The organism is Enterobacter cloacae complex sp. IR5403 (assembly GCF_049238705.1).
GTDB lineage: Bacteria > Pseudomonadota > Gammaproteobacteria > Enterobacterales > Enterobacteriaceae > Enterobacter > Enterobacter hormaechei_C.
The window spans coordinates 1-57,671 of the sequence record NZ_JBMKHP010000012.1 but is presented as its reverse complement, the minus strand read 5'-3'; the positions used below and the strand labels follow the sequence as shown (position 1 = coordinate 57,671).

Genomic DNA, 57,671 nt, shown 5'->3' with positions numbered 1-57,671 from the left:
CAAACGGATGGTGCAGATCGTCAACGGTCAGTCGCCGCAGACCATTACCGCCGACACTAACCCGCAGATGTTCCAGTTCAACCATCTGCTGCGGGCGCTGTTCCAGGCCGACCGCAAGGTGCTGGAAGAGAACTTCCGCGTCGATTTCAAAGACCTGGGCGAAGGCCGCTGGTCGCTGGTGCTGACGCCCGTCACCACGCCGCTGGACAAGATTTTCTCCACCCTTGATTTGAAGGGGGCGATCTATCTGGAATCCATTCGCCTGAACGATAAGCAGGGCGACACGACGGATATCGCCCTCTCCCGCCACCAACTGACGCCCGCCCGCCTGACCGATGCAGAACGCCAGCGCTTTGCCGCACCGTAACGCCCTGCGCCCGGCGCTGCTGTGGGCCGCGGTATGCCTGATCCTGCTGGGCGTGCTGCTGTCGCTGCTGCCTGGCGCGCGGCTGAACAGCAGCGTGCTCGCCATGCTGCCGAAACAGACGCTCGGCGCGATCCCTCCCGCCCTCAACGACGGATTTATGCAGCGCCTCGACCGCCAGCTCATCTGGCTGGTCAGCCCCGGTAAACAGCCGGACCCGCGCGTGGCGAAGCAGTGGTTAACCCTGCTGCAACGCAGCCAGGCGCTGAGTGTCGTAAAAGGTCCGCTGGATGCCGCCGGGCAACAGGCCTGGGGTGATTTCTTCTGGCAACACCGCAATGGCCTGGTCGATCCGGCCACCCGCACCCGCCTGCAAAACGGCGGTCAAGCACAGGCCCAGTGGGTCCTGTCCCAGCTCTACTCCGCCTTTTCCGGCGTGAGCGGCAAGGAGCTGCAAAACGATCCGCTGATGCTGATGCGCGGCGCGCAGCTCGCACTGGCGAAGAACAGCCAGAAGATGCAGCTGATGGACGGCTGGCTGGTGACAAAAGATGCGGCCGGGAACTACTGGTATCTGCTGCACGGCGAGCTGGCGGGCTCGTCGTTTGATATGCAGCAAACCCACCAGCTGGTGACTACCCTTAACGCGTTGCAGCAGACGCTGAAAAGCCAGTATCCACAGGCGCAGCTGCTCTCGCGCGGGACGGTGTTCTACAGCGATTACGCCAGCCAGCAGGCTAAAAACGATATTTCCACGCTTGGCGTCGCCACGGTGCTCGGGGTGATCCTGCTGATTGTGTCGGTGTTTCGCTCCGTGCGTCCGCTGCTGCTGAGCCTGCTCTCCATTGCCATCGGCGCGCTGGCGGGGACGGTCGTGACGCTCCTGCTGTTCGGTGAACTGCACCTGATGACGCTGGTGATGAGCATGAGCATTATCGGCATCTCGGCGGACTATACGATTTACTACCTCACGGAGCGGATGGTGCACGGCGCGGAACACTCGCCCTGGCAAAGCCTGGCGAAGGTACGTAACGCGCTGCTGCTGGCGCTGCTGACCACCGTCGTGGCGTATCTCTTCATGATGCTGGCCCCCTTCCCCGGCATTCGTCAGATGGCGGTGTTCGCCGCCGCAGGGCTGAGCGCCTCGTGCCTGACGGTAATGTTCTGGCATCCGTGGCTGTGCCGGGGCATGCCGGTCCGCCCGGTCCCCCTGAGAGGGATAATGCAGCGCTGGCTGAACGCCTGGCGCGACGGTAAAGCCCTCTCCGTCGGGCTGCCGGTAGCGCTGGCGCTGCTCTCCGCCATCGGGATCGCCAGCCTGCGGGTGGATGACGATATCGCCCGGCTTCAGGCGCTGCCGCAGGACATTCTGGCGCAGGAAAAAACCATCACCGCCCTGACCGGACAAAATGTCGATCAGAAGTGGTTCGTGGTGTACGGCGCGTCGGCTCAGGAAACGCTGGAGCGGCTGGAGGCGTTTACCCCGGCGCTGGCGCAGGCGCAAAAAGCTGGCGAATTAACCCGCTGGCGCACCCTGCCGCTGAACTCGCTGGCGCGGCAGAACAGCGATCTGCATCTGCTGCGTAACGCCGCGCCGACGGTGATGAAAATGCTGCAAAGCACGGGGCTGAAGACCAGTGAACCGAACCTGAACGCCATGCCTGTCAGCGTGGAAGCGTGGCTCGCCAGCCCGGCCAGCGAAGGCTGGCGTTTGCTGTGGCTGACGCTGCCGGACGGCAAAAGCGGTGTGCTGGTCCCGGTCGATGGCGTCAGAAACAGTGCCGCGCTCGGTGAGCTGGCCGCCCGCCATCCCGGGATCGTCTGGGTTGACCGTAAGGCCAGCTTCGACAGCCTGTTTGCGCTCTACCGCTCGCTGCTGACGGGGCTGCTGGGCGTGGCGCTGGCGGTGATTGCCTGCGGCGCGATGCTACGCCTCGGCTGGCGAAAAGGGCTGGTGGCGCTGGTGCCGTCCGTGCTGTCGCTGGGCGGCGGGCTGGCGGCGCTGGCCGTGACGGGCCATCCGGTGAACCTGTTTTCCCTGCTGGCGCTGGTGCTGGTCCTCGGCATTGGCATTAACTACACGCTGTTTTTCAGCAACCCGCGCGGCACGCCGCTGACCTCCATGCTGGCGATTACCCTCGCCATGATGACTACCCTGCTGACGCTGGGGATGCTGGTGTTCAGCACCACTCAGGCCATCAGCAGCTTTGGCATTGTGCTGGTGAGCGGTATCTTCACCGCGTTCCTGCTCGCCCCGCTGGCGATGCCGTCTAACAAAGAGAACTTACCATGACCCGTTTCATTCGCCTGGCGGCAGTGATGCTGGCCCTGCTGCTGGCGGGGTGTAGCCATACGACGAACCGCGATGACGCACGCCCTCAGGCCTGGCTCCAGCCCGGAACCCGCGTCACGCTGCCCCCGCCGGGCATCACGCCTGCCATCCGCGCGCAGCAGTTGCTTACCGGCAGTTTTAAAGGCCAGACCCAGTCGCTGCTGGTGATGCTTAACGCCGATGAAAATAAAGTGACGCTTGCCGGCCTCTCCTCCGTCGGGATCCGCCTGTTCCTCGCCACCTACGACGACACCGGGATCCACACCGAGCAGTCGGTTGTGATGCCGCAGCTGCCGCCCGCCAGCCAGGTGCTGGCCGACGTGATGCTGAGCCACTGGCCGCTCAGCGCCTGGCAGCCGCAGTTGCCGAAAGGCTGGACGCTGAACGATACTGACACCAGACGCGAACTGCGCAACCCCGATGGCAAACTGGTCACGGAAATTGTCTACCTGAACCGTAACGGCAGGCGCGATCCGATTAGCATTGTGCAGCACGCTTTTCACTACCACATCACCATTCAATATCTGGGTGACTGAGATGATTTACCTTTCTGCCGTTGGCATGGTCAACGCGCTCGGCAACTCGGCTGATGAAATAGCGGCGAACCTGATCGCTGGTGTGGCCCCCGGGATGCGCCAGCGTGCGGGCTGGCTACAGGGCTTACCCGAGGCCGTGCTGGGGGGCGTGGAGGGTGAACTACCCCCTGTCCCCGAGTCTTTTTCTGCGCATCGCAGCCGCAACAACCAGCTGCTGCTGGCGGCGCTGGCGCAAATCCGGCCCGCCGTCGATGCGGCCATTGCGCGCGTGGGGCGCGACCGCGTGGCGGTTGTGCTGGGCACCAGCACCTCCGGGCTGGACGAGGGTGATGAGTACGTGCGCCGCGCGCAGAACGGCGAGCGCAGCCCGCAGTGGCAATATCCGCAGCAGGAGCTGGGCGATCCGTCGCGCTTTCTCGCCCGCTGGCTAGCGCTGGACGGCCCGGCGTATACCATCTCAACCGCCTGCTCCTCCAGCGCGCGGGCGATCATCAGCGGTCGGCGCCTGATCGACGCCGGGCTGGTGGACGTCGCCATCGTCGGCGGGGCCGACAGCCTGAGCCGCATGCCGGTCAACGGCTTCAACAGCCTGGAGTCCTTCTCCCCGACCCTGTGCGAACCGTTTGGCCGCCACCGTCGGGGGATCACCATTGGCGAAGCGGCGGCACTGATGGTGCTGACCCGCGAGCCGGGCGAGGTTGCGCTCCTGGGCGCGGGGGAATCCAGCGATGCGTACCATATTTCCGCCCCGCATCCGCAGGGGGAAGGGGCGATCCGCGCCATCAACCAGGCGCTGAACGAGGCGGGCATGACGGCGGCGGACGTCGGTTATATCAACCTGCACGGCACCGCCACGCCGCTGAACGATCGCATTGAGGCGCAGGTGATCCACGATCTCTTTGGCGACCGCGTGCCGTGCAGCTCCACGAAACATCTTACCGGCCACACGCTGGGCGCCGCGGGGATCACCGAGGCCGCCCTGAGCTGGCTGATCCTGACCCGAGACCTGCCGCTGCCGCCGCAGGATTTTTCCCGCTACGCGCCAGACGACACCCTGCCCGCCTTCGGCCTGCTGCACCAGAGCGCACCGCTGAATAAACCGGTGATCCTGTCAAACTCCTTCGCGTTTGGCGGCAACAACGCCAGCCTTCTGCTGGGGAGGGTATGATGCGCTACTTACCTCCCGGGGATTATCTTCCTCACGACACGCCGATGCTGCTGCTTGAGAGCGTGGAAAGCGTCACCGATGACCGCGCCGTTTGCAGCGTGACGGTGAACGATCGGGGCGTTCTGGCCCCGTTTCTGGACGCCGACGGCAACCTGCCTGGCTGGTTTGCGCTGGAGCTGATGGCCCAGACCGTGGGCGTCTGGTCTGAATGGCACCGGATGCAAAAAGGGCTGCCGCACTGTGCGCTGGGCATGGTGCTGGGCGCGCGCGAGCTGGTGTGCGACGCCGGGCATTTTGCCGCAGGCAGCACGCTGACCATCACCATCGAACGTCTGATGCAGGATGAACGCTTTGGCAGCTTCGAGTGCGCCATTCATGCGGATAATGTCTCCCTCGCCACGGGCCGCGTGAACACCTTCCAGCCGAGCGAGGATGAATTAACCACACTTTTCAACCAGGGAACACCATCATGAGATCCGTACTGGTCACCGGCGCCAGCAAAGGCATTGGCCGCGCTATCGCCCTTCAGCTTGCGGCGGACGGTTTCACCGTTGGCGTGCATTACCATCGTGATGAAGCGGGCGCGCAGGAGACGCTGGAAGCGATTGTCCAGGCAGGCGGCGCGGGCCGTTTACTCACCTTCGACGTGGGCAACCGCGAGCAGTGCCGCACGGTGCTGGAACAGGAGATCGCTGACCACGGCGCGTGGTATGGCGTGGTCAGTAACGCCGGTATTACCCGCGACGGCGCATTTCCGGCGCTCAGCGACGATGACTGGGACAGCGTGATCCACACCAATCTCGACAGTTTTTATAACGTCATTCATCCCTGCATTATGCCGATGATCGGCACCCGCAAGGGCGGGCGGATCATCACCCTGTCGTCGGTGTCAGGCATTATGGGCAACCGTGGGCAGGTGAACTACAGCGCGGCGAAAGCCGGGATCATCGGCGCCACCAAAGCGCTCGCCACCGAGCTGGCAAAACGCAAAATCACCGTCAACTGCATCGCGCCGGGGCTGATCGATACCGGCATGATCGAGATGGACGAAGCCGCGCTGCACGCGGCGATGTCGATGATCCCGATGCAGCGTATGGGCCAGGCCGAGGAGGTCGCCGGACTGGCGAGTTACCTGATGTCGGATAAAGCAGGCTATGTGACGCGTCAGGTGATTTCGATTAACGGAGGCATGCTATGACCCGCCGGGTAGTGATTACGGGCATGGGCGGCGTCACCGCGTTCGGCGAGGACTGGCCGACCATCTCGCGCCGTCTGCGCGAGTATGAAAATGCGGTGCGAACCATGACGGAGTGGCAGGCGTATGACGGCCTGCAAACCCTGCTCGCCGCGCCGATTGAAGACTTCACCCTCCCCGCTCACTATACCCGTAAGCGCATTCGCGCCATGGGCCGCGTGTCGCTGCTCTCTACCCGCGCCACCGAGCTGGCGCTGGAGCAGGCGGGGCTGATCGACGACGCGGTGCTGACCAACGGTCAGACCGGCATCGCCTACGGCTCGTCGACCGGCAGCACCGGGCCGGTCAGCGAGTTTGCCTCCATGCTCACCGAAAAGCACACCCACAACATCACCGGCACCACCTACGTGCAGATGATGCCGCACACCACGGCGGTGAATACCGGGCTGTTCTTTGGCCTGCGCGGTCGGGTGATCCCCACCTCGAGCGCCTGTACCTCTGGCAGCCAGGCGATTGGCTACGCCTGGGAAGCGATTCGTCACGGCTACCAGACGGTGATGGTGGCAGGCGGCGCGGAAGAGCTGTGCCCGTCGGAAGCGGCGGTTTTCGATACCCTGTTTGCCACCAGCCAGCGTAACGACGCGCCAAAAACCACGCCGTCGCCGTTTGACGTTCAGCGCGATGGCCTGGTGATTGGCGAAGGGGCGGGCACGCTGGTGCTGGAAGCGCTGGATCACGCCAGAGCGCGCGGGGCAACAATCTATGGCGAGATCGTGGGCTTTGCCACCAACTGCGATGCGGCGCACATCACCCAGCCCCAGCGGGAAACCATGCAGGTGTGTATGGCGCAGTCGCTGGCGATGGCGGGCCTTGGCCCTCAGGACATTGGTTATATTTCTGCCCACGGCACGGCAACCGATCGCGGGGATATCGCCGAGAGTCAGGCGACCGCCGCCATTTTCGGCGACAGCGTGCCCATCTCATCCTTAAAGAGTTATTTCGGTCATACCCTGGGCGCCTGCGGCGCGCTGGAAGCCTTGCTGAGTCTGCACATGATGCGGGAGGGCTGGTTCACACCAACGCTCAATTTAAGACAACCGGATGAGCAATGCGGCGCTTTAGATTATATTATGGGGGAAACCCGCCCGATTGATTGCGAATTTATTCAGAGCAATAACTTTGCCTTTGGCGGCATCAATACCTCGATAATCATTAAACGCTGGGCGTAACTATGTACCAGTTTGTACTGGGAAAGATCTCCACCCTTAGCGCGGACCCGCTGGCGTCAACGCTCGCAGACATGGCACCTCAGGGTGCACGACACGCTTCCTGGCTTGCAGGCCGGACGCTGCTCGCCAGAACGTTATCCCCCTCACCGCTTCCCGAGATAATTTACGGCGAGCAGGGAAAACCGGCCTTCGCTAACGGCCATCCTCTGTGGTTTAACCTGAGCCACAGCGGGGACGACATTGCCCTGCTGATGAGTGATGAAGGTGAAGTGGGCTGCGATATCGAAGTGATCCGCCCGCGGGAGAACTGGCAGGCGCTGGCGAATGCCGTTTTCAGCCTCACCGAACATGACGAGCTGGAGCGTGAAGCGCCGGAAGAGCAGCTTTCCGCATTCTGGCGCATCTGGACGCGCAAAGAGGCAATCGTCAAACAGCGTGGCGGCAGCGCGTGGCAGATTGTCAGCATTGACAGCACCGCCCAGACCCTCCCGGTCAGCCAGCTACGCTTCGGCTCGCTGAGCCTGGCGGTCTGTACCCCTACGCCTTTCACCTTAACGGCGGAAGCGGTTACTTACTCCGGTATTTCTGCGGCATAAAAAACGGCCATGCCGGTTAAAACCAACATGGCCGATGTCTCGTTCATGTGTTCCCGATCTTATTTTAAATTTTCCGGAAAGTTTTTTGGCAACTCGCTAGCCGCGCACGCAATAACGCTATCGTCATTTGCACCGCAGTCGCGCACGAAGGTGATGGTGGCAAATTCATCAATCACTTCGGTTGGATACGCTGGCCCGGCATCACGGTAGCTATTCATCAGCGGAATGTGATCGTTCTGGAAGCAGACGGTTTTTTCCGGATTATTCATGACCCAGCGCGGGAAGAAGATGGTGCCGTGGAACAGGCGGTCACCCAGGTTCACGATCAGGCTCACGTCGGTACCGGTTGGCTCCGTCCAGGAAATTTTATAGATGCTCTCCCCAACACGGACAATGTAGGCCTGCTGATCTTTCACCCAACGGTTGCCCACCAGACCGCTGTGAATACGGTAGTCCAGGGTGTTTTCGTTTTTAACGTAAATTTCGTAGTTCCAGCCATTATCGTAGGTATATACCAGATGTTTACCAACGAAGCCGCTTAAATCATGTTTGTCGAAGGTGCTCATACGATGTCTCCTTTGTTTTGATGAGACGATCGTACCCCTTCAAAAAATGAATGAATAACGCTATGTTTGAATCAAATTCATCCAAAATTTGGATTAATTATGCACAAGACGACGCTCGAACAGTGGGCCTTACTTGAGAGAGTCATCGAGGCGGGCAGCTTCGCTAAGGCGGCGGAAGAGACCCACCGCAGCCAGTCCTCGGTCAGCTATAACCTGTCGCTTTTGCAGGAGCGGCTGGGCGTGGCGCTTCTGATGACAGAGGGACGGCGTGCCGTGCTGACCCCGGCGGGTGAGCTGTTGCTGAATCAGGTTAAACCGCTGCTGAAAGCCTTCGCCTATGTGGAAACGCGCGCTGCGACCCTGCGCAGCGGGATGCGAACCCGTATCGACCTGATGGTAGACAGTATTTTTCCGCGCAGCCGGCTGTTCGCGATTTTGCGCCAGTTTCAGCAGCTGTACCCGCAAACGCAGGTGCGGCTTACCGAGGTGCTGGAAAACAGCCGCGCAGATGCGCTCAATGATGAAGCCGACGTGATGGTCTTAACCCGCCGCCAGGACATTACCGGCCTGGGCGAATGGCTGATGAATATCGATTTTGTTGCCGTCGCGCATCACGCGCACCCGCTGTTTGCGCTGGATACACCGCTTAACGACGAGATGCTACGACCGTGGCCGCGCATTCAGATCGCAGACAGCCAGCCCACCGCTCACCCCACCGGGGAGTCGTGGACCTTCTCCACCATCGATGCCGCGATCGAAGCGGTGATGTATCAGGTTGGATACGGCTGGTTACCGGAAGAACGCATTCAGACCCCGCTCCAGCAGGGCATCCTTAAAACGCTGCCGCTCAGCCACGGCGTACGTCGCGCCACGCCGCTGCACCTCATCGTCAAACGCTCCCTCAGCCCGCTGGACGAGCAGGTTGAGACGCTGTTGCGCCTTTTTAAACAGGAGCCGTCATCGTCAACTGCTACGCTTTAAGTTTTGAACCAAAAGATGACAAGGAGCGAATGATGAAAATTGATTTAACGGGGAAAGTGGCGCTGGTGACCGCGTCCACCGGCGGTATTGGGTTTGCCATCGCCCGCGGGCTGGCGGAGAGCGGTGCGGAAGTGATCGTGAACGGGCGCAGCGTCGACTCGGTGAACAAAGGCATTCAGGCGCTACAGCAGGTGGTGCCTGGCGTACAGGTTCGTGCCGCCATCGCCGATCTGAGTTCGCAGGAGGGCGTTGACGAACTGCTCAGGGTCGCCACGCACGTCGATATTCTGGTGAATAACGCCGGGATCTATGGCCAGCAGGATTTTTATTCCACCGACGACGAGACCTGGGAACGCTACTGGCAAACCAACGTGATGTCCGGCGTGCGCCTCTCTCGTGCCCTGCTGCCCGGCATGGTACAAAAGGGCTGGGGTCGCGTGGTGTTTATCTCATCAGAATCGGCCTGCAATATTCCTGCGGATATGATCCACTATGGCGTGACAAAAACCGCCCAGCTCTCGCTGGCGCGCGGCCTGGCGAAGTTCGTGGCAGGCAGCGGCGTGACGGTGAACAGCGTGCTGCCGGGCCCGACAATGTCGGACGGTTTTGCCGCGATGATGAAAGACGAGATCGAAAGAACCGGTAAATCGCTGGAGCAGCTGGCGAAAGAGTTCGTGATGACGAATCGCCCCAGCTCGGTGATCCAGCGCGCCGCCACGGTGGAAGAAGTGGCGAATATGGTGGTGTATGTCTGTTCCATGCAGGCCTCCGCGACTTCCGGCGCGGCGCTGCGCGTTGACGGCGGCGTGGTGGATGACATTGTTTGACCCGTCAGGCCACAGGTTCAGGAAAAAATGCGACCTGATATAAGGACTATGAAGGTAAAGCAGGTAAACTAGTGAACAGAATGTGTATTTCAGCTAAGACGTATTTATGACCAATATGATTGCCGACGAAGCCGTGGCGAAGTCCAGCGTGCTCTCTGTCTTTGACTTTGATGGTACGTTGACGCACCACGACAGTTTTATCCCGTTCCTGCGCTTTGCCTTTGGCAAGCGCTACTTTGCTGGCCGACTGGTGCGCATGGCCCTGCCTACGCTGCACTGTGTGCGCCGCAAGCTGACGCGAGATGAGCTGAAAGAGGTGTTGATTAAAACCTTCCTGACGGGGGTGGATGAGCACTGGTTACGTCAGCAGGCGGAAGCCTTCTGTGAAAAATACTGGAACAAGCTGATGCGCCCGGAAGGTGTGCTGGCCGTCGCCAACGAGGTCAATTCCGGTGCGGAAGTGACGATTTGCTCTGCTTCCCCGGCGCTGGTATTGCAGCCGTGGGCCGATAAGCTCGGCATTAAGCTGATTGGCACGCAGCTGGAAGTGAAAGACGGCAAGCTGACCGGGCGGATCACCGGCCACAACTGCCGCTGTGCCCAGAAGGTGGCGAGGCTGGAGAAGGTGTATGGGGATTTGAACGCGTATCACCTGCGCGCCTGGGGCGACACGCGTGGCGACCACGAGTTGCTGGCGGCGGCGCAGGATCCGCACTGGCGGCATTTTCATCATCCGAGCAAGCGCCGAAATTCACCAATTAAGGGTTAGGTGCGGCCCGATGCCCTCACCCCGGCCCTCTCCCACAGGGAGAGGGAGAAAAGCGGTACATCAGGCTTCACGTTTTCCCGGGAACATCACGCTCGCAATAATCCCCAGCGCCAGTACCCCCAGCACCACAAACAGGCTTGCCGTGGCGCCGATGTTATAACCGTGATGCCAGAAATGGTCGGTCGCATTCAACCCCAGCTTGAACGCCACGAAGAACAGCAGTAACACCACCGCTTTCTCCAGATGCACCAGATACTGCTTCAGCGCTTCCAGCACGAAGTAGAGGGTACGCAGGCCGAGGATCGCGAACATCATGGCGCTGTAGATAATCAGCGGCTCACGGCTGACGGCAATGATTGCGGGTACGGAATCGAAGGCGAACATCACGTCGGACAACTCCACCACCGCGACGCAGAGCAGCAGCGGCGTCGCGTAGCGCTTCGCCTTCTTCACGCGGCCTACCATCACATCCTTGTTTTCAGGCTTCTCCAGTTCGGCATCCACCTCTTTCTGGGTCAGGATAAACGCATGGCTGCTGATTTTTGGCCACACCGGGTAAAAGCGTTTCACCAGGCGGTACGCCAGATGGTTGGAGTAATCTTCGACTTCATCGCTCTCTTCATTGCGTTTCAGCATCATCACCGCCGTCCAGCCGACGACCAGCGCAAAAATGACCTCAACATACGGCCCCAGGCTCAGCAGGCTGGTGCCGATGGCGACAAAAATACCGCGGAACACAATCGCCCCGAGCACGCCCCAGTAGAGCACGCGGTGACGATATCTATCCGGCACGCCAAACCAGGCGAAGATCGCCATCATCACAAACAGGTTGTCGACGGAGAGCACCTCTTCCAGCGCATAGCCGGTCAGGAACAGACTGGCCATCTCCGCGCCGTGGTGCACGTATAAGAATCCGGCGAAGGCCATCGCCATCATGACCCAGAAGATGGACCACATGACCGCGCTTTTCAGCGAGATCGGTTTATCGTGACGGTGCATGAAGAGGTCGATAAACATCGCCCCAACGGCCATCACCACGAAGACAACAACGGTTTCCGTCGGGAAACCGAGATGAGCAGCAGACATAGACAACCCTTTTAAGAAGACAAAACACCATGCACACAATAAAAAGCGTGGACCCGTTAAGGACGCAGCACGCTAAAAAAATAAATATTAACCGTTCTTTTCAGCGAGTGCCTGCGCGCATGCCCAGGCACTGGCCCACGCCCACTGGAAGTTATACCCGCCGAGCCAGCCGGTCACGTCCATCACTTCACCAATGAAATAAAGACCCGGCACGTTGCGGGCTTCCATCGTGCGGGATGAGAGTTCGTTTGTATCCACGCCGCCCAGCGTCACTTCCGCCGTGCGGTAGCCTTCGGTGCCGTTTGGCTGTACGCGCCAGTTCGTCAGCGTCTCCACCAGCGTTTCCTGCTCGCGGCTGTTGAGCTGCTTGAGCGCGACATCCGGAATTTGCCCTAACACCTGCAAGCACTCCACGAGACGCTTCGGCAGCTGCATCGCCAGGGTATTTTTCAGGCTTTGATTCGGGTGCGCGGCGCGTTGCTCGTTGAGGAAGGCGTCCAGATCGCAGTCCGGCACCAGGTTTACGGAGACAAACTCCCCCGGCTGCCAGTAGCTGGAGATCTGCAATACCGCCGGGCCCGAGAGTCCGCGATGGGTAAAGAGCAGATTTTCGCGGAACACCGTGCCGTCTTCGGCCGTAATGACCGACGGCACAGACACGCCGGAGAGCGTCTGAAGCTGTTCCAGCAGGGGCTTATGCAGCGTGAACGGTACCAGCCCGGCGCGGGTGGGCAGTACCTTCAGGCCAAACTGCTCGGCAATTTTATAGCCGAACGGTGAAGCGCCCAGCCCCGGCATCGAGAGGCCGCCAGTGGCGATCACCAGGTTATTAGCGCTGACGGTTTCGCCGTTGAGTTGCAGCGTGTAGCCCTGCTCGTCACGGGCGACGTCCAGCACTTCGGTGCGCAGGCGCATTACAACGCCGCCTTTCTCGCACTCGGCCACCAGCATATCGACAATTTGCTGCGCGGAGTCGTCGCAGAACAGCTGGCCTAGCGTCTTCTCATGCCACGCGATACCGTGTTTACCCACCAGCTCGATAAAATCCCACTGGGTGTAGCGCGCCAGCGCAGATTTGCAAAAATGACGGTTCTGGCTCAAATAGGCCGCAGGCTCGACATAAAGATTAGTAAAGTTACAGCGCCCGCCGCCAGACATCAGGATCTTGCGGCCAGGCTTTTTTCCGTTATCCAGCAGCAGCACGCGACGACCCGCTTGTCCGGCCATCGCCGCACAAAACATACCCGCCGCACCGGCGCCAATTACTACGGCATCAAACCTTTCCACGTCAAAATCCTCTTCGTTAACTGCCGCGGATTGTAAAGTTTCCTCAGTGGTCGCACCAGCGTAAAAAGATATTACAAAGCCATTTCATTGATATTTAAAGATTATCCTTTCAGGCACATTTCTCAAATCAGGTGGTATGTCAAAAAAAGTCTATATTTCACTTTGCCCGTTGCGCATTTGTCCTGGATAATGCGCCGCGTTCATGTCCTCAAAATGGCGTAACGTCCTATGCTACATTTGTTTGCCGGCCTGGATTTACATACCGGGCTTTTATTATTGCTTGCTCTGGTTTTTGTGCTGTTTTACGAAGCGATCAACGGCTTCCACGACACTGCAAACGCAGTAGCAACGGTTATCTACACTCGCGCAATGCGATCGCAGCTTGCGGTCGTGATGGCGGCGGTATTTAACTTTTTTGGTGTCCTCCTGGGCGGACTGAGCGTTGCGTATGCCATTGTGCATATGCTGCCAACGGATCTGCTGCTTAACGTGAGTTCCGGTCATGGCCTGGCCATGGTGTTCTCAATGCTGCTTGCTGCGATTATCTGGAACCTCGGTACCTGGTATTTCGGCCTGCCGGCATCCAGCTCTCACACCCTCATCGGCGCGATTATCGGTATCGGGTTAACCAATGCCCTGATGACCGGGACCTCCGTCGTTGATGCGCTGAATATCCCGAAAGTTCTCGGCATTTTCGGCTCTCTGATCATCTCCCCTATCGTCGGTCTGGTGGTGGCGGGTGGCTTGATTTTCATCCTGCGTCGCTACTGGAGCAACACGAAAAAACGTGCGCGTATCCACCTGACGCCAGCAGAGCGTGAGAAGAAAGACGGCAAGAAAAAGCCGCCGTTCTGGACGCGTATCGCGCTGATCATTTCCGCTATCGGCGTCGCCTTCTCTCATGGCGCGAACGATGGTCAGAAAGGTATCGGCCTGGTGATGCTGGTTCTGATTGGCGTCGCACCGGCGGGCTTCGTGGTTAACATGAACGCCTCCGGCTACGAAATCACCCGTACCCGTGATGCGGTAAACAACGTTGAGACTTACTTCCAGCAGCATCCTGATTTGCTGAAGAAAGCGACCGGCGTGGACCAGCTGATTCCTTCTCCGGAGTCAGGCGCAACGACGGCACCGGGCGAGTTCCATTGCCATCCGGCAAACGCGATTAACGCGCTGGAACGTGCGAAAGGCATGCTGGCCGATATCGAAAGCTACGACAAACTGGCTGTTGAACAGCGTGGTCAGCTGCGTCGCATCATGCTCTGTATCTCCGACGTGACCGATAAAGTCGCGAAGCTGCCAGAGGTTAATGCTGACGACCAGCGTCTGCTGAAGAAACTGAAAGGCGATATGCTCAACACCATTGAGTACGCGCCAATCTGGATCATCATGGCGGTCGCGCTGGCGCTGGGTATCGGTACGATGATTGGCTGGCGTCGTGTGGCGACCACCATCGGCGAGAAGATCGGTAAGAAAGGCATGACCTATGCGCAGGGTATGTCCGCGCAGATGACGGCAGCGGTATCTATCGGTCTGGCGAGCTACACCGGTATGCCAGTCTCCACCACCCACGTACTCTCTTCGTCCGTGGCAGGTACCATGATTGTTGACGGCGGCGGTTTGCAGCGTAAAACCGTGACCAACATCCTGATGGCCTGGGTGTTCACCCTCCCGGCGTCCATCCTGCTGTCTGGCGGTCTGTACTGGATTTCGCTGAAGCTGATTTAATCGGCTGAAGGCGACAAAAAAGCGGGTCAGGAAACTGGCCCGCTTTTTTTATGCTCAGTGCCAAATCATCAGCGCAATCATACTCACCACAACCAGGCCACACAGGGCGCTGGTCAAAATGAACTGACGACGCAGGCGCTCGCAGCGACGGATAAACTCTTCATCGTGGTGATCGCGGTAGCGTTGGTAGTAGATATACCCCACCAGACGCATCTGCTTGCTGGGCTGTCCGTGCGAGGTGAAGAACCCTCCACCGTCCACATACTGATAAAGCAACGGATCGCAACCACGAAGTACCACTAACAGCGCACGTAACGATGAGAAGTAGCGCGCCATATTCACTATGCAAACCACGCATAACGCCCAAAACAATGCGACGGTGCTAATCATACATCCTCCCCGGCGTCCGCCCACGAAGCAAGGCTTCTGAGCTACCGCACCCCAATGCCCTGACAGACAGTTCAGTGAAAGAATGACCAAAAGTCGATCCGGTTCGCGTTTTAATATCCGAACGGCTCATTAAATAGTGTAGGAGATCCGTTAATTTTTTTGCCACAAGGTTAATCGTTATCAACACCAAAGCTTGAAAAATATGTTTAACTGGGCCGTAATGAAAGCATCAGACGACGGCTTTCCCATTTAGTCATCGATAACTTAAGGAAGGAGTAACACTATGGCTTACAAACACATTCTTATCGCGGTAGACCTCTCCCCGGAGAGTAAAGTGCTGGTTGATAAAGCAGTATCCATGGCACGTCCCTACAACGCGAAAGTTTCGCTGATTCACGTTGATGTGAATTACTCCGACCTCTACACCGGTCTGATCGACGTCAATCTGGGCGATATGCAGAAACGCATCTCCGAAGAGACTCACCACGCGCTGAGCGAGCTTTCTACCAACGCGGGCTATCCAATCACTGAAACCTTAAGCGGTAGCGGCGATCTGGGCCAGGTGCTGGTTGATGCGATTAAGAAATACGATATGGACCTGGTGGTATGCGGTCATCACCAGGACTTCTGGAGCAAGCTGATGTCTTCCGCGCGCCAGCTGATTAATACCGTACACGTGGATATGCTGATTGTTCCACTGCGTGACGAAGAAGACGAGTAAGTGCAAAAAAGCCCGGTGGCGCTAACGCTTACCGGGCCTACAAGCGGCACTGAATGTAGGCCGGGTAAGGCGAAGCCGCCACCCGGCTTTTTCTATTCTGGCGTACCCGAATAAATATCAAACCGATGCCCTTTCGTGGTCACCGCGTTAGTGGTCGCAACATCCGCCAGCGGCGGCGCATAGTCCGGCCGCTTCACCACCACCCGCTTCGTCGCCAGCTGACGAGCCGGCTCCAGCAGGCCATCGGCATCTAAATCTGGCCCCACCAGCGACTGAAACACCCGCATCTCTTTCTTCACCAGTGCGCTTTTCTGCTTATGCGGGAACATGGGGTCGAGATAAACCACCTGCGGGCGCGGGGTGATATCGGTCAGCGCCGTCAGGCTGGAAGCATGAATAAGTTGCAAACGTTCCTGTAACCACGGGCCAATTTCCGGGTCCGCGTAGCCTCGCGTCAGCCCGTCGTCGAGCAGCGCGGCGACAACCGGATTACGCTCCAGCATCCGCACCCGGCATCCGACAGATGCCAGCACAAAGGCATCGCGCCCCAGCCCCGCCGTGGCATCCACCACGTCCGGCAGATAGCTGCCTTTAATGCCGACCGCTTTGGCCACCGCTTCGCCGCGACCGCCGCCGAACTTGCGCCGGTGCGCCATCGCGCCGCCAACAAAATCGACAAAAATCCCGCCGAGCTTCGGCTCATCGCGCTTGCGCAGCTCCAGATGTTCCGGCGTCATCACCAGCGCCATCAGGTTGTCTTCATCGTATTCCAGCCCCCAGCGGGCCGCCAGAACAGATAAGGCGCCGTCCCCGGCGCCTGTTTCATCTACTAAGCAGATCTTCACGTAGCAATCAGCCTTTGATTCCGTAATGCTCCAGCATCGCATCCAGCTGCGGCTCGCGGCCACGGAAGCGTTTGAACAGCTCCATAGGCTCTTCTGAACCGCCGCGCGTCAGGATGTTATCAAGGAACGACTGACCGGTTTCGCGGTTGAAAATCCCCTCTTCTTCGAAGCGCGAGAAGGCATCTGCCGCCAGCACGTCGGCCCACAGGTAGCTGTAGTAGCCTGCGGCGTACCCGCCTGCGAAGATATGGCTGAACGCGTGCGGGAAGCGTCCCCAGGTCGGGCCTGGAATAACTGCGACCTGCTTTTTAATCTCAGCCAGGGTTTCGAGGATTTTCGCCCCCTGCTCCGGGCTGAACTCGGCGTGCAGACGGAAATCAAACAGGCCGAACTCCAGCTGACGCAGGATAAACATCGCCGCCTGGTAGTTTTTCGCCGCCAGCATTTTATCCAGCAGTTCCTTCGGCAGCGGTTCGCCCGTTTCGTAATGGCCGGAGATAAACGCCAGCGCGTCCGGCTCCCAGCACCAGTTTTCCATAAACTGGCTTGGCAGCTCGACCGCATCCCATGGCACACCGCTGATACCGGCGACGCCAGCGGTTTCGATGCGGGTCAGCATGTGGTGCAGGCCGTGACCGAACTCGTGGAACAGGGTGATCACTTCATCGTGGGTAAACAGCGCAGGTTTGCCGTTCACCGGACGGTTGAAGTTACAGGTCAGGTAGGCGACCGGTTTTTGCAGGGAACCATCCGCTTTACGCATCTGGCCCACACAGTCGTCCATCCACGCCCCGCCACGTTTGTTTTCACGCGCGTAAAGATCCAGATAGAAGCTGCCGCGCAGCTCGTTTTTCTCGTCATACAGCTCAAAGAAGCGCACGTCCGGATGCCAGACGTCGATATCGGTACGCTCTTTCGCGGTAATGCCGTAGATGCGTTTCACCACCTCGAACAGGCCGTTAACGGCTTTGTTTTCCGGGAAGTACGGACGCAGCTGTTCGTCGCTGATGCTGTAGAGATGCTGTTTCTGTTTTTCGCTGTAGTACGCGATATCCCATGGCTGAAGCTCATCCACGCCGAACTCCGCTTTCGCAAAGGCGCGCAGCTGAGCCAGTTCTTTTTCACCCTGAGGACGGGCGCGTTTCGCCAGATCGGTCAGGAAGTCGAGCACCTGCTGTGGGTTCTCGGCCATTTTGGTGGCAAGGGATTTATCCGCGTAGCTGTCGAAGCCCAGCAGCTGTGCCAGTTCGTGGCGCAGGGCGAGGATCTCCGCCATCACCGGGCTGTTGTCCCACTTACCGGCATTCGGCCCCTGATCGGAGGCGCGGGTGCTGTAGGCGCGGTACATCTCTTCGCGCAGGGCCTGGTTGTCGCAGTAGGTCATCACCGGCAGATAGCTTGGGATATCCAGCGTTAACAGGAAGCCTTCCTGCTCTTTCGCTTCGGCCTGGGCTTTTGCCGCCGCCAGCGCGCTTTCCGGCATACCCGCCAGTTCAGATTCATCGGTAATCAGCTTCGTCCAGCCCATGGTGGCGTCGAGGACGTTGTTGCTGTACTGGTTGCCCAGCTCGGACAGGCGCGCGGCGATTTCGCCGTAGCGAACCTGTTTTTCTTTTGGCAGGCCAATCCCGGACAGTTCGAAATCACGCAGGGCGTTATCGACCGATTTTTTCTGCGCCGTGTTCAGTTCGGCATAGTGGTCGCCGTCGCGCAGGTCGCGGTAAGCTTTGTAGAGCCCCTCGTGCTGACCCACCCAGGTGCTGTACTCAGAGAGCAGCGGCAGGGTTTGTTCGTAGGCTTCGCGCAGCTCCGGGCTGTTTTTCACCGAGTTCAGGTGGCTTACGGGGGAGAAGATGCGCCCCAGCACGTCGTCCACTTCGGCCAGCGGCTGACACAGATTCTCCCAGGTGTACGGCGCGCCCTGCGCGACCACGCTTTCTACCGCCGCGCGGCAGTTTTCCAGCGACTGGGTAACGGCTGGAACCACATGCTCAGGGAGGATTTTAGAAAACGGTGGCAACGAAAAAGGCGTCAGTAATGGATTGGTCATAAACGCTGTCCTGTTGAAAGAGATGAATGAAGCGCGCATCCGGCGCTGTGCATATTGTTCAGTAATGGGGTTAAGTGTAGAGGATTTCAATAGCCGCGCTTACCGGGCCTGCGGGTAATCTGTGCCGTTCTGCTGTAAACTGTGGCAAATCGTCAATTCAGCGGAATATCATTACCCATGCTCAGTTATCGCCACAGCTTCCACGCAGGCAACCACGCCGACGTCCTCAAACACACCGTTCAGAGCCTGATCATCGAATCGCTTAAAGAAAAGGATAAACCGTTCCTTTATCTGGACACCCACGCGGGCGCGGGCCGTTATCAGCTGAGCGGCGAGCATGCCGAGCGTACCGGTGAATATCTGGAAGGGATTGCGCGTATCTGGCAGCAGGACGATCTGCCTGCCGAGCTGGAGCCGTATATTGGCGTGGTGAATCACTTCAACCGCAACGGCCAGCTGCGTTACTACCCGGGTTCACCGCTGATTGCCCGCCAGCTGCTGCGCGAGCAGGACAGCCTCCAGCTGACCGAACTGCATCCGAGCGACTTCCCGCTGCTGCGTTCTGAGTTTCAGAAAGATAACCGCGCCCGCGTGGACAAAGCCGATGGCTACCAGCAGCTGAAAGCCAAACTGCCGCCGGTTTCCCGTCGCGGCCTGGTGCTGATCGACCCGCCGTACGAAATCAAAACCGACTATCAGGCGGTGGTGACCGGCATTAACGAAGGTTACAAACGCTTTGCGACCGGCACCTATGCCCTGTGGTATCCGGTAGTGCTGCGCGCGCAAATCAAACGCATGATCAAAGACCTCGAAGCGACCGGCATTCGTAAAATCCTGCAAATTGAGCTGGCGGTGCGCCCTGACAGCGACCAGCGCGGCATGACCGCGTCCGGCATGATTGTCATTAACCCGCCGTGGAAGCTCGAAGCGCAGATGAACAACGTGCTGCCGTGGCTGCACAAAACGCTGGTGCCAGCCGGTACGGGTCACGCCACCGTGAGCTGGATCGTGCCGGAGTAATCGCAGCCATCGGTGGAAACTATTGATTTCAGGTATACAATCGCGGCAATTCACGATTAAGGACAACGCTATGACTAAGCATTATGACTACATCGCAATCGGCGGCGGCAGCGGCGGCATCGCCTCCATCAACCGTGCAGCCATGTACGGCCAGAAGTGTGCGCTGATTGAAGCCAAAGAACTCGGCGGCACCTGCGTGAACGTGGGTTGTGTACCGAAGAAAGTGATGTGGCATGCCGCGCAAATCCGTGAAGCTATCCATATGTATGGCCCGGACTACGGCTTTGACACCACCATCAACCACTTCGACTGGGATAAACTGATCGCCAGCCGTACCGCCTACATCGACCGTATTCACACCTCGTACGATAACGTGCTGGGCAAGAATAACGTCGACGTGATCCGCGGCTTTGCCCGTTTTGTGGATGCGAAGACGATCGAAGTGAACGGCGAGACGATCACCGCCGATCACATCCTGATCGCCACCGGCGGCCGTCCGAGCCATCCGAACATTCCGGGCGCGGAATACGGTATCGACTCCGACGGGTTCTTCGAGCTGCCTGCTCTGCCAGAACGCGTTGCCATTGTGGGCGCAGGTTACATCGCGGTTGAGCTGGCCGGCGTGATTAACGGCCTGGGAGCGGAAGCGCACCTGTTCGTGCGTAAACACGCGCCGCTGCGCAGCTTTGATCCGCTGATCGTCGACACGCTGGTCGAGGTGATGAACGCCGAAGGCCCAACCCTGCACACCAACGCCGTGCCAAAAGCGGTGGTGAAAAATGCAGACGGTAGCCTGACCCTGGAACTGGACGATGGCCGCAGCCAGACCGTTGATTGCCTGATCTGGGCGATTGGTCGTGAACCGGCCACCGACAACTTCAACCTGGCCGCAACCGGGGTGAAAACCAATGAAAAAGGCTACATTGTCGTTGATAAGTTCCAGAACACCAGCGTACCGGGTATTTATGCCGTCGGTGATAACACCGGCGCCGTAGAGCTGACGCCGGTTGCCGTGGCGGCGGGGCGTCGTCTTTCCGAGCGTCTGTTTAACAACAAGCCGGACGAACATCTGGACTACAGCAACATCCCGACCGTGGTCTTCAGCCACCCGCCAATCGGTACCGTCGGCTTAACCGAGCCGCAGGCGCGTGAGCAGTACGGTGATGACCAGGTGAAAGTGTATAAATCGGCGTTTACCGCGATGTATACCGCGGTCACCTCGCACCGTCAGCCATGCCGCATGAAGCTGGTCTGCGTGGGCCCGGAAGAGAAGATCGTTGGCATCCACGGCATTGGCTTCGGCATGGACGAGATCCTGCAAGGCTTCGCGGTGGCGCTGAAGATGGGCGCAACGAAGAAAGACTTCGATAACACCGTGGCGATCCACCCGACTGCGGCGGAAGAGTTTGTGACCATGCGCTGATCGGTCTGATCCGCAACAAAACCGGCCAGCTGGCCGGTTTTTTTATGCCCTGGGCAGGTAAACCCAACGGCTGTACAAACGGTAACAAAATAACCCGCTACCCGCGGTGGAATTAACTAATCTTAGAAAGCGCTACGCGTTCGCCTGTTACTACGGAAAAAGATTAGAGATATGAAAATGCACGTAAAGATCACCGCAAAACTGATGGCCAAAATGCACCTTGTTCTCGCGCTGGTATGGGCGATACTGACTATTCCTACCCTGCTGTGGTGGAAAAACAGCATTCTGTGGGTGTCGTTAATGAGCATTTACGCCATCGTGATTTCCCATCTGGCTGCGTACAGCGCCGCCCATGCGGAAAAAGCGGCCAGCAAGGCGATGGATAAAAGCGAAGGCGCCAGCCAGAAAGCCAATCAAACCGCCAACAGCCTTCAGGGCGATGCGCGTCAGGCACACTAATCCGTGCGTATATGCAGAATACCGAATGCTCTGAATTTTATTCCTGCTCTGTTTCCAAAGATTCTGATTTAATAATTTCATAATCAAAGGGATATCTGATTTTCAGCGTGTTTAAATCCATTTTGAAAGCGTGATCTACCGCACACTTCGCACCGCATTAACCGAAGCGAATGTCTACGCTTTAAAGATAGCCGGGAAAAACCCGTATTGGTTACGACAAAAACCGGAGGTCCTGAACACCATGTTCAACCAGAAACTACAGACTGCCGAGGATATCGAGTTCGAGATTGCAGAAGAGCTGCGCTACGAAACCGATCCCTGTGAGTTAAAACTGGATGAGATGATCGAGGCAGAGCCGGAACCGGAAATGATTGAAGGGCTGCCGGCGTCCGATGCCCTTACGCCCGCAGACCGCTACCTTGAACTGTTTGAACACGTCCAGTCGTCGCGGCTGTTTGCGGACAGCAAAACCTTTCCCGACTGTGCGCCGAAGATGGATCCGCTGGATATTTTGATCCGCTATCGCAAGGTGCGTCGCCACCGTGATTTTGACCTGGCGCGCTTTGTGGAGAATCACTTCTGGCTGCCGGAGGACTACAGCAAAGAGTACGTCTCTGACCCCGGCCTGTCTCTGAAAGAACATATTGATAATCTGTGGCCGGTGCTGACGCGCGAGCCGCAGGATCACATCCCGTGGTCGTCGCTGCTGGCGCTGCCGCAGGCCTATATTGTGCCCGGCGGGCGATTCAGCGAGACCTACTACTGGGACTCTTACTTCTCCATGCTGGGGCTGGCTGAAAGCGGTCGTAACGATCTGCTGAAATGTATGGCCGATAACTTCGCCTGGCTGATTGAGCGCTACGGCCATATCCCGAACGGCAACCGTACCTACTATCTCAGCCGCTCCCAGCCGCCCGTTTTTGCCCTGATGGTGGAGCTGTTTGAAGAGGACGGCGTGCGCGGGGCGAAGCGCTATCTTGAGCATCTTAAGATGGAGTACGCCTTCTGGATGGACGGGGCGGAATCGCTGCTGCTCAATCAGGCCTATCGCAGTGCGGTTCGCATGCCGGATGGCTCATTGCTCAACCGCTACTGGGACGATCGCGACACGCCGCGAGATGAATCGTGGATTGAGGACGTGGAAACCGCCCGTCATTCTGGTCGTCCACCGAACGAGGTATATCGCGACCTGCGCGCCGGGGCAGCCTCAGGATGGGATTACTCATCCCGCTGGCTGCGCGATCCTGCGCGGCTGGCCAGCATCCGCACGACACAATTTATCCCCATTGATTTGAACGCATTCCTGTTCAAACTGGAGAGCGCTATCGCCAATATCTCCGCGTCGAAAGGGGATAAAGAGACGGCTGATCTGTTCCGCCAGAAAGCCAGCGACCGGCGCGCAGCGGTAAACCGCTATCTGTGGGACGAAGAGAACGGCTGTTATCGTGATTACGACTGGCGGCGTGAAGCCCTGGCGCTGTTCTCTGCGGCCAGCATTGTGCCGCTGTATGTGGGCATGGCGACGCATGAGCAGGCTGAACGGCTGTCCGATGCCGTTAAAGCCCGTCTGCTCACGCCGGGCGGTATTCTCGCCACCGAATATGAAACAGGGGAGCAGTGGGATAAGCCGAACGGCTGGGCGCCGCTCCAGTGGATGGCGATCCAGGGGTTCAAGCAGTACGGCAACGACTCGCTGGGAGATGAGATCGCCTGGAGCTGGCTGCACACGGTGAACCATTACTACAAAACCCATCATAAGCTGATTGAGAAGTACCACATCGCCAGCAGCACGCCACGCGAAGGTGGCGGGGGTGAGTATCCGTTGCAGGATGGCTTCGGCTGGACGAATGGGGTGGTGCGGCGGTTGATTGGGCTGTATGGGGAGCCCTGAGCCTTGCCCCTCACCCTGACCCTCTCCCCTGAGGGGTGAGGGGGAAAAATAATCAGCGGATCACCTCATAAATGGCAGTCTGGATGGACTGCCATTTTTTTGTGCTGGCATCGGGCTGCGTCTTCGCGCGGCGCGTTGCCATATCGGCGTCGTGCTGCTGACGTTTCACTACCGCCGGGACGGTACAGAATGCTTGCAGGTACTGCTTACGCATCGACGTCAGCGATTCGCCGTTCGCCATCGCATGGCTAAGCGTATTAATAAAGCGTCGGCAGGGCTTTTGCTCTGTCATTTGCAGGCGGTAGCGCAACAACACTTCCAGCACGTCGTCGTAGCCTGCCGACAACGCCTCCTCCGTCCATGACATTTTCCAGTCCATCCCACCCTGCAAAAACAGGAGCGCCACGCGAGTATCGTTGCGGCTAATCGCTGAACGGAAGTTGTTTTCATCCCAGGTAACACCCATGCGCGTCAGCGTTTCTCGCGAGGAAGGCGTTTCGCGCATCTCCTGCACCGGCGCGGGAGATGCCGTACTGGCTACAGCTGGCTGCGGTTTACTGCTGGTCACCAGCCAGAATCCCCCCACGACAATCGCGATAACCATCACGCCAACCGCTCCCCACAGCACGCCGGAAATCAGCTGTTCGCGCTGTTCTGGCGTACGCGCGGCGCGCTGAGTCGGTTTTTCTATGCTGTCGCGCACTTCAAAAAGATCCCCGCCTGTGGTGCGGTCCATTTTTTGCGCCTTTTCCCAGAACGCGTGGAGCTCGCTTTCGTCCACCGCCATCAGCGCCGCCGGGTTAACGCGTGTTCGCCCTTCTTCAAACGCGCGCTGAACGGAGCGGGTGATCTGCGCGTAGTAACAATCGAGCAACTGGATTTGCGCCCCGCTTAACGGCTGCTGCACGGTGATGCTGTTGCGGATTTGGCGAATATCTTCGAGGAAGGTTTGCAGGGTTTTGCGGGGCTCTACCAGCAGCGTCAGCATGTCCGGGGCGTTAAACAGCGACGCGTAGTAGCGGCTAAATTCTTTTTTATCCACCAGCAGCTGGGCCAGCTCGCTGAACAACATGCCGCTCAGAACATCATTAATCTCACCGTTTTTCAGCCAGCGACGCACGCGCTCAGCGTTAAACAAGGTCTTAAGATGATTATTCAGCCGCACCGGATCGGGCCACGCCTGCTGTATCAGCCCTTTAATCATCAGCTCAATGGCACGCACCTGTTTCTGCGCCTGAAGCTGGCTCTCCTTCTCTGGCACTCTCCCGGTTTCGTAGGTCAGCAGAGGCTGTTGCAGACGCAGATATTCAAGGGAGGTGACGAAGCGCATCGCCGCAATCAGCTGGTTTTCGCTGACATCCTGCCCGCTTTCATACTGGGGAACGCGCTGCTGAAGCAAGCGTAATTGCAGCGTAAAGGCCGTCATTTCCGCATCATTCAGGTTCAGTTTCCTGGCTACGGCGCCCCACCCGCCCAGCCCCAGGCGGGCGCTATCCAGTTGCTCCAGAAACCAGCGTGGATCTTTTCCTTCAGAAACATGTACATTCAACAGAAGTAAGATTTCAACAGACGCCTGACGGATCGCCGCCAGACAGTGTTCAAACTGTTCGCGGGTATGATGCGATGAGCTAATCATCATTGTTTTCCTTGAGAGACAATGAGTACCGCTAAAGCGGCATTAAAAGTCGTTTTTCTTTTTATTTATATGAGGTTAAACATACCTGACTTTCTGTTGAAATAAAGTGACAACCTTATAATCATTTGCAATGTCTCCGGAGGATCGTCATGCCCGCCTTAACCACCGCGCGTCTCACCTGCTCGCCGCTGCAAGAGCAAGACTGGCCCTTTTTTCTGTCGCTCCAGCAAAATCCTGAGGTGATGCGGTTTGTCGCCCCTGCGCGTAGCGAGGCGGACATTCGGGAAGCCTTTGAGTCTCGTCTGTTGCCGTGGACGCCGGGCAGCTCGCACTGGCTCTGCCTTGTGGTGCGTGAGACGGCCAGCCAGACGCCGCTGGGCGTAACCGGCTATGTGCACCGGGAAGCAGATTGTGCTGAAGTCGGTTTTCTCTTTGCGCCCTCTGCGCAGGGGAAAGGTTACGGCTTTGAATCTCTGCGGGCTGTGTGTGATTTCGCGCTGACTCAGGGTAATATCCGTCGGCTCACCGCCACCGTGACGGCGGGAAATATCGCCTCAAGGCGACTGCTGGAAAAAACAGGTTTTCAGCTGGAAGGTGAGTTGCGTGAGAGTTATTTCCTTTCAGGGCAATGGCATAACGACTGGTTATTCGGTTTACTGAAAAAGGAATTCCCGTTCAGTTAAACCTGATCAACAGCCATTTGGCGGATATTTCCCCGGCGGCGTTTCCTCTATAGTCGCGCCATTAAGAGGAAACGCTTATGACGGGTTATGCAATGCAGATATCTTCTGCTGCAATCGCATTAATTAAAAAACAACAGGGTCTTTCCCTGGAGAAATACCGTGACGAAAAGGGAATATGGGTTATTGGTTATGGTCACGTGATTCGCCAGTGGGAAAAATTTAACGGTCTCATCACGCCGACTGAGGCGGAGAATTTGCTTTTTAATGATATTCAATTATGTGAGGCGCTGCTGCGGGAAATGAACAAACGCCCATTAACCCAACAGCAGCATGACGCACTGATATTAACCCTCTTCAGTTTTGGGGAAGAGTCCCCACTGCCAGAGAAGATCCTTCAGGCCGTCGCCCGGGTGTAGTACATCGCGGCCTGCGTCCGGTTTTTGACATCAAGACGCCGGAAAAGCGTCTCCAGATGGGCTTTTACCGTTGCCGCACTGATGTTGAGATTACGACCAATCTCTTTATTGGACTCTCCGGCCGCCAGTAACTTCAATACCTCACGCTGGCGCTCGCTTAACACTGACAGTTCATCCTGAGAGGAGTGCTGCTTCAGCCACTCGCCGGGAAAACAGACCATCCCTCGCGATACGGAATCCAGCACTGCGGAAAAGCGTTCGGGATTCGCATTGCGGGGAATTATCGCTACCACGTTGCGCTGAAACATTTGCTCAACCCAACGTCGCTCTTTTTTCGTTAACACCAACACCACGCGCGACGCTGGAAAACGATCCATAATCTCCTCCAGTAAAGCCACACCATTATCACGAATTAAATACCCATCTATCATGACGATAGCGGAGGGTGACGCGGATAATTGCGCCCATAATTCATCAGTCTGACGAGCCCCTGTCATATCTATTTTCGGAATTAACTTCTGCAAACTGTACATCGCTCCATGAATAAATAATGACTGCCTGTCAAACATGATTACTCGCATCGTTTTACTCCTCTGAGAATAGCGAAGGGGGATTCTACAGAGGCATTTTTTAAGAAAAAACTCAATGAATGGAGAGGTTACAAATCACCCAGCTCTCTTTATATCTTCCAGCATTTAGACATACCTGTTTTAAGGATTTCCTTAAGAGGGTTCCCTCCCCCTTAAGACTGAACATTACAGGAACATACCGCCTGAAACTTCAATACGTTGTGCATTCATCCAGCCCAGTTTGTCACTGAGCAACGCCGCAATGGCGTCACCAATATCATCGGGCAGGCCCACGCGTCCCAGCGCCGTCTGCGAGGCCAGCAGCTGGTTAAGCTCCGCATTATCCCGCACGCGTCCGCCCCCAAAGTCGGTTTCAATCGCGCCGGGCGCGATGATATTGACGGAAATCCCGCGCGCGCCAAGCTCTTTTGCCTGATAGCGGGTCAGCACCTCCATCGCCCCTTTCATTGCCGCATAGGTGCCTGAACCGGGCTGAGTAAAACGGGCCAGTCCGCTGGAGACGTTCAGGATCCGCCCTCCGTCTTTTATGAGCGGCAGCAGCTGTTGCGTGAGGAAAAACGGCCCTTTGAAGTGAATGTTCAGCGCATCATCAAATTGCGCTTCCGTCGTCTCGGTATAGGGTGCGTATAAGCCCGTGCCTGCGTTGTTCACTAAATAGTCAAAGGTGTCACGTTGCCAGACGTGTTTAAGGGTATCCTTCACCTGTTGAGCAAAGCGCGAAAAGCTTGCCGTATCGCCGACGTTAAGCTGCAATGCTGCCGCTTTTCCGCCTTTTCCCTCGATTTCGCGCACAACGTCCTGCGCCTCCTGCTGGCTGTTATTCCAGGTCAGAATGATGCCGGTCCCTTCTGCGGCCAGCTTCAAAACGGCATTTTTACCCAGGCCGCGGCTACCGCCCGTCACTAAAGCAATACGTTCACTCATAATTCACCTCGTTTCGGCTGTGATGAAGATTGAGAAAGAGCTTATTAGATGGTAGAAAATCAATAAATAGTGCCGTCAGCGCTTCACTGTTTCATTCATAACAACAATGACCCACATCTATGGATAAAATACACGCAATGCAGCTTTTCCTTCGGGTCGCGGAACTGGAGAGTTTTTCCCGCGCGGCGGAGACGTTGAGCCTGCCGAAGGGGAGCGTATCGCGACAGATCCAGGCACTGGAAAACGCGCTGGGCACGCAGCTGCTGCACCGCACTACCCGTCGCGTCAGCCTGACGCAGGACGGCATGGTTTATTACGAGCGCGCTAAAGATCTGCTGATGAATCTGGACGAACTGGACGGCATGTTCCTGCACGACCCTTCAACCATCAGCGGTCGGCTACGTGTGGATATGCCCGTTGCCATTGCGCGAAATGTAGTCATTCCGAAACTGCCTGCATTTTTACAACAATTTCCCGGCATTGAGCTGGAGCTGAGTAGCAGCGATCGTCTGGTCGATGTCATCCGCGAAGGATTTGACTGCGTGGTTCGCGTGGGAAACTTAAAGGACTCCGGACTTATCGCCCGCCCGCTTGGGAAACTCTCGGTGATCAACTGCGCCAGCCCGGATTATCTGACGCGATTCGGCTACCCTGAGACGCTGGACGATTTGGCTTCGCATGCCCTCATTCACTACTCCGCCACGCTGGGCACCCGTCCGCAGGGTTTTGAGTATTACAACGGCAGCGCGACCCAGTGGGTGAAAACGGGAGGCGTATTGACGGTTAACAGCACGGAAACCTACCAGGCCGCCTGTATCGCCGGGCTTGGCATTATTCAGGTCCCGCGCGTCGGGGTGCGTGATGCCCTGCGCACGAAAAAACTCGTTGAGATCCTGCCGCAATACCGGGCTGAACCGATGCCCGTCTCCCTCATCTATCCCCACCGCCGTAACCTCTCCCGCCGGGTGCATGTGTTTATGGAGTGGCTTACCGAACTCACAAAAGGTTACGTGGACTAGTCGCAAGCTATAATTCAGTAACATCCAGCTCAACGAAAAGGAAAATGCGCGTGACGCCGGAAAATAACCCGCAACGACCGACTCAACATTTAGATTATGAACCCATCAAAAAGATGGATAACGAGCCTGAAGCGCCGAAAGAGCCTGGAACGGCCAGCGAAGCGCTGGGCACCGTGACCGGCATAGCCGAAAAAATTCAGCAGATACCCGCGATTGCTCACCTGATCCGCGCCGCTGAGCGCTTTAACGACCGCATGGGAAATCAGTTTGGCGCGGCGATTACCTATTTCTCGTTCCTGTCGATGATCCCCATCCTGATGGTGTCGTTTGCCGCCGCCGGTTTTGTGCTGGCGTCTCACCCGACGCTGTTGCAGGACATCTTCAATAAGATCCTGACCAACGTCAGCGACCAGACGCTCGCCACGACGCTCAAAAGCACCATCAACACCGCCGTGCAGCAGCGTACCACCGTGGGTATCGTCGGGTTGCTGATTGCGCTCTATTCCGGGGTGAACTGGATGGGCAACCTGCGTGAGGCTATTCGCGCCCAGTCGCGTGACGTCTGGGAGCGTAGGCCGCAGGATCAGGAGAAGATATGGGTGAAGTATCTGCGCGACTTTATTTCGCTGATTGGGCTGCTGGTGGCGCTGGTCATTACGCTCTCCATCACCTCGGTCGCCGGTTCCGCGCAGCAGATGATTATCTCCGCGCTGTACCTGGATTACATTGAATGGCTGAAACCGGCCTGGCGCGGCATTGGGCTGGCCATCTCTATCTTTGCTAACTACCTGCTGTTCTTCTGGATCTTCTGGCGTTTGCCCCGCCATCGTCCGCGCAAGAAGGCGCTGATGCGCGGGACGTTGATTGCCGCCATTGGTTTTGAAGTGATCAAGATTGTGATGACCTATACGCTGCCGTCCCTGGTGAAGTCGCCCTCCGGCGCGGCCTTTGGTTCGGTGCTGGGGCTGATGGCGTTCTTCTATTTCTTCGCTCGCCTGACGCTGTTCTGCGCCGCGTGGATCGCCACGGCCGAGTATAAAGATGACCCGCGTATGCCGGGTAAAACTCACCGCTGATGTCCTTTCGGGCTGAAATTTCAGCCCGATTCGCCATTTCAGCATATAAATCCAGGCCGTAACTTTTATTTAACGCAAAACCAGTTTTAATGACTGATATCTAAATAGTGTGAAGCATTTCATAGAAGTGTTTTCGCTGGTCTGAAAATTATCCGCTTTTTGTTGCTTTTATGACCACGCCACGCCTTTGTTACAGATTGAAATGTCGCTTTTGCTATGCCTAATATGGCCCTTCGTTCGTCCAAAAATAAGAAAATAGTATGCAAGCAACAGCCACCACACTTAACGAAGGGGCGGAACACGTTCCGGTCAACTCGCGCAATAAAGTCGTCGTCGCATCGCTGATTGGCACCGCCATTGAGTTCTTCGACTTTTATATTTACGCCACCGCTGCGGTCATTGTCTTTCCGCATATTTTCTTCCCTCAGGGCGACCCAACGGCAGCCACGCTACAGTCTTTAGCCACCTTTGCTATCGCCTTCGTTGCGCGTCCGATTGGTTCAGCGGTCTTTGGGCATTTTGGCGATCGCGTCGGCCGTAAAGTGACGCTGGTTGCCTCGCTGCTGACGATGGGGATCTCCACCGTCGCCATTGGCCTGCTGCCGACCTATGAAACTATCGGCATTCTGGCGCCTGTGCTGCTGGCGCTGGCGCGCTTTGGTCAGGGTCTGGGGCTGGGCGGGGAATGGGGCGGCGCGGCACTGCTGGCGACCGAAAACGCCCCGGCGCGCAAGCGTGCCCTGTATGGCTCTTTCCCTCAGCTGGGCGCACCGATTGGGTTCTTCTTTGCTAACGGCACCTTCCTGCTCCTCTCCTGGCTGCTGACCGATGAACAGTTCATGAACTGGGGCTGGCGTATTCCGTTCGTCTTCTCTGCCGTGCTGGTGCTGATTGGCCTGTACGTGCGCGTGTCGCTGCACGAGACGCCGGTCTTTGCTAAAGTCGCCGCGGCGAAAAAGCAGGTTAAAGTTCCGCTGGGGACGCTGCTGACCAAACACCTCCGCGTGACCGTGCTGGGCACGTTCATCATGCTGGCGACCTACACGCTGTTCTACATCATGACCGTTTACTCCATGACCTTCAGTACCGCCGCCGCGCCGGTCGGCCTGGGCCTGCCGCGTAACGAAGTGCTGTGGATGCTGATGATGGCGGTTATTGGATTTGGCGTGATGGTGCCCATCGCGGGCCTGCTGGCGGATAAATTTGGCCGTCGTTCAAGCATGATCGTCATCACCTCGCTGATTATTCTGTTCGCGCTGTTTGTCTTCCCGCCGCTGCTGGGTTCAGGTAGCCCTGCGCTGGTGATGGCGTATCTGCTGATTGGCCTGAGCCTGATGGGGCTGACCTTTGGCCCAATGGGCGCGCTGCTGCCGGAGCTGTTCCCGACTGAAGTGCGTTACACCGGCGCGTCGTTCTCCTATAACGTTTCGTCGATTCTGGGCGCCTCGGTGGCCCCGTATATCGCCACCTGGCTTCAGGCGAATTATGGTCTGTTCTATGTGGGTGTCTATCTGGCGGCAATGGCAGCGCTGACGCTGATTGCGCTGCTGCTGACGCATGAGACGAAGCATCAGGCGCTGTAAGCGAATGCCGGGTGGCGGCTACGCCTTACCCGGCCTACGATTCAGCCCTCACCCACAGGGCTGAGGGCTCCCCACAAAATAATGCCTGCACAGACGGCCCCCTCTCCCTTGAGGGAGAGGGCTGGGGTGAGGGGGAACATACGGCTCTGGTGGTCATTCCGTTCACTTTATGTTCCTTGCTACTCTGTCACGACATGAGCGGTGAACGTGCCAGGGTGGCTCAGTCGCCACCACCCTGGCGACCCGGGCTTCCGGCGGAAAATCGCCGCTTCGCGGTGCCTTCGGCTTATTCCTTCCGGCTTATCGGGGACGGGCGGAGGTAACATCCCTGTAAAGCCCGCCCTCTCGGCGCATCCCTGCGCCTCGCCCCGGCCTAAAGGAAACGCCTCAGCGATTTACAGCCGGACCGAGGCATCGCTGAAAGCCCTCAGTTATTCTGAGGCAACGTTATAGCTTTTGCTTTCAAATTACTGGAGCCCCCTCTCCCCACAGGGAGAGGGAGAAACGGGACTACTTCTTCATCTGCGACAAAATCGTCCGACACTGATTCGCTTCGCCTTCTGACGGCGAAATCAACGCCAGCAGCGCCGCCGCAGGGGTGACCAGCGTAGCGAGCGCGGCGGCGACCGCACCACGCGCAATCAACGGCCCGGCCTTCACGCCCGCCTGCGGATCTTTGAAGGTCCCGCGAACGTACAGCGGCGAGCGCAGGGTGATGATACGAATGCCTTTACTTTCCGGATCGATGGTTAAATCCAGCTGCTCGGACGCCATGCTGGCGGTACCGGTGACGTTGATAACCGCGTTTTCCGTGTCGAAGGCGAAGATCTGCGGACGCGCCACGCCGTTGACCAGATCCAGATTTGCCGCCGCGCAGTTAACGCGCACTTCGTCGTCACCGAAGATTTGCCCGATGATAAAGTTCCCGACGTTCAGCCCCAGGATCTCCATCAGGTTACGGCTCACCAGCCCGTCGTTCATCAGCAGTTTCAGGTTGCCGTTTCCGCTGCCCAGCAGCGCCGCCACGGAGTTGCCCGTGCCGCGAATGTCCGCGTCGCCGTTCATCTCACCGAGGGTCTTCTGCATCAGCTCCACGTCCGGCATCAGCTCTTTCAGCTTCAGCCGACGCGCCTGGATCTCCGCCCTTCCCTGCATTGGCTTTTTATCCCCCTCCAGGTGGATATTCGATGAGATGGTTCCCCCGGCCATGCCAAACTTCAGCGGTTGCAGGCGCAGGTCGGCGTTTTTCAGGATGATATGGGTCGAGAGGTTGCTCAGCGGCAGCGTACTGCCATGCTCAATTTTACGTCCTTTGAAGCGCACATCCGCGTCCATCACGTCCCACTTGTCGGTTTCGAAGCGGTCATAGGGCAGCACTTTACCCGCAGGCTGAACGTCCTTTTTAACCTCTTTTGACTTCGTGCCTTTGCCCGAATCTACGCCAATCAGCGGACCAAGATCGGCCAGACGCAGCTGACGGGATTCAACGTCCCCCTCCAGTTTCGGGCGCGGTTTACCGGTGGTGTAAGTCAGCGTGCCGTGGATATCGCTGTCGCCGATGCGGCCGTTAAAATTCCGGTAGTCAAAGACGGACGATTTTTCGGTGTTGATTTTGGCAACCAGGTGCCCGTCCGTTTCAAACGGCGGGGTATCCGGCAGCAGCACGCCGGTGAGATCGTACAGTTCACCCAGCGAATCACCGGCAAACTTAAGCTGGAGGTCGACGCCGCCCATGTTCATCGGGTCGTTAACCGTGCCCACGAACGCCACGCGGGTATTGCCCGAGCGGAAATCCGCCTGCACCGGGAACGGCGTGCCCTCGCTCCTGAGCGCCAGCATGCCGCCGATTTTGCCTTTCCCCGTCAGCGGCTGGCCGTTGTAGCGCCCTTTCGCCGTCAGGCCGAAGACGTAATCGCCCGCTTTGCTGTCATCGCCTTTGGCTCTACTGCCCGTCACTTCGCTAAACGGCAGAGGCTTACCCAGCGGATCGACGAGGATCTCCACGTCAGCCTTACTCACCTTATCGTCAATGGCGATCCTCCCCCGATCGAACAGAATATTGTCGAGGCGGAAAGACCACGAAGAGGGCTGCGCATTCTGATCTTTATCGCCGCTGCTGGCGAGATCGAATGTCCAGTTGTTGTTTTTCTCTGACAGGCGAATCAGCCGCGCGTCGGGCTGCTGGAGTTTGATCCACGGCAGATACACCGTTTTGGTTAACAGGGCTAACGGCGCCAGCGTGGCTTCCACGCGCGGCAGGTGGATCATGGTTACTTCGGGGATGTCGGGCGGGTTGCCGAGAATAATATCGTCGGCGTGAACGTGCGGCCAGGGCACCCAGCTCCGCCAGCCGGTTTCCTCTTTCTGGCGCTCCCACACGACGCCCAAATCGCCACGTATTGCGAAGGGGCGGTTCAGCTCGGTTGAGACTTTCTGGTTGATGGTCGGTTTAAGGCGGTTCCAGTCAAACGTGGCGATAATGATGATTAAGACCACGATCAGCAACAAGAAAATCCCTGCTGTCCAGGAAATCACCCTGGTTGTTTTTGTCATTGTTGTCCCCTTTCCTGATGAACTTGCCTCTAAAACTATAGTTCAGACAAAGGGAAGCGGGCAGATCAGAGGCTGGTTATCACCTTTTCCAGGGTATCCATGGGGACAGGACGGGAGAGGAAATAACCCTGTGCCGCCGCTGCCGGAGAATTTTGCACGTCGCGCCACTCCTCCAGCGTCTCTACGCCTTCCACAATGACGCCCTGGCAATAGCGGTTCATCAGTTGCAGGAGCATCGTAAACAGGTTCCGTCCCTCCGGCGTCTGGCGCAGCATGATAAACAGATCGCGGGCCACTTTGATGTAGTCATAACGCACTTCGCTCAGGGCGGAGAAGTTGGCCATACCGGTACCGAAATCATCCAGCCACAGCGGGCCAAACTCACACATCGAGGCAAACGAGGAGTCCTGCGGCAGCTGAACATGTTCCACCAGCTCGAAGCGCATCCACGGCAAAGTGGCAATCAGCGCCTGCAATGTCGCGTTCTGACGTAACGCCATCAGGGTTGGGCCATCCACGTTCACCGACGCCAGAATACCGTGCTGCTCGAAGAACGCCTGCTTCGTCGCCAGCATTCTTAACTGCTCTTCCAGCACGTCGATACGCTGACGCACGGCAACCTCCGCAAAATAGCGGTCCGGCGCAATACGCTGTGAAGGATTCGATGGATGAGTGACGACCGTTAACACCTCAATCGCCATTAACCGACCGTCGGTACGGTAGATAGGCTGATAGGTGTATGCTCGCTCACATTGCAGCCAGTAGCGATGCTCCTGCAAGTTCTCAATACTTGCCTCAGGCGTAGTGCTCAGCCGCTGGATAACCTGCTCTGACTTCATTTCGGATGTCCTGTTGTATGGGATAGCCTTTCTGGACTCGTCACTGAGTTATCGGCCCGCCAGGTGAGAACTTTATGTTCAATTCACCGGGAAAATGAAATTAAGATGACAGAAATATGCCGGAATACGCGCTGGCTCAAAAAAAATAATGGAACGTCGTTTTAATATAGTTGACCGTAAAAAACACACAGCGCACACTACCCTTAATTACTTTGTTCAGGTTCACGACTATGTCTAAAAAAATTGCCGTGATTGGCGAATGCATGATTGAGCTGTCCCAGAAAGGCGCGGAAGTCAGCCGCGGTTTTGGTGGCGATACATTGAACACCTCCGTTTACATTGCCCGTCAGGTCTCCCCCGACGCGCTGAGCGTGAGCTACGTTACCGCGCTGGGAACGGACAGCTTCAGCCAGCAGATGCTGGAAGCCTGGCAGGGTGAAAACGTTGGGACCTCGCTGATCCAGCGAATGGAAAACCGCCTGCCGGGTTTGTACTACATCGAAACCGACAGCACCGGCGAGCGCACCTTCTATTACTGGCGTAATGAAGCGGCCGCCAAATTCTGGCTGGAAAGCGAGGCCGCCGCTGCCATTTGCGAAGAACTGGCCACCTTCGATTATCTCTACCTGAGCGGGATCAGTCTGGCGATCCTGAGCCAGGAGAGCCGTGAAAAGCTGCTGTCACTGCTGCGCGAATGCCGTGCCAATGGCGGTAAGGTGATTTTCGATAACAACTACCGTCCGCGTTTGTGGGCCAGCCGCGAAGAGACGCAGCAGGTCTACCAGCAGATGCTCGAATGCACCGATATCGCCTTCCTGACGCTGGATGATGAAGACGCCCTGTGGGGCGAAAAACCGGTTGATGAGGTCATTGCCCGGACGCAGGCTGCCGGGGTCAGCGAAGTGGTGATCAAGCGCGGGGCGGAGTCTTGCCTGGTGGCGGTTGCAGGTGAAGCCGTAAAAGAGGTCCCGGCGGTGAAGCTGGCGAAAGAGAAAGTGATCGATACCACGGCGGCGGGAGATTCTTTCAGCGCGGGGTATCTGGCGGTACGTCTGACAGGGGGTACGCCGGAAGCGGCGGCGCAGCGCGGTCATTTAACGGCCAGCACGGTGATTCAGTATCGCGGAGCGATTATTCCGCGCGAGGCGATGCCTGCCTAAGGACTGTGCGGGCTGCTTGCCCGCACCCTAACCCTCTGGGAACGCAGGGCTTACTGGCCCTGCGGAATATCACTCGCATCCTGATGTAAATCATCGGCTGCCGTTTGCGCTGGCTGCGGCGGCGTCGCCATGATGGCGTTCCAGGTGGCCTTCAACTCTTTCATGTCATATTCCAGCTCACCTTTCGGCTGCAACAGAATCAGCGCCATATCCTGCGACAGCTGCTGGCGCAGATCCTGATTCAGCATCTCCACCGTCAGACCGTTCAGGAAGTCCTGACGCAGTTTCTGATACTGCTCCGGCGCGATATCCACCACCTGATTCTGCAAGGAGCGAATGCGCTGGCTGATTAAGATATCGGTATCTGCGCGGGCATAGGTGGCGAACAGTTTCTGCAATTCAAGGGATTTCTGCGCCACCAGCGCGTTAAACTCCTCTTCAGACAGGCCCTCTTTACGCACTTTAGCCAGCTCTTTCGCCACCACGCCAAGATTGGCATTCAGCTTATCGCCCGGCGATTCCACGTTAATGGCGCACTGGGCGCGCTGGAACAGCACTCGGCAGTCAAAGCCCAGGCCAATATCTTTCACGTTGTTCTTGCTGAGCGTCTGCTGAACGTGCCAGAACAGCGCTTCACGCGCGAGATCCGCACGCCAGTAACGCAACAGCGCAGAAGACTCGCGGATCGGCTGCCAGGCCGTATCCCACATCATTGAAAGACGATCCTGACGCACGGTATCCGTCATGATGCTGACCGTCTCAGGACGCAGCGGAGACAAGGTAGGAACAGGGGCGGGCGTTTCACGCTTCCCTTTCAGGTCGCCAAATGCTTTGTTGATCTGTTCTATCACCGCACGGCTGTCCACGTTGCCCACCACAATCAGGGTCATGGCATCCGGGGTGTACCACTGCTGGTAGAAAGATTTCACCTGCGCGGCATCAACCGGCTGTTTCAGCGGCTCTGCCGGGTCGTGGCCAAGCAGCGTTGACCCTTTCAGGCGGTAGCGCCACCAGCCTTCTTTGGTATCCGTCGGCCAGGTTGCCACCATGTCGCTGTTGCTCAACGCATAGTTAACGGTCTCAGGCGTAATCGCCAGTTTGCCGGTGGCATCGGAAAGATAGGTAAGGGCTTCTTTAAGCAGATCGTTACGGTTGTTGGGCAGGCTCAGGTTAAACATGGTGTAGTCATAGGAGACCACAGCCGGAGGCAGCGGGCGTTTCGGATCGATGGCCTGTTGCCATAAAGAACGCACCTGAACCGCCTGCAAACTGCCGCTCTGGGTGAGCGCCAGTCGAGGAATAAAGTGGCTTAAGCCGGTCTGCTGGGTGCTTTCAGTGAGGGAGCCGGTATTCACAGAAAGACGGATTTCAATGCGATCGCTCGGACGTTGCGGAGTGGATAATACCTGCCACTGGAAACCGTTCGCCAGTGTTCCCTGTTGCCAGGCCGGGTCTGGCTGGAGCGCATCTGCCTGCACATAACTGGCTGCTGCCATCATCAGCAAACCGCCGGTTAAGAGTCGAATTTTTGTGCCCTGCATGTGAACCCCTGATCAACATTCCTGGTTAAAGAGAGTGTCTCGCGACGTGAGCACTCAAAGATGACGATGAAAACCTTCCGATTAGACAGCGTGTTCGGCTAAACGTCACGGGCGGAAGTGAAATATACCCAAAAAAAATCTTGTCGAATTATGACAGGTATGAACGGTTATTATGCGCAGGTGCCCGCATCCCCACAAGGGAATACGGGCATTTATGAGGGATTAAGAGGATAAACCGGGGGTTTTGTCCTCAGATGGGCGGTTATTCAGCGTATCGTTAAGCTTCTTGTGATCCAGCTCTTTCACCCACTTCGCCACCACAATTGTCGCCACGCCATTGCCGACCAGGTTGGTTAACGCACGGGCTTCAGACATAAAGCGGTCAATACCGAGGATCAGGGCCAGGCCCGCCACCGGCAGATGGCCCACCGCCGAAATGGTGGCCGCCAGCACGATAAATCCGCTGCCCGTTACGCCCGCCGCCCCTTTTGAAGAGAGCAGAAGCACCACCAGCAGCGTAATCTGATGGAAGATATCCATGTGGCTGTTAGTGGCCTGGGCAATAAAGACCGCCGCCATCGTCAGGTATATCGAGGTGCCGTCCAGGTTAAAGGAGTAGCCCGTAGGAATAACCAGCCCCACCACTGACTTACGGCAGCCCAGCTTTTCCATTTTATCGAGCATACGCGGCAGCGCGGACTCCGAAGAGGATGTGCCGAGGACAATCAGCAGCTCTTCACGAATGTAACGGATAAATTTGAAGATGCTGAAGCCGGTCGCACGGGCGATGGAGCCGAGCACCACCACCACAAACAGAATACAGGTGATGTAGAAGCAGACGATCAGCTGGCCCAGCTGTACCAGCGTGCCGACGCCGTATTTCCCGATGGTGAAGGCCATCGCGCCAAAGGCGCCAATCGGGGCCAGACGCATGATCATGTTGATGATGCCGAAGATCACCTGCGAGAAGCTTTCAATGACGTTAAAAATCAGCTGGCCTTTGCTGCCAAGACGGTGCAGGGCAAAGCCAAACAGCACGGCAAACAGCAGCACCTGGAGGATGTTTCCGCTGGCGAACGCGCCAATCACGCTGCTCGGGATCACGTCCAGCAGGAAGGCAACAATCCCCTGATCTTTCGCCTGTTCAGCGTAAACCGCCACCGCTTTCGCATCCAGCGTGGCCGGGTCGACGTTCATGCCCGCGCCAGGCTGTACCACGTTGACAATTATCAGGCCGATAATCAGCGCGATGGTACTGACAATCTCGAAGTACAGCAGGGCAACCGCCCCCGTACGCCCGACCGCCTTCATGCTTTCCATGCCAGCGATACCGGTCACCACGGTACAGAAAATGACCGGCGCGATGATCATTTTGATGAGCTTAACGAACGCGTCGCCAAGCGGTTTCATCTGCGCGCCCAGCTCCGGGTAGTAGTGACCGAGCAGAATACCGATGGCGATGGCTGTCAGGACCTGGAAGTAAAGACTTTTGAAGAGTGAGGTTTTCATAGGGTGTCCCTGGAAAGAAAAACTACAGGCTTTGTAAGGTTATGGTTAACCTGCGGCTTTAAAATAACACCCACATAACAGGACAGAAATAAACGGGGTTCAAATTTGAAACACAAATGTTAAGAACTTTGAGCTGGCTCGCACAAGCCAGCAACAAAATTACACTTTTGCGTTATTGCCAGCGTCGGCGAGATAGCGTTGCTCAAAGATATCCGTCGGTACGGCTCGGTCAAACAGGAAGCCCTGTCCGCTCTCCACGCCCGCCGCAGCCAGCCAATCACGCTGGGCGTCGGTTTCAATACCCTCGGCAATGACGTGCAGATTCAGGCTGTGCGCCATCTGAATAATAGCCTGTACCAGGCTGCAATCCTCCGGCAGCCGTTCCACAAAGGTTTTGTCGATTTTCAGGACGTCCACCGGCAGGGTTTTCATGTGCTGGAGCTGACGCAGGCCGGAATACCCCATACCAAAATCGTCCAGCGCAATGCGGATCCCGGCATTACGCAGCGGTTTCAGAATGGCGACAGCATCGTCAGGATTATCGATACAACGGCTCTCGGTGACTTCCAGGATCAGCGTGTGGGGCTGGATGCGGTAGCGATGGATCAACTCAAGCATCTCCGGCACCATGGTCGGGTGCATCAGCTGTAGCGCAGAGAGATTCACCGACAGCGGCAGCGTGATGCCCCGTTGTTGCCAGGCCGCAAGCTGGCGGCACGACTCTTCCAGCACCCAGTAGCCGACGGTGACCATCAGGCCACAGGACTCGATACGTTCGATCATCCCCTCAGGCAGCTCCCACGTGCCGTCCGGCTGTTGCATACGCAGCAACGCTTCGGCGCTGGTCACTTCACCCGTACGCAAATTGACCTGCGGCTGTAGCCAGAGCGCAAACCGGCGATTATCCATCGCCGTCAGAATGTCGCTCTCTTCCGTCAGGCGCTGCTGGGCTTTTTCCATCTGCTCCGGATCAAAGAACTGGATCTGGTTTTTGCCTTTTCGGCGCGCGGTGAACGCGGCCGAGAAGGCCCGACGATAAAGCTGCTCGGCGGTCAGCCCCCCGTAGTACATCGCAATACCGATGCTGGCGCTCGGGCGAAGCTGGATACCCTGAATGGGCAGCCGCTCATTAATGACAGTGAGTACTTGCTGACCTAGCGTAATGGCATGCCACGGCTCTTTAACACCGTGCGCGATCACCACCAGGTCATAACCGCTGACCTGGGTGAGCACCATGCGCGGCGCCAGAACGGATTTCACCTTTTCCACCAGCGTCAGTAACAGCATCTCGCGCTGGCTCTCTTTCAGCACGCCCGCCGTGTCCTGCAAGGTTTCGCAGGCAATCACCATCAGCGCGGTGGTCTGCTGGCGGGCGACGGTCTGCTCCAGCAAGGCCATTAAAAACGCTTTGTTTGGCAGATCGGATACCGGAAAACGGGTGGCATTGCTACTAAGCTCTTTCTGCTGACGCAGGACACGCTGCTGGTTGATATTGTAACTCCGGACCAGCATGCCAATTTCATCGTCGTGATGCAGGCGCGGCAAGGGAAGCTGATGCCCCATGTGCTCCTGTGGAGAGAGGTCGTTCAGCTCCCGGGCTATGCGGCGCAACGGATGCACAATTAACCGGTTGATGCACCACGTCAGCGCCACGCTCAGCATTAATGTCAGAAGTAAGTAAGTGGTCACTAACGTTGCAACCCAGCTCATGACGAATTTATACATGCGGTACGAGTCAGCCTGTAGCACCAGGTAGGCCAGCGGCTGCGGGTTAGCCGGTCTTTCCAGGGAATAGAGAGGCAGGGAAATTTGCACCGGCAGTTCAAACAGGCGCATCACCATCATCGGGACGGGACGCTCCGGGATAAAGCTCATCCGCAGCGCCTGGAACTGGTTCGGCAGCACCACATCCGCGCGGCTCACGATACCGGCGGGCTGAATGCGCTTCAGGATGGATTCCGCCTCGGGGATATCCCCTTTCAGGATCGAGGCCGACAGGGGTTCCCGCACCGAGCGGGCAATACTTTCCAGTTGCGAAGCCGTGTTATAGCGGTTCTGCTGTACGGAGTGAAACAGCAAAATGACGCAGAAGATGAAGACAAACAGCATTGTGACGGCAGACACCATCGCCATCTGTTTGATCGTTAAGGAACGGCTGACACGCAAAATGACTCTCCACAAAACTCGAAGCGCAGGACGCACCAGGGTGTAAACCTGGTGCGTCCGAGTATACCCGATAGCTGCACTTTTAAGAGAGACTTACAATTAGATTAAGTAAAAATCCGATCACCAGTCTGCATAAGGCACCAGCGGTTCCGGTGGTAAGTCCATATCACCCTGCCAGCCCGCGGCAGAATACCGAACGTAGAGCAGCGCATGGCTCGGGGTATAGTCTTTTGCTTCCTGAATATCGACGCCCAGACCGACAAACCAGTTGGACGTCACGCGGCGTTCAACAATCGCCCTTGCGGTATAACCCGTCCCTGACGAGCTACTTCCGGTTTCCATCACACCTTTATCAGTATAACGGCCTGGCTCATTGTCCGGGATCAGTCCCTGTAACGGATAACGCATCACATCTTTTGTTTTTGAATGAGACCAGGAGACTGAGCCGCCCAGCTCCCATGACCAGTTCTCTGTGCGTTTACGCCAGTTCACCGGTAAGGCGAACGACACATACTCCTGGGGACTGTAGTAACCGCCCTGGCCCAGCGAATAACCACTTAAATCCTTATCGTAATGCCAGAGCATGTTGGACACGCCCACCGTCAGGCGTTCGTTGTTCTGATTGATGAGCTTGTAGTAATAGCCGGTCATCCAGCGGACGCGCCAGTTATCTTCGACATTCTTCCCGGTGAGGCTGTCGGCACTCAGGCTTGACCAGATCCCGTTAGCTTCGCCTTTGTCATAGCTCATGCTCACGCCGCCGCCGGTGGCACGCACGCCGCCCCAGGTGGTGTCGGTATTGGGATCTTTTTGCCCGGCGAAGGCCAGCACCGAGCTGGAAATCGGACGGCGATGGGCGTTCAGGGTGTAGCCAATCTGCCCTAAATCGTTGCTGTAGCTCAGGCTACCCACCACATCGACCACGTCGAAGCCCATCGGCGTCGTACCGATATCCCACGACCAGGTTTTGTTCTGCCAGCCGACGGCCACGCTGGCGCCGTTGGCCGACTGGTTCGTGCTGCCGTGACATGGCGTTTCGGCGCAGGTACCCCATGTCGGATCGTAGGTTCCGTTATCGGTGTCAAAGGAACCGGCGTTCATATTGACCAGATCGCTACGGAAGAACATACGTCCGTCCGACAGCGGCGCATCAACCTGGAGCATGGTGGTGTGCGCTTTCAGGTCGGAATAGCCTCCCGTGCCGCTGGAGCCCCAGTAGTCGTGTTGCAGCGTGACGTTCAGATCCTGCTGACGATAAAGATCGCCTGCATCGCTGCGCACGCCGCGCTTCAGCCAGTCATCTTTCTCATCGTTACGCGTGAGCCGCGTAAAGCTGTCGTTATCGGTCGGACGGGTCGTTGTGATGCCCGATGAGACCATCGCATCTTTCCAGGTGTCCAGCGCCTGCTGAGGCTGACCATTTTGTGCCTGGAAACGGGCGGCATCGCGCATCACCAGCGCACTTTCCATCGAAGGCGGCTGCGATTTGGCCTGCGGAAGAATGGCGTTGAAGGTCTTTTCTGCCGCGGCACGATCGCCCAGGCCAGCCTGCGCCATGGCAAGCCGGCGCTGCATATTGATGGAGAGCGGTTCGCCGTTCTGTGCCGCGGGCAGTTTCGCCAGCGCCGCGCGCGCCGCGTCCCTATTGCCCTGGGCAAGAGAGACCTCGGTCAGGCCGAGGATCGCGTCTTCGTTCTGCGGTTCGCGTTGCAGGACGGTGTTGTAGGCGGTTTTCGCGGCCTCATGATCGCCCCGCTGTTCAGCCCAGTCCGCCAGCGTCAGGTCGATACGGGTGGACGGAGGCTGCTGGCGAAGCAACGTTTCCGCCTCCTGCTCTTTTCCACTGTCGCGCAGGCGGTTGGCGGTTTCCAGTACCTGGTTACTTTGCAGGCGGTCCGCCAGCGCCTGAATGTTGCCGTTCCACCTGTCGCGCGGCAGCGTGTTCAGATGCGCCAGCGCCGCCCGGTCCTGATCGTTACCGGACAGGTACAGCCCGCTGGCGTAAACCTGATCCGGATCGCCCGGTTTCTGGCTTGCCAGCTGACGCATCAGGTTATCCGCCTGGCTGCGCTGACCCGCGCTATACAGATCGCGTGACAGCCGGTAGGTGATCCACACGTCGCCCGGGGAAAGCGCAAGGCGTCGGCGCTGAATTTCTGCGGCCTGCGCATATTTCCCTTCGCTTTCCAGCTGTTCGGCCTGGGCTGACAGCTGCTCGTTCGTCAGGCTACGTTCAATATCATCAATGCTGCGGCGCTGGCTGGCAGAGAGCGACTGAATAAACTGCGTCGCCTTCTCCGGAGACTGCGCGCGATAAACATTGGCGAGACCGCGCACCGCGTTACTGTTGCTGCTGTCCATCCGCAACGCCTGGCGGTAATAGCGTTCGGCCGCGTCGTTATCTTTGCGCGCCGCCGCCGCATCACCTAACCCCAGAACCGCGTAGCTGTCGGTATTGTCGATATTGCGCGCCTGCTGGTAATAGCGTTCGGCCTGGGCCGTATTGTTGGCTTTCAGGGCGTTATCCCCCTGCTGGATCAGCAGCCAGTATCGGTTGACCTTCAGCAGGCTGTCCCATTTGCCCCGGTTATCGCTCTGCGGATCGAGGGCGATCGCCTTTTCAAACTGCGCAACCGCGCGCGCGCGATCGCCTTTCTGAGAATAGGCCTGCCCCAGCGCGCCTACGGCTTCACTGTCGGCGTGGTTGGCGCTGACTGCTTTCTGCAACTCCGTTACCGCTTTACTGCCCTGCCCTGCATCCACTGCGGCTAACCCTTCGGCTTTGGCGCGGAACGCCGGATCGGCGAGCTGTTTTTGCTGCGCTTCAAGCTGGGCGCGCGCCGCCGTCACGTTATCGCCATCGCTGAACACGCTCAGGTATTGTTGCAGCGCGGTAACGCTGGCGCTGCTGGCCGGCTGATCTTTGATCTGCTGGTACCACATGTCCGACGCCTGACTGCGGCCATTGTTCGATTTGGCCATCTCCTGTAACACCGCAAACCCTTCATCACGCCGTCCGCTCTGGAACAGAAGCTGTGCCAGCGAGGACTGTAGCGGGACGTTGCCCGGACTGCTGGCGTTTATTTTCTTAAGCTGATTAATGGCCAGGTTGCGGCGGGCTGGCTCTTTCGCCACCACGTTCCAGTACTCCGTCGCGATGTCGCCGCTGGGCGGCTTACCGTCAAACAGTTTGTCATACGCAGCAATGGCTTCCTGGGTGTGCCCGGTGGTGGCAAGCAGGCGAGCCTGCTGGAGGGCCTGACGACCATCCGGCGTGGAGAGCAGCATAGTAGTACGGGATGACTGATAGGCACTGGAATCGGGTGCCATTCCTTTCAGGCGATCCAGCTCTTTTTGCGCGCCCGCCGTATCGCCCTGTCGTAACAGGTAGCGGAAGCGCGCGGCAATCACGTCCGGGTTGTTGGGGTCGATCAGCTCAAGGCGATAGAGCGACTGGCGCACTAAATCCTCACGCTGGGTGGATTCCCCCAGACGGACCTGTTCCAGCAGCTGTCTCTGCTGCGGGGAGTTGGCGGCCTGGGCCAGGGGCATTAGCGCCAGACCAAGCGATAAGGTGAGTAGATTCAGTGTGAACGTGCGCATTCCTGGCCCCAATCCGGTAGTAATTCACCTTGCACGGTGAAACGAAAACGATGCTGATCCCACCCTTGTCCAAAGAGGGTCAGAACGTAGCTGTAATAAGCATTGTTATCGGGAAAACGATCGGCGACGTGCTGGCGTTGCACCGCCTGCGCGTCCCGGTTTTGTAAAAACGGAAGGAGGGAGGCAGAAAACCCTACCGGCCCATTTCCGGTGCGTTTCCCGGTCGCGACGTCCACTTTCTCCGGCGGCAAGCCTTGTTTGATTGTGGTGGTCGCCATGGGCTTGAAACGCGCCAGTAGCCGGGCTTTCTGCGGATCGTTATCGTTCATCATCCCTACCCACAGATAGACGCGAATCGCATCGTAGCTGCCGATCAGGGATGCATCCTGCGACAGCTGCCAGCCGCCCTTTTTCTGGTATTTCACCCAGTTCGGGGAAAATCCTTTAGGCGCGGTCTCCAGCAGCAGACGCAGGTTGGTTTCACGGAGCGTCGTCCACGGCGCGCCAAAGCGGGTGAAATAGCTCGCAAGCTGCGGCGGCAGGTAGCTGGGGTTGAAGCGCCAGACACTCTCTTCGGCAAAACCGACTTTACCCGGCAGCAGCATAGAACCCAGCCCCGGCACCTTCACCACTTCCTCACTGGCAATGCGCGTCAACAGCGCCTTACCCGTGCGCGTGTAATCGGGATTTTTCCACAGCCGCCCGGCTTCCAGCAGCGACCAGGCAATCCAGATATCGGCATCAGACGCGGAGTTAGGGTCGATAACCGCCCAGGTTTCGTCGTCCTTTTTTCCCCACAGCCAGGCCGGGAGATGTTGGGCTAAATCTCCCTCGGCAAGGTTATCGCGCGTCCATGCCAGCAGCAGATCGAACGCCTTGCGATCGTTTGCTGCGAGGGCAAAGAACAGTCCGTAGCTTTGCCCTTCGGAGGTGGTGATTTTGCGCGCGTCACTGGGATCAATGACGCGTCCACTTTCGCTCATATAATCCTGCTTGAACGTCTCCCAGGCAGGCCAGCGACAGGCGGCGTGAAGATTCGCCGCCGCCAGCATCAACGCTGCGACTACACACCCGCGAAAGATTTCCATCACCGCTTACTCATGGTCCGGGTTAAGACGACGACGGCTGATGATTCGCAGCAGACGCCACAGTACCCACGCCAGCAATACAACGCTGAGCGCCGCCAGCACGGCCAGCAGCACCGGGTGGTTAGACAGGGCGTACCACAGGCGTTCGAACCACGGCAAATGACCGACGTAGTAGACATCCCCCACGCGCAGGCTGTTTACCCCCGACTCACGGATCACCGAGACGGAACCGAACATTGCCGCCCGTTTACCGCTGTCGTTCATGGCCGTGTTGAGTAGCTCATAGCCGCGCGGGCTGTCCGCCAGCAGGGCGATAACGCTGCGCTGGTCGTTGTACGGCGACTGGAAGCCGACAATCGCGGCCATCGGACCCGTTGAACTTACGGTCGTCCTGATATTGGCCTGACGATCGCCGCTGTCCGGCATGATGCTCGGGAACTCGGTCTGACGCAGCGGCGTGTTAACCCACGACTGAGCCGCCTGCACCAGCAGATCGACGCGCTTCTCGTCTTTCAGCTTGTCCGGAATGTTGCCGATGACCATGATATCGGCATCTTTGTTCTGGATCTGGCTACCGTCATCCGTCACCGTCACGTTGATAGCCGGCAAGCCGGTTTGCGCCCCGACGGTGCCCATGGTGTCCAGCAGCGTGGTAACCTGGCCTTCGTTGGCCGCTTTTGGCATCACGACAATCGATTCAGAGAGGTCTGCCATGCGGCTGAACGGGAAGCTGGCGTTAGCAAAGGCACGCAGATCCGGCATCGCAATAAAGTGGTAATACTTCGAGAAGTCGATCGTGGAATCATCACCAATCACCACGTGGTTTTGCACCGGCTGGAAGGTAATACAGTTTTCCACCGATCCACCCGGCATGGGGTTCATATACTGGAAGTTAAACCGCAGCTGGTTCACCGCACCGAGCTTCAGCGCCGGGATCGACACATCGGTTTTGCCGTCCAGCAGCCCCTGCAATACAGGCAGACGAAGCATCAACCGGTTTGTCTCCTGGCTGCTGGCCAGGCTGAATGATTGCAGGAACTGGTTGTTGAGGCTGATATCCATGCGCGAGCTGTCTTTGGTTGCCGGCGCGGTGTAACGGTAGTTCAGGTTGATATCAATGCCGTTGGTGCGCAGCAGATAGAGATCCGGCGGCAGGTTCAGCGACAGGCTGACAGGAGACGGTTCAAGCCCGGTTGACTGCAATTGCTCTTCATAGGTTTTCAGCTCGCCAAAGGTGATGGCCCGGTCGGTACGTACCCAGTTCGGCGCATCATAAGGCTTACGCGCCAGCAGCGGTTTCACCTCATCCACCACAACGCTGTTGCCGCGGAACAGGATATTCCCCTGCGCAATGCCTTTCGCCGCCTGCACCAGATCTTTGTCATCACGGCCGAAGATCACCAGCAGCTTCACGTACGGATTGTCCGGATGGCTGATCATCTCGATGGTGGGCGCTTTCACCTCCGGATGGTCACGCAGAAATGCCGGGCGTTTGGCGTTGGTGGCAAACACGATCGCGTTTTTGTCCGGCATTTTGTCGTACATGACCGGGAAACTTTGACCACGCCAGCCGGAGCGGGAACCAAACCAGGATGCCACGATAGAGGCCGCCAGCTGTTCGGTCACATCCGGCGAGCCGGCAAAGACCATCGGCAGGTTCAGCGGACGGTTATCACGCGGGTCGAAGAACGGCACCGGGAAGGCGGAGAGATCGTTTTTCAACGCCAGCGGCTGATAGGTCATCTGAAGCGAAGAGTTACGACCGACATCCAGCCACAGGGTGCTGCTGGCCGGGTTTTCACAGACATCGCGGTAGTGGCCGACAAACTCCAGACGCACGCGGTTAAAGTCGGTGATAAACAGCGGGTTAATCGGCACCTGAGCCAGGGTTTTCTTACCCAGTTGCTCTTTAGTGACGGGCAGGACGTCCATCAGCTCGTCATTCAGATAGACCTTAAGCTGGGACTGCACCGGCAGCAGCGACGGCGATGGGGTGTATTCCAGGTTGAGCATCGCTTTCGACACAACTTCATCGCTGCGCATACCGAATTCGATGCCGCCATTTGGGTTGATGCCGCGCAGAACCATGCTGCCCGGAGGAGGCGCGATCTGGGCAAACGTCAGCTTAACGTCACGCGACGGCGTATTTTCGGCAACCACCGGCGCACTGGCTCCCGGCACGCCAGGCAAGACCTGCCCAACCACCGGGTTGTCGGCGGGCAGCGTATTCCCCGTCGTCGGCTGATTCGGGACGACGTTCTCCGTCTGCCCCGGCGCGGCCGTCACAACCGGATCGGTCGCTTGCGCGACGACAGGCACCGTTGGCGCGGGCGTGGTCGCTGCGTTATCAGGCGCCGCGTTAGCCACTGTTGCAGGGAGCGCACTCATCCCCATTGCCACTGCACATAACCAGGAAAGTTTTGTTTTCATCGCGTTATCATCATTGTTGAGCCATAACCGGGTCCGCCTGCTTCGCTTCATCTCGCTCAGGTCGACGCGGAATGAACGACACGACCCAGGAAACCAGTGAAGTAAGTGACCGGAAAATTAATTTCACCGACGACGGGGCAAATTCTGCAAGGTGACGATAGCCACGGAACCCCAGCTTAAGAATATCCAGCAGGCTTTCCAGAGGCTTATCCTCAGGGAAGCTGTCCTGCCAGAGAGCCCACGTATCCGCGCGGGCAAACGTACACTGCACAAAATCAATGTGTTGCTTTTTGGTCAGCGGCATCAGTTGCAGACCCACTTCATTTCCTCTCACACGCACCACCTGCGTCGGGAAGACATACTCCTGCTGGCCGCGCTTAAGCAGTAGGTTGACCTTCTGCCCCTCCAGCACCTTCGCCTGACCGTTGATCTTGATACCCAGACCGCCATCCGAAAAGTCATGTACGGTACAGGAGAAGAGATGTCCATCGTCGCGAGCAATGGCCGCTGGCATGCTGATTTCGACGCGATGCGCGCGGCGAACCTGTTTGCTCTCCACCGATACCGCCACCGCGCCACCGAGGATAATCAGGTTATAAAACACCCACGCCATACTCACGAAGACCGTCAGAATTTCGTTTTCCGGGCCGTAGAAGTAGCGCCAGATCCCAACAATCACGCCCACAATATTCAGCAGCACCAGGAAGATATAGGGCCGGGAGATCACCCAGTCGACATACTCCTCTTCCACCAGCCCGCCCTTCGCGGTGACGTTGAATTTCCCTTTATGCGGGTTAATCAGCGCCACCATGGTTGGCGGCGCGATGTACCAGGCCAGCACCGTTTCGTAAATTTCACTCCAGAAGGAGTGGCGATATTTCCCCTGAATCTTCGAGTTCGTCAGGCTGGCGTGGATCATGTGCGGCAGAACGAACAGAGCAATCATCAGCGCAGGCGCATAGATGATGTAAGCGTGAAGGAGCAGGAACGCCAGCGGCGCAGTGAGGAAGATAAGCCGTGGAATACCCGACAGGAAGTGGAACATGGCGTTGACGTAGCACAGCCGTTGCGCCAGCTTCAGTCCTTTACCCATCAGCGGGTTATCGAGCCTGAAAATTTGCACCATGCCGCGGGCCCAGCGAATACGCTGGCCGATGTGCGCCGACAGGGATTCCGTGGCCAGCCCCGCCGCCTGAGGAATGCGCATGTAGGCGGAGGTATAGCCAAGACGGTGCAGACGCAGCGAGGTGTGCGCATCTTCCGTGACCGTCTCGACGGCGATGCCGCCAATTTCATCCAGCGGCTTGCGGCGGATCACCGCACAGGAGCCGCAGAAGAACGTGGCGTCCCACATGTCGTTGCCATCCTGCACGAGTCCATAGAACAGCGTGCCCTCGTTCGGGGTTTTACGAAAACGGCCGAGGTTACGTTCAAACGGGTCCGGCGAGAAGAAGTGGTGCGGCGTCTGCATCATCGCCAGCTCTTTCTCCTTCAGGAACCAGCCCATGGTCATTTGCAGGAACGAGCGCGTTGGCACGTGGTCGCAGTCGAAAATAGAGACGAACTCCCCTTTGGCATATTTCAGCGCATTGTTGATGTTACCGGCTTTCGCGTGTTCATGCGTGGTACGGGCGATGTACTCTACCCCCACTTCGTCCGCGAACTGGCGGAACTCGGCGCGGCCACCGTCATCGAGGATCCAGATTTTGATTTTATCCTTCGGCCAGTCGATACCCAGCGCGGCGTAAATGGTGTTTTTTACCACCGACAGGTCTTCGTTATAGGTCGGCACGAAGAGGTCCACCGTAGGCCACTGGGTCGTGTCTTTTGGCAGCGGCACCGGCTGTCTATTCAGCGGCCAGATAACCTGGAAGTAACCCAGCACCAGCACGATCCAGGCATAAGTCTCAGCAAACAGCAGCACTAAGCCGCACACCAGGCTGACCGGATCGTCCCAGTTCAGCGTTGAGGTATATCGCCACCAGATGTAGCGGCAGGAAACGGTCAGCGATAGCACAATCAGCATCAGGGCAGAAAAACGCCCTGGTATGCGCCGCACCAGCAGCGCCACGCCCCACAGCAGGATCAGGAAGGTGAACTGCGCCAGCGGGTTGAAGGGCTGGGTAATACAGACCAGCGCAAGAATCAGCGAGAACACCACAACCACGCCGAGAATAAAACGCCGCAAGCCCGGGTGTAGGTGCCCGAGCTCTTTGTGGTTATCTAAATGACCCGTTTTGTCGCCCACCCGGTCAGGTAGCCGGTCAAGCCACTGGTGGTAGTGTTCACGCAGGTTCTGCACACGATCGAAGCTGCGCCAGCGGGACGTTTTTTTCTCCGCGCCCGTTGAGGTCGTTAGTAGCCAGATGGACTGAATAGCGTAGCGCGCGGGATCCAGCGGACGCGGCTTGTCAGGGTTGATATGCGGATAGAGTTCACCGTGGCGCGCACGAATGCGTTGCCAGCGGGGATGTTCGAGGGGGATGAACATCCACGCCAGAATCATCCACAAACAGCCCAGCGCAGCGCTCAGCGACGAGGCGCCGTGATGACGGTAATGGCAGTAGCGTTCACTTAAGCGCGAACTGACCGGCGGAATGAGCAGCCAGTTAGTCAGGCGGCTCATACTGAACTCCCGGCAGGCTCCGGCCGTTTAGCAAAGTGCAGCAGACACCAGTTGGCCAGCGTCAGGATCTCTTCCGCCGCCAGTGAATCGCTACGGTACTCCCCGAGAGGTTGTTTCGACGCGAGGCACTCCGCCATCGCTTCGTCACGATGGATCACCATCGGCAACAGGCGGCGCTGACTCTGGAGCCAGACCTGGTAGAGATCGTCCTGGATCTGGCTGCCAATGCGCAGATCGTTGATCAGAATATGGGCATTAGCAGGCATCGGCTGCTGATGCAGACGGATATGACAATTCGCATCTACGTTCGCGATGGAGAGCACATGGTCGCACTGCGCCAGCAGCTGGCGGGTCAGCGACGCGGCGCCGTGCGGCAGGTCCAGCAGGATCCACTGATAGTGCCCGCTCTCTTTCAGGCTCTGCAATGCGGTGATGAAGCGAGAGAACAGGCGCTGGTACGCGGCTTCATTCCCGCGCTCGGTTTCGGTCAATTGACCAAAGGGAAGCAAATCGAGCTGGGAGGTATAACGCAAACCCGCATCCCGCCAGTCTTTATCGTCCAGAAGCGCACGTCCCCAGCCGTTTGCATGCGTAAAGTCGACATTGAATGACATGCGCAGCAAATTATCGGAACAGGCATCAATGACCAGTACCGATTCACCTAATACCTGCAATGACCACGCCAGCGCCGCGGTAACGGAAGTTGTACCCACCCCACCACGGACGCCCTGTAATCCTAGTACAGCCATCAATGGCTTCCTTATTGTTGTTGGGCAAACTCAGCTAATAACGGCCAACGTTTAATAGCCGCCGCCAACTGTTCCCGCTGGGAAATATCGGTGTAATCTATTTCAGGCAAAGAAAAAGCCTGCGTGAGTGCCAAAAAATCGTTCTGGAATGTGTAACCCAGACTTGAGTCGACTGGGGTTGCGGGTTCGTTATTTTGCATTCTTTTTTCATCCCTTTGAGTAAAATCATAAGATTCAGATGCAGCGAGGCGTCCTGCCCACTAAATTTCATTTACATGCTAAATCTGATGTTCTTTAATTTCAATGTTAGGTTTATTTCTACGCTTTCGCTAGTAAACTGAGAGACATAGAAATTCGACGAAAAGAGGGACACCGTGGACTCCATATTTTCTATTGGCATCCAGTCATTATGGGACGAATTGCGCCACATGCCAGTCGGAGGAGTCTGGTGGGTTAATACGGATCGTAATGAAGATGCCATCAGTCTGGTAAACCAGACGATAGCGGCGCAGGGGAAGGATTCCCGCGTGGCCGTCATTACGATGGGCGAAGAGCCGAAGTCAATCATCAGGCTCGACAGTGACCGTGGACCCCAGACAGTACGATTATTTTCCATGCCTGCGGAGGCTGACAGTCTATACTTTTTACCCCGCGATATTCAGTGTTCTATTGTTCCCGAACACTATTTACTGATTCTAAAATGCTCTAATAACGGCCTGCAAAATATCCCCTCTGAAAAACTGCTGAAATGGCTGGAAAGAATCAACAGATGGGCAAAAAATCAAAATTGCACCTTATTGGTTGTTAACCCAGGCAGTAATAATGACAAGCTTTTTTCACTTTTAATGAGTGAATACCGTTCCCTCTATGGCCTGGCCAGTATTCGCGTCCAGGCCGACAGCCATCTTTACGACGTGGCTTTCTGGTGCAATGAAAAAGGGGTGAGCTCCCGACAACAACTTACCCTCAAACATGTCGGGGATGAGTGGCATCTTGCTCAACAGGAAGAGACGGTAGTTCAGCCACGCAGTGATGAAAAACGCGTTCTGAGCCATATTGCGGTACTGGAAGGTGCGCCTGCACTGTCTGAGCACTGGTCATTGTTCGATACCAATGAAGCCTTATTTGATGAGGCGCGCACCACGCAGGCGGCGACCATTATCTTCTCGTTGATCCAGAATAACCAAATCGAAACGCTGGCAAGGCACATTCACACATTACGTCGCCAGCGCGGGAGCGCGTTAAAAATTGTGGTGCGTGAAAATAATACCAGCCTGCGCGCCACTGATGAGCGCTTATTACTGGGCTGCGGCGCGAATATGGTCATCCCGTGGAATGCTCCCCTGTCGCGCTGTCTGACGCTGATCGAAAGCATTCAGGGTCAGCAGTTTAATCGACATGTTCCGGAAGATATCAGCACCCTGCTTTCAATGACGCAGCCGATGAAACTGCGCGGCTACCAGAAATGGGACACCTTCTGCGATGCAGTGGGCAACATGATGAGCAATACGCTGTTACCGGCAGACGGAAAAGGGGTGATGGTTGCCCTGCGCCCCGTGCCGGGCATTCGCGTTGAGCAGGCACTTACTCTGTGCCGCCCTAACCGTATCGGGGACATCATGACCATTGGCGATAACCGCCTGGTGCTGTTCCTCTCCTTCTGCCGGGTGAACGATCTGGATACGGCGCTTAACCATATCTTCCCGCTTCCTACCGGAGATATTTTCTCGAACCGCATGGTCTGGTTTGAAGATAATTTGATCAGCGCTGAGCTTGTCCAGATGCGTGCCCTGGCTCCTGAAAAGTGGGCCAAACCGTTGCCTGTCACCAGCGGTGCCAAACCGGTACTCAATGCGAAACATGACGGGCATGTCTGGCGTCGGGTACCTGAGCCGCTACGCTTACTGGATGAGAACAAGGAGAGCGCGCCATTATGAATATCAGCGATATCATCCAACTGGTTGTTCTGTGCGCGCTGATTTTTTTGCCGCTTGGCTACTATGCACGCCATTCCCTGCGCCGTATTCGCGATACGGTCAGATTACTGTTCGTCAAACCTCGCTATATTAAACCCGCCGGAACACTGACTCGCGCTCCGAACGTCAAGGCAAACCGAAAACATGACTAATTCTACCTATACCTCTTCGGCGCCATCGCCACTCTGGCAATACTGGCGCGGCCTGTCCGGCTGGAATTTCTACTTTCTGGTGAAGTTTGGTCTGCTGTGGGCAGGCTATCTTAATTTCCACCCTCTGCTTAACCTGGTGTTTATGGCATTCCTGCTGATGCCAATCCCGAACCTCAGGCTGCACCGTATACGTCACTGGGTCGCTATCCCCATCGGTTTCGCCCTGTTCTGGCATGATACCTGGCTGCCCGGCCCTGAAAGCATCATGAGCCAGGGCTCACAGGTCGCAGGTTTCAGTGCGGACTATATGCTCGATCTGGTTGAGCGCTTTATTAACTGGCAGATGATTGGCGCGGTATTTGTCCTGCTGGTCGCCTGGCTGTTCCTGTCTCAGTGGATCCGGGTGACGGTGTTTGTCGTCGCGATTATGATCTGGCTAAACGTTCTGACGCTGACGGGCCCGAGCTTTTCGCTGTGGCCAGCCGGTCAGCCGACGACAACCGTGACCACCACGGGCGGTTCCGCCGCCGCGACCGTCGCGACAGCAGGGGATACGCCTGTGGTTGGGGATATTCCTGCGCAGACTGCACCGCCGACATCCACTAACCTGAACGCGTGGCTCTCCAGTTTTTACGCTGCGGAAGATAAGCGCCAGACGAAATTCCCGGACGCGCTGCCTGCCGATGCTCAGCCGTTTGAGCTGCTGGTCATTAACATCTGTTCTTTGTCCTGGGCTGACGTTGACGCGGCTGGTTTGATGTCGCACCCGCTGTGGTCGCATTTCGATATTCAATTTAAAGACTTCAACTCGGCCACGTCGTACAGCGGCCCGGCGGCTATCCGCCTGCTGCGCGCCAGCTGCGGACAGCCTTCGCATAAGAACCTCTACCAGCCGGCAGCTAACCAGTGTTACCTGTTTGATAACCTTGCAAAACTGGGCTTTACCCAGCACCTGATGATGGGCCATAACGGTCAGTTCGGTAACTTCCTGAAAGAAGTGCGTGAACAGGGAGGCATGCAGGCCCCGCTGATGGACCAGAAAGGGCTGCCGGTAACGTTGCTGGGCTTTGATGGCTCGCCGGTGTATGACGATACCGCCGTGCTTCAGCGCTGGTTAGATACCGTCGGCAAAGAGGAAGGGACACGTAGCGCGACGTTCTATAACACACTGCCGCTGCACGACGGGAACCATTATCCCGGTGTGAGTAAAACGGCCGATTATAAGGCCCGTGCGCAGAAGTTCTTTGACGAGCTGAACGCGTTCTTCAACGAGCTGGAAAAATCAGGTCGCAAAGTGATGGTGGTGGTAGTACCAGAACACGGAGGGGCGCTGAAAGGCGACAGGATGCAGGTGTCTGGTCTACGCGATATTCCAAGCCCGTCCATCACTAACGTTCCGGCCGGGATTAAGTTCTTTGGTATGAAGGCGCCGCATCAGGGAGCGCCCATTGAGATCACCCAGCCAAGCAGCTATCTGGCTATCTCGGAACTGGTTGCTCGCGCAGTAGACGGTAAGCTGTTTGTGGAAGATAGCGTGAACTGGGATCAGCTCACCAGCGGGCTGCCACAGACGGCGGAGGTATCGGAAAACGCCAATGCGGTGGTGATCCAGTATCAGAATAAGCCTTATGTCCGACTGAATGCCGGGGATTGGGTGCCGTATCCGCAGTGATGACCTGCTACACCCTCTCCCCTGTGGGGAGAGGGTTACTCCGCACTTCGTAACGAAATTTCACCGCCCACCCAAGGCTTAATCACGCCATCCTGTTCAAGAAGCAACGCGCCCTGCGCGTCAATGCCGCGTGATGTGCCGTAAATCTCTTTATCCCCAATCAGCAGCTTCACCGGTCGGTTAATAAAGTTATCCAGCTTTTCCCAGCGAGACAGGAATGGCGCTAACCCCTCTTGTTCAAAGAGCGTCAGCGAACTACGCAACTCATTGATCATGCGGACGGCTAGCGTATTGCGATCGATGGTGATCCCCGCTTCCTGCAAGTTGGTCCAGGCCTGGTTCACGACATCGTTCTGCACGTTTCGCATCACCATGTTCAGCCCCGCCCCAATGACGATCTGTGCGGCATCGCCTGTTTTTCCCGTGAGTTCGACCAGGATCCCCGCCAGCTTTCGATCGTTGAGATACAGATCGTTGGGCCATTTTACCCGCACCTGATCGGCACCCAGATCGTGCAGCACCTCTGCCATCACAATGCCGATGACCAGGCTCAGCCCGATGGCCGCAGCTGGCCCCTGTTCAAGCCGCCAGTACATGGAAAGGTAGAGGTTGGCGCCAAATGGTGAGAACCACTTACGCCCCCGGCGGCCACGTCCTGCCTGTTGGTACTCGGCAACGCAGGCATCACCGGATTTCAGCTCGCTCAGGCGATCCAGCAGATACTGGTTCGTCGAATCAATGACCGGCAATACCGCGACGTTACCGTGCCCAATCTGGCTGCGGATAATCTCTTCATTCAGTAACTGGATCGGTTCCGGCAGGCTGTAGCCTTTTCCCGGCACCGTAAACACATCCACGCCCCAGTCGCGGAGCGTTTGAATATGCTTATTGATCGCAGCACGGCTCATGCCCAGCTGTTCGCCCAGCTGCTCGCCAGAATGAAACTCGCCATCGGCAAGGATACCGATGAGAGTTAACGGGATAGTATTGTCCTTCACGCAATGGTCTCCACGGCATTCACTTCGCCCGTTCGGCCAATAAAGCGAACTTCAGGCTCCAGCCAGACGTTGAATTTTTCGCCCACGCGCTGGCGAACATGATGCGCCAGGTTGACGACATCCTCACTTGTCGCGTTGGACTGGTTGATCAGTACCAGCGCCTGCTGACGATGAACAGCAGCGCCACCAAGAGTAGTACCTTTTAATTCACACTGATCGATAAGCCAGCCTGCGGCCAGCTTCACGCTACCATCCGCCTGAGGATAATGCGGGGCCGTTGGCCAGCCGGCAAGAAACGCTTTTGCATTTTCGCTGCTGATCACCGGGTTTTTGAAGAAACTGCCCGCATTTCCGTTAACTTTCGGGTCCGGGAGCTTGGTCATTCGCATGTGGCAAACGGAATCAAATACCTCACGCGGTGTGACGGTAGCCGGGTCGAGACGGGTCAGATCGCCGTAAGTCAGAACGGGTTTCCAGGCTTTCGCCAGGCGCAGGCCAACGGCCACAATGACGAAACGATCCTGATAGTCGTGCTTGAAAATGCTGTCGCGATAGCCAAAGCGGCACTGCTCTGCGGTCAGGCGCTTCGCCGTTCCGGTCGCCAGTTCGATACAGTCGACATATTCGCAGACGTGTTTCAGTTCGATGCCGTAGGCACCGATGTTTTGAATAGGAGATGAACCTGCACAGCCCGGGATCAGGGCCAGATTTTCCAGCCCTGGCATCCCTTTTTCAAGGGTATATTGCACCAGATGGTGCCAGTTCTCGCCAGCACCCACGTGTAAATGCCAGCTGTCAGCGCTCTCTTTACACTCAATCCCCATGATGCGATTGACGATTACCGTCCCCGCAAAATCATCGAGAAACAGGACATTACTTCCTTCGCCCAGAATAAGTACGGGTTCACCGTTTTCTGTTGCGTTTTGCCATGCATTCAGCAACTGCTGAGCACTGTCGGCACGTACGATTTGATTAGCATTCCGTTGAATACCAAAGGTATTCCAGGGCTTAAGGGAGTGATTCATAGACGCTATCCTGATGCAAAAACCGGGATAGTTTACCGTATATATGGGGGGATAGGTGATTTGTTTATGGAAAGGAAGCAGGTGCAGAAACGCAAAAAGGCCATCCTTGCGGATGGCCTCTTCACTTGTTTGATGCCTGGCAGTTCCCTACTCTCACATGGGGAGACCCCACACTACCATCGGCGCTACGGCGT

At 57.3% G+C, this 57,671-nt stretch carries 48 protein-coding genes (1 of these 48 running past the window's edge); 26 read left to right on the top strand and 22 right to left on the bottom strand.

What is annotated here, in order from left to right; all coding sequences use genetic code 11:
* The 8 genes in view from ACOTW6_RS16170 to acpT are tightly spaced (at most 2 nt apart) and all read left to right on the top strand, a layout consistent with a single transcriptional unit that may run on beyond the window.
* On the top strand, positions 1–367 hold the 3' portion of the coding sequence (locus ACOTW6_RS16170) for an outer membrane lipoprotein carrier protein LolA (RefSeq protein ID WP_213789359.1). 239 nt of this gene lie to the left of the window's left edge; only the last 367 of its 606 coding nucleotides appear in the window; its start codon lies off the left edge, out of view; the stop codon is at positions 365–367.
* Entirely contained in the window at positions 336–2,657 is a 2,322-nt protein-coding gene (locus tag ACOTW6_RS16165; protein WP_213789358.1) for an MMPL family transporter, read from the top strand. The genes ACOTW6_RS16170 and ACOTW6_RS16165 overlap by 32 nt, the downstream gene beginning before the upstream one ends.
* Entirely contained in the window at positions 2,654–3,232 is a 579-nt protein-coding gene (locus tag ACOTW6_RS16160; RefSeq protein ID WP_047736874.1) for a DUF3261 domain-containing protein, read from the top strand. The genes ACOTW6_RS16165 and ACOTW6_RS16160 overlap by 4 nt, the downstream gene beginning before the upstream one ends.
* A 1-nt stretch (position 3,233) precedes the next feature.
* A complete protein-coding gene (locus ACOTW6_RS16155) occupies positions 3,234–4,400 on the top strand; it encodes a beta-ketoacyl-[acyl-carrier-protein] synthase family protein (protein ID WP_213789357.1) in 1,167 nt (388 codons plus the stop codon).
* Positions 4,397–4,873, top strand: a complete 477-nt coding sequence (locus ACOTW6_RS16150; protein ID WP_213789356.1) for a 3-hydroxy-fatty acyl-ACP dehydratase — start codon at positions 4,397–4,399, stop codon at positions 4,871–4,873. The genes ACOTW6_RS16155 and ACOTW6_RS16150 overlap by 4 nt, the downstream gene beginning before the upstream one ends.
* Entirely contained in the window at positions 4,867–5,598 is a 732-nt protein-coding gene (locus tag ACOTW6_RS16145) for a 3-ketoacyl-ACP reductase FabG2 (protein WP_026094333.1), read from the top strand. Before ACOTW6_RS16150 ends, ACOTW6_RS16145 begins: the two co-directional genes overlap by 7 nt.
* Positions 5,595–6,824 carry a beta-ketoacyl-ACP synthase gene (locus ACOTW6_RS16140; protein WP_047056072.1) on the top strand — a complete coding sequence of 410 codons (1,230 nt, stop codon included), beginning with the start codon at positions 5,595–5,597 and terminating at the stop codon, positions 6,822–6,824. The genes ACOTW6_RS16145 and ACOTW6_RS16140 overlap by 4 nt, the downstream gene beginning before the upstream one ends.
* 2 nt (positions 6,825–6,826) lie before the next feature.
* The gene (gene acpT, locus ACOTW6_RS16135; protein WP_015571496.1) at positions 6,827–7,420 is read left to right on the top strand and encodes a 4'-phosphopantetheinyl transferase AcpT; all 594 of its coding nucleotides are present in this window, start codon (positions 6,827–6,829) and stop codon (positions 7,418–7,420) included.
* A 59-nt stretch (positions 7,421–7,479) separates the two neighbouring features.
* On the opposite strand, the gene ACOTW6_RS16130 is transcribed toward acpT, so the two are convergent.
* Positions 7,480–7,986, bottom strand: a complete 507-nt coding sequence (locus ACOTW6_RS16130) for a phenolic acid decarboxylase (RefSeq protein ID WP_032649776.1) — start codon at positions 7,984–7,986, stop codon at positions 7,480–7,482.
* A gap of 99 nt (positions 7,987–8,085) precedes the next feature.
* On the opposite strand from ACOTW6_RS16130, the gene ACOTW6_RS16125 reads away from it, so the two are divergent.
* From ACOTW6_RS16125 to ACOTW6_RS16115, 3 genes are all read left to right on the top strand, one after another.
* Positions 8,086–8,967: a LysR family transcriptional regulator gene (locus ACOTW6_RS16125; RefSeq protein WP_032649778.1), complete on the top strand. Its 882-nt coding sequence runs from the start codon at positions 8,086–8,088 to the stop codon at positions 8,965–8,967.
* Between the two features lie 32 nt (positions 8,968–8,999).
* Positions 9,000–9,794 (top strand): SDR family NAD(P)-dependent oxidoreductase, encoded by a 795-nt coding sequence (locus ACOTW6_RS16120; protein WP_062933341.1) that lies wholly within the window; start codon positions 9,000–9,002, stop codon positions 9,792–9,794.
* A 106-nt stretch (positions 9,795–9,900) separates the two neighbouring features.
* The gene (locus tag ACOTW6_RS16115) at positions 9,901–10,563 is read left to right on the top strand and encodes an HAD family hydrolase (protein ID WP_003861228.1); all 663 of its coding nucleotides are present in this window, start codon (positions 9,901–9,903) and stop codon (positions 10,561–10,563) included.
* Between the two features lie 60 nt (positions 10,564–10,623).
* On the opposite strand, the gene ACOTW6_RS16110 is transcribed toward ACOTW6_RS16115, so the two are convergent.
* Both ACOTW6_RS16110 and ACOTW6_RS16105 read right to left on the bottom strand, forming a co-directional pair.
* Positions 10,624–11,649: a TerC/Alx family metal homeostasis membrane protein gene (locus ACOTW6_RS16110; protein WP_015571505.1), complete on the bottom strand. Its 1,026-nt coding sequence runs from the start codon at positions 11,647–11,649 to the stop codon at positions 10,624–10,626.
* Between the two features lie 87 nt (positions 11,650–11,736).
* Positions 11,737–12,936 carry an NAD(P)/FAD-dependent oxidoreductase gene (locus tag ACOTW6_RS16105; protein ID WP_213789355.1) on the bottom strand — a complete coding sequence of 400 codons (1,200 nt, stop codon included), beginning with the start codon at positions 12,934–12,936 and terminating at the stop codon, positions 11,737–11,739.
* A 228-nt stretch (positions 12,937–13,164) separates the two neighbouring features.
* Here ACOTW6_RS16105 and pitA point away from each other — a divergent pair, with 228 nt between their 5' ends.
* Positions 13,165–14,664 carry an inorganic phosphate transporter PitA gene (pitA, locus tag ACOTW6_RS16100; RefSeq protein ID WP_003861225.1) on the top strand — a complete coding sequence of 500 codons (1,500 nt, stop codon included), beginning with the start codon at positions 13,165–13,167 and terminating at the stop codon, positions 14,662–14,664.
* Positions 14,665–14,718: 54 nt separating this feature from the next.
* Here pitA and uspB read toward each other — a convergent pair whose 3' ends face one another.
* Positions 14,719–15,054, bottom strand: a complete 336-nt coding sequence (gene uspB / locus ACOTW6_RS16095) for a universal stress protein UspB (protein WP_003861224.1) — start codon at positions 15,052–15,054, stop codon at positions 14,719–14,721.
* A 283-nt stretch (positions 15,055–15,337) separates the two neighbouring features.
* Here uspB and uspA point away from each other — a divergent pair, with 283 nt between their 5' ends.
* Positions 15,338–15,775, top strand: a complete 438-nt coding sequence (gene uspA, locus ACOTW6_RS16090; RefSeq protein ID WP_003861223.1) for a universal stress protein UspA — start codon at positions 15,338–15,340, stop codon at positions 15,773–15,775.
* A gap of 92 nt (positions 15,776–15,867) precedes the next feature.
* On the opposite strand, the gene rsmJ is transcribed toward uspA, so the two are convergent.
* Both rsmJ and prlC read right to left on the bottom strand, forming a co-directional pair.
* On the bottom strand, positions 15,868–16,620 hold the full coding sequence (gene rsmJ, locus ACOTW6_RS16085) for a 16S rRNA (guanine(1516)-N(2))-methyltransferase RsmJ (protein ID WP_176691876.1): 753 nt from the start codon (positions 16,618–16,620) through the stop codon (positions 15,868–15,870).
* A 7-nt stretch (positions 16,621–16,627) separates the two neighbouring features.
* Entirely contained in the window at positions 16,628–18,670 is a 2,043-nt protein-coding gene (gene prlC / locus ACOTW6_RS16080; protein WP_062933339.1) for an oligopeptidase A, read from the bottom strand.
* A 177-nt stretch (positions 18,671–18,847) separates the two neighbouring features.
* On the opposite strand from prlC, the gene ACOTW6_RS16075 reads away from it, so the two are divergent.
* The 4 genes from ACOTW6_RS16075 to ACOTW6_RS16060 all read left to right on the top strand — a co-directional run bounded on the left by ACOTW6_RS16075 (position 18,848) and on the right by ACOTW6_RS16060 (position 23,463).
* Positions 18,848–19,690, top strand: coding sequence for a 23S rRNA (adenine(2030)-N(6))-methyltransferase RlmJ (locus ACOTW6_RS16075; RefSeq protein ID WP_006808562.1), 843 nt, complete (start codon positions 18,848–18,850; stop codon positions 19,688–19,690).
* 70 nt (positions 19,691–19,760) lie between these two features.
* A complete protein-coding gene (gorA, locus tag ACOTW6_RS16070) occupies positions 19,761–21,113 on the top strand; it encodes a glutathione-disulfide reductase (protein WP_193135250.1) in 1,353 nt (450 codons plus the stop codon).
* Positions 21,114–21,284: 171 nt separating this feature from the next.
* On the top strand, positions 21,285–21,572 hold the full coding sequence (locus tag ACOTW6_RS16065) for a hypothetical protein (RefSeq protein WP_015571509.1): 288 nt from the start codon (positions 21,285–21,287) through the stop codon (positions 21,570–21,572).
* 241 nt (positions 21,573–21,813) lie between these two features.
* Positions 21,814–23,463 (top strand): alpha,alpha-trehalase, encoded by a 1,650-nt coding sequence (locus ACOTW6_RS16060; RefSeq protein WP_015571511.1) that lies wholly within the window; start codon positions 21,814–21,816, stop codon positions 23,461–23,463.
* 52 nt (positions 23,464–23,515) lie between these two features.
* Here the strand turns inward: ACOTW6_RS16060 and ACOTW6_RS16055 are convergent, their stop codons facing one another.
* A complete protein-coding gene (locus tag ACOTW6_RS16055) occupies positions 23,516–25,102 on the bottom strand; it encodes an STY4199 family HEPN domain-containing protein (RefSeq protein ID WP_219241020.1) in 1,587 nt (528 codons plus the stop codon).
* Positions 25,103–25,248: 146 nt separating this feature from the next.
* Here ACOTW6_RS16055 and ACOTW6_RS16050 point away from each other — a divergent pair, with 146 nt between their 5' ends.
* Positions 25,249–25,782 (top strand): GNAT family N-acetyltransferase, encoded by a 534-nt coding sequence (locus ACOTW6_RS16050; protein WP_017693814.1) that lies wholly within the window; start codon positions 25,249–25,251, stop codon positions 25,780–25,782.
* Positions 25,783–25,859: 77 nt separating this feature from the next.
* Positions 25,860–26,198 (top strand): lysozyme, encoded by a 339-nt coding sequence (locus tag ACOTW6_RS16045; RefSeq protein ID WP_047052708.1) that lies wholly within the window; start codon positions 25,860–25,862, stop codon positions 26,196–26,198.
* On the opposite strand, the gene ACOTW6_RS16040 is transcribed toward ACOTW6_RS16045, so the two are convergent.
* Together ACOTW6_RS16040 and ACOTW6_RS16035 are read right to left on the bottom strand one after the other, a co-directional pair.
* Positions 26,177–26,779, bottom strand: a complete 603-nt coding sequence (locus ACOTW6_RS16040; protein WP_062933335.1) for a response regulator transcription factor — start codon at positions 26,777–26,779, stop codon at positions 26,177–26,179. The genes ACOTW6_RS16045 and ACOTW6_RS16040 overlap by 22 nt on opposite strands.
* A 174-nt stretch (positions 26,780–26,953) precedes the next feature.
* Entirely contained in the window at positions 26,954–27,712 is a 759-nt protein-coding gene (locus tag ACOTW6_RS16035; RefSeq protein ID WP_047052705.1) for an SDR family NAD(P)-dependent oxidoreductase, read from the bottom strand.
* Between the two features lie 119 nt (positions 27,713–27,831).
* On the opposite strand from ACOTW6_RS16035, the gene ACOTW6_RS16030 reads away from it, so the two are divergent.
* The 3 genes from ACOTW6_RS16030 (at position 27,832) to ACOTW6_RS16020 (ending at position 31,390) form a co-directional block, all read left to right on the top strand.
* On the top strand, positions 27,832–28,731 hold the full coding sequence (locus ACOTW6_RS16030; protein WP_017384184.1) for a LysR family transcriptional regulator: 900 nt from the start codon (positions 27,832–27,834) through the stop codon (positions 28,729–28,731).
* Positions 28,732–28,781: 50 nt separating this feature from the next.
* Positions 28,782–29,807 carry an inner membrane protein YhjD gene (yhjD, locus tag ACOTW6_RS16025; RefSeq protein ID WP_213789440.1) on the top strand — a complete coding sequence of 342 codons (1,026 nt, stop codon included), beginning with the start codon at positions 28,782–28,784 and terminating at the stop codon, positions 29,805–29,807.
* A gap of 260 nt (positions 29,808–30,067) precedes the next feature.
* A complete protein-coding gene (locus tag ACOTW6_RS16020) occupies positions 30,068–31,390 on the top strand; it encodes an MFS transporter (RefSeq protein ID WP_015571519.1) in 1,323 nt (440 codons plus the stop codon).
* 510 nt (positions 31,391–31,900) lie between these two features.
* Here the strand turns inward: ACOTW6_RS16020 and ACOTW6_RS16015 are convergent.
* Both ACOTW6_RS16015 and pdeH read right to left on the bottom strand, forming a co-directional pair.
* Positions 31,901–33,943, bottom strand: coding sequence for an AsmA family protein (locus ACOTW6_RS16015; protein WP_121479390.1), 2,043 nt, complete (start codon positions 33,941–33,943; stop codon positions 31,901–31,903).
* Between the two features lie 65 nt (positions 33,944–34,008).
* Positions 34,009–34,782 carry a cyclic-guanylate-specific phosphodiesterase gene (gene pdeH / locus ACOTW6_RS16010; RefSeq protein ID WP_003861193.1) on the bottom strand — a complete coding sequence of 258 codons (774 nt, stop codon included), beginning with the start codon at positions 34,780–34,782 and terminating at the stop codon, positions 34,009–34,011.
* A gap of 230 nt (positions 34,783–35,012) precedes the next feature.
* On the opposite strand from pdeH, the gene ACOTW6_RS16005 reads away from it, so the two are divergent.
* Positions 35,013–35,942, top strand: a complete 930-nt coding sequence (locus tag ACOTW6_RS16005; protein ID WP_090280962.1) for a sugar kinase — start codon at positions 35,013–35,015, stop codon at positions 35,940–35,942.
* 50 nt (positions 35,943–35,992) lie between these two features.
* On the opposite strand, the gene ACOTW6_RS16000 is transcribed toward ACOTW6_RS16005, so the two are convergent.
* The 9 genes from ACOTW6_RS16000 to bcsR all read right to left on the bottom strand — a co-directional run bounded on the left by ACOTW6_RS16000 (position 35,993) and on the right by bcsR (position 51,854).
* The gene (locus tag ACOTW6_RS16000; RefSeq protein ID WP_213789428.1) at positions 35,993–37,483 is read right to left on the bottom strand and encodes a M16 family metallopeptidase; all 1,491 of its coding nucleotides are present in this window, start codon (positions 37,481–37,483) and stop codon (positions 35,993–35,995) included.
* A gap of 222 nt (positions 37,484–37,705) precedes the next feature.
* A complete protein-coding gene (dctA, locus tag ACOTW6_RS15995) occupies positions 37,706–38,992 on the bottom strand; it encodes a C4-dicarboxylate transporter DctC (RefSeq protein WP_062933330.1) in 1,287 nt (428 codons plus the stop codon).
* Positions 38,993–39,151: 159 nt separating this feature from the next.
* Positions 39,152–41,158 carry a biofilm formation regulator HmsP gene (gene hmsP / locus ACOTW6_RS15990; RefSeq protein ID WP_213789429.1) on the bottom strand — a complete coding sequence of 669 codons (2,007 nt, stop codon included), beginning with the start codon at positions 41,156–41,158 and terminating at the stop codon, positions 39,152–39,154.
* Positions 41,159–41,278: 120 nt separating this feature from the next.
* Positions 41,279–44,761, bottom strand: coding sequence for a cellulose synthase complex outer membrane protein BcsC (gene bcsC, locus ACOTW6_RS15985; RefSeq protein ID WP_062933328.1), 3,483 nt, complete (start codon positions 44,759–44,761; stop codon positions 41,279–41,281).
* On the bottom strand, positions 44,743–45,849 hold the full coding sequence (gene bcsZ / locus ACOTW6_RS15980; protein ID WP_062933327.1) for a cellulose synthase complex periplasmic endoglucanase BcsZ: 1,107 nt from the start codon (positions 45,847–45,849) through the stop codon (positions 44,743–44,745). Before bcsZ ends, bcsC begins: the two co-directional genes overlap by 19 nt.
* 6 nt (positions 45,850–45,855) lie before the next feature.
* The gene (gene bcsB / locus ACOTW6_RS15975; RefSeq protein WP_213789430.1) at positions 45,856–48,279 is read right to left on the bottom strand and encodes a cellulose biosynthesis cyclic di-GMP-binding regulatory protein BcsB; all 2,424 of its coding nucleotides are present in this window, start codon (positions 48,277–48,279) and stop codon (positions 45,856–45,858) included.
* Positions 48,280–48,289: 10 nt separating this feature from the next.
* Entirely contained in the window at positions 48,290–50,905 is a 2,616-nt protein-coding gene (bcsA, locus tag ACOTW6_RS15970) for a UDP-forming cellulose synthase catalytic subunit (RefSeq protein WP_062933325.1), read from the bottom strand.
* Positions 50,902–51,654 (bottom strand): cellulose biosynthesis protein BcsQ, encoded by a 753-nt coding sequence (gene bcsQ, locus ACOTW6_RS15965; RefSeq protein WP_003861177.1) that lies wholly within the window; start codon positions 51,652–51,654, stop codon positions 50,902–50,904. Before bcsQ ends, bcsA begins: the two co-directional genes overlap by 4 nt.
* A gap of 11 nt (positions 51,655–51,665) precedes the next feature.
* Positions 51,666–51,854: a cellulose biosynthesis protein BcsR gene (gene bcsR, locus ACOTW6_RS15960; protein ID WP_003861175.1), complete on the bottom strand. Its 189-nt coding sequence runs from the start codon at positions 51,852–51,854 to the stop codon at positions 51,666–51,668.
* 174 nt (positions 51,855–52,028) lie between these two features.
* On the opposite strand from bcsR, the gene bcsE reads away from it, so the two are divergent.
* From bcsE to bcsG, 3 genes are read left to right on the top strand one after another with little or no spacing between them, the layout of a single operon-like run.
* Positions 52,029–53,591 carry a cellulose biosynthesis c-di-GMP-binding protein BcsE gene (bcsE, locus tag ACOTW6_RS15955; RefSeq protein WP_062933324.1) on the top strand — a complete coding sequence of 521 codons (1,563 nt, stop codon included), beginning with the start codon at positions 52,029–52,031 and terminating at the stop codon, positions 53,589–53,591.
* Positions 53,588–53,782: a cellulose biosynthesis protein BcsF gene (gene bcsF / locus ACOTW6_RS15950; protein ID WP_006808586.1), complete on the top strand. Its 195-nt coding sequence runs from the start codon at positions 53,588–53,590 to the stop codon at positions 53,780–53,782. The genes bcsE and bcsF overlap by 4 nt, the downstream gene beginning before the upstream one ends.
* Entirely contained in the window at positions 53,775–55,454 is a 1,680-nt protein-coding gene (bcsG, locus tag ACOTW6_RS15945; RefSeq protein WP_032672219.1) for a cellulose biosynthesis protein BcsG, read from the top strand. The genes bcsF and bcsG overlap by 8 nt, the downstream gene beginning before the upstream one ends.
* 35 nt (positions 55,455–55,489) lie before the next feature.
* Here the strand turns inward: bcsG and birA are convergent, their stop codons facing one another.
* Positions 55,490–56,452 carry a bifunctional biotin--[acetyl-CoA-carboxylase] ligase/biotin operon repressor BirA gene (gene birA / locus ACOTW6_RS15940; protein WP_003861169.1) on the bottom strand — a complete coding sequence of 321 codons (963 nt, stop codon included), beginning with the start codon at positions 56,450–56,452 and terminating at the stop codon, positions 55,490–55,492.
* Positions 56,449–57,477, bottom strand: coding sequence for a UDP-N-acetylmuramate dehydrogenase (gene murB / locus ACOTW6_RS15935; RefSeq protein ID WP_062933323.1), 1,029 nt, complete (start codon positions 57,475–57,477; stop codon positions 56,449–56,451). The genes birA and murB overlap by 4 nt, the downstream gene beginning before the upstream one ends.
* Positions 57,478–57,671 lie beyond the last annotated feature (194 nt).

Bases quoted from the DNA above. Each gene is read 5' to 3' on its own strand.
- ACOTW6_RS16165 (WP_213789358.1), top strand. From the start codon at position 336: ATGCAGAACGCCAGCGCTTTGCCGCACCGTAACGCCCTGCGCCCGGCG.
- ACOTW6_RS16160 (WP_047736874.1), top strand. From the start codon at position 2,654: ATGACCCGTTTCATTCGCCTGGCGGCAGTGATGCTGGCCCTGCTGCTG.
- ACOTW6_RS16155 (WP_213789357.1), top strand. From the start codon at position 3,234: ATGATTTACCTTTCTGCCGTTGGCATGGTCAACGCGCTCGGCAACTCG.
- ACOTW6_RS16150 (WP_213789356.1), top strand. From the start codon at position 4,397: ATGATGCGCTACTTACCTCCCGGGGATTATCTTCCTCACGACACGCCG.
- ACOTW6_RS16140 (WP_047056072.1), top strand. From the start codon at position 5,595: ATGACCCGCCGGGTAGTGATTACGGGCATGGGCGGCGTCACCGCGTTC.
- acpT (WP_015571496.1), top strand. From the start codon at position 6,827: ATGTACCAGTTTGTACTGGGAAAGATCTCCACCCTTAGCGCGGACCCG.
- ACOTW6_RS16130 (WP_032649776.1), bottom strand. From the start codon at position 7,986: ATGAGCACCTTCGACAAACATGATTTAAGCGGCTTCGTTGGTAAACAT.
- ACOTW6_RS16125 (WP_032649778.1), top strand. From the start codon at position 8,086: ATGCACAAGACGACGCTCGAACAGTGGGCCTTACTTGAGAGAGTCATC.
- ACOTW6_RS16120 (WP_062933341.1), top strand. From the start codon at position 9,000: ATGAAAATTGATTTAACGGGGAAAGTGGCGCTGGTGACCGCGTCCACC.
- ACOTW6_RS16115 (WP_003861228.1), top strand. From the start codon at position 9,901: ATGACCAATATGATTGCCGACGAAGCCGTGGCGAAGTCCAGCGTGCTC.
- ACOTW6_RS16110 (WP_015571505.1), bottom strand. From the start codon at position 11,649: ATGTCTGCTGCTCATCTCGGTTTCCCGACGGAAACCGTTGTTGTCTTC.
- pitA (WP_003861225.1), top strand. From the start codon at position 13,165: ATGCTACATTTGTTTGCCGGCCTGGATTTACATACCGGGCTTTTATTA.
- uspB (WP_003861224.1), bottom strand. From the start codon at position 15,054: ATGATTAGCACCGTCGCATTGTTTTGGGCGTTATGCGTGGTTTGCATA.
- uspA (WP_003861223.1), top strand. From the start codon at position 15,338: ATGGCTTACAAACACATTCTTATCGCGGTAGACCTCTCCCCGGAGAGT.
- prlC (WP_062933339.1), bottom strand. From the start codon at position 18,670: ATGACCAATCCATTACTGACGCCTTTTTCGTTGCCACCGTTTTCTAAA.
- ACOTW6_RS16075 (WP_006808562.1), top strand. From the start codon at position 18,848: ATGCTCAGTTATCGCCACAGCTTCCACGCAGGCAACCACGCCGACGTC.
- gorA (WP_193135250.1), top strand. From the start codon at position 19,761: ATGACTAAGCATTATGACTACATCGCAATCGGCGGCGGCAGCGGCGGC.
- ACOTW6_RS16065 (WP_015571509.1), top strand. From the start codon at position 21,285: ATGAAAATGCACGTAAAGATCACCGCAAAACTGATGGCCAAAATGCAC.
- ACOTW6_RS16060 (WP_015571511.1), top strand. From the start codon at position 21,814: ATGTTCAACCAGAAACTACAGACTGCCGAGGATATCGAGTTCGAGATT.
- ACOTW6_RS16055 (WP_219241020.1), bottom strand. From the start codon at position 25,102: ATGATGATTAGCTCATCGCATCATACCCGCGAACAGTTTGAACACTGT.
- ACOTW6_RS16050 (WP_017693814.1), top strand. From the start codon at position 25,249: ATGCCCGCCTTAACCACCGCGCGTCTCACCTGCTCGCCGCTGCAAGAG.
- ACOTW6_RS16045 (WP_047052708.1), top strand. From the start codon at position 25,860: ATGACGGGTTATGCAATGCAGATATCTTCTGCTGCAATCGCATTAATT.
- ACOTW6_RS16040 (WP_062933335.1), bottom strand. From the start codon at position 26,779: ATGCGAGTAATCATGTTTGACAGGCAGTCATTATTTATTCATGGAGCG.
- ACOTW6_RS16035 (WP_047052705.1), bottom strand. From the start codon at position 27,712: ATGAGTGAACGTATTGCTTTAGTGACGGGCGGTAGCCGCGGCCTGGGT.
- ACOTW6_RS16030 (WP_017384184.1), top strand. From the start codon at position 27,832: ATGGATAAAATACACGCAATGCAGCTTTTCCTTCGGGTCGCGGAACTG.
- ACOTW6_RS16020 (WP_015571519.1), top strand. From the start codon at position 30,068: ATGCAAGCAACAGCCACCACACTTAACGAAGGGGCGGAACACGTTCCG.
- ACOTW6_RS16015 (WP_121479390.1), bottom strand. From the start codon at position 33,943: ATGACAAAAACAACCAGGGTGATTTCCTGGACAGCAGGGATTTTCTTG.
- pdeH (WP_003861193.1), bottom strand. From the start codon at position 34,782: ATGAAGTCAGAGCAGGTTATCCAGCGGCTGAGCACTACGCCTGAGGCA.
- ACOTW6_RS16005 (WP_090280962.1), top strand. From the start codon at position 35,013: ATGTCTAAAAAAATTGCCGTGATTGGCGAATGCATGATTGAGCTGTCC.
- ACOTW6_RS16000 (WP_213789428.1), bottom strand. From the start codon at position 37,483: ATGCAGGGCACAAAAATTCGACTCTTAACCGGCGGTTTGCTGATGATG.
- dctA (WP_062933330.1), bottom strand. From the start codon at position 38,992: ATGAAAACCTCACTCTTCAAAAGTCTTTACTTCCAGGTCCTGACAGCC.
- bcsC (WP_062933328.1), bottom strand. From the start codon at position 44,761: ATGCGCACGTTCACACTGAATCTACTCACCTTATCGCTTGGTCTGGCG.
- bcsZ (WP_062933327.1), bottom strand. From the start codon at position 45,849: ATGGAAATCTTTCGCGGGTGTGTAGTCGCAGCGTTGATGCTGGCGGCG.
- bcsB (WP_213789430.1), bottom strand. From the start codon at position 48,279: ATGAAAACAAAACTTTCCTGGTTATGTGCAGTGGCAATGGGGATGAGT.
- bcsA (WP_062933325.1), bottom strand. From the start codon at position 50,905: ATGAGCCGCCTGACTAACTGGCTGCTCATTCCGCCGGTCAGTTCGCGC.
- bcsQ (WP_003861177.1), bottom strand. From the start codon at position 51,654: ATGGCTGTACTAGGATTACAGGGCGTCCGTGGTGGGGTGGGTACAACT.
- bcsR (WP_003861175.1), bottom strand. From the start codon at position 51,854: ATGCAAAATAACGAACCCGCAACCCCAGTCGACTCAAGTCTGGGTTAC.
- bcsF (WP_006808586.1), top strand. From the start codon at position 53,588: ATGAATATCAGCGATATCATCCAACTGGTTGTTCTGTGCGCGCTGATT.
- bcsG (WP_032672219.1), top strand. From the start codon at position 53,775: ATGACTAATTCTACCTATACCTCTTCGGCGCCATCGCCACTCTGGCAA.
- murB (WP_062933323.1), bottom strand. From the start codon at position 57,477: ATGAATCACTCCCTTAAGCCCTGGAATACCTTTGGTATTCAACGGAAT.